Annotated in this window: 42 protein-coding genes and 2 tRNA genes; 23 read left to right on the forward strand and 21 right to left on the reverse strand. The window is 69.0% G+C overall.

The annotated features are described in order from the left end of the window. The first annotated feature begins 86 nt into the window (after positions 1-86). From SPR02S_RS42700 to SPR02S_RS42710, 3 genes are all read left to right on the forward strand, one after another. Positions 87-545, forward strand: coding sequence for an NUDIX hydrolase (locus SPR02S_RS42700; protein WP_026151379.1), 459 nt, complete (start codon positions 87-89; stop codon positions 543-545). Positions 546-830: 285 nt separating this feature from the next. Then, positions 831-2,606 (forward strand): TIGR03767 family metallophosphoesterase, encoded by a 1,776-nt coding sequence (locus tag SPR02S_RS42705; protein ID WP_019063179.1) that lies wholly within the window; start codon positions 831-833, stop codon positions 2,604-2,606. Positions 2,607-2,740: 134 nt separating this feature from the next. Continuing rightward, positions 2,741-3,871, forward strand: a complete 1,131-nt coding sequence (locus SPR02S_RS42710; protein WP_019063180.1) for a serine hydrolase domain-containing protein — start codon at positions 2,741-2,743, stop codon at positions 3,869-3,871. On the opposite strand, the gene SPR02S_RS63605 is transcribed toward SPR02S_RS42710, so the two are convergent. Continuing rightward, positions 3,810-4,301 carry a hypothetical protein gene (locus tag SPR02S_RS63605; RefSeq protein ID WP_158697970.1) on the reverse strand — a complete coding sequence of 164 codons (492 nt, stop codon included), beginning with the start codon at positions 4,299-4,301 and terminating at the stop codon, positions 3,810-3,812. The genes SPR02S_RS42710 and SPR02S_RS63605 overlap by 62 nt on opposite strands. A gap of 110 nt (positions 4,302-4,411) precedes the next feature. Between SPR02S_RS63605 and SPR02S_RS42720 the strand changes: the two genes are divergently transcribed. Together SPR02S_RS42720 and SPR02S_RS42725 are read left to right on the forward strand one after the other, a co-directional pair. Then, positions 4,412-4,780 carry a type II toxin-antitoxin system RelE/ParE family toxin gene (locus tag SPR02S_RS42720; RefSeq protein ID WP_019063182.1) on the forward strand — a complete coding sequence of 123 codons (369 nt, stop codon included), beginning with the start codon at positions 4,412-4,414 and terminating at the stop codon, positions 4,778-4,780. Beyond that, positions 4,777-5,145: a helix-turn-helix domain-containing protein gene (locus tag SPR02S_RS42725; RefSeq protein ID WP_019063183.1), complete on the forward strand. Its 369-nt coding sequence runs from the start codon at positions 4,777-4,779 to the stop codon at positions 5,143-5,145. Before SPR02S_RS42720 ends, SPR02S_RS42725 begins: the two co-directional genes overlap by 4 nt. Here the strand turns inward: SPR02S_RS42725 and SPR02S_RS42730 are convergent. Continuing rightward, positions 5,134-5,343: a DUF397 domain-containing protein gene (locus tag SPR02S_RS42730; protein WP_019063184.1), complete on the reverse strand. Its 210-nt coding sequence runs from the start codon at positions 5,341-5,343 to the stop codon at positions 5,134-5,136. The genes SPR02S_RS42725 and SPR02S_RS42730 overlap by 12 nt on opposite strands. Before the next feature lie 4 nt (positions 5,344-5,347). Then, positions 5,348-6,391: a helix-turn-helix domain-containing protein gene (locus SPR02S_RS42735; protein WP_306305756.1), complete on the reverse strand. Its 1,044-nt coding sequence runs from the start codon at positions 6,389-6,391 to the stop codon at positions 5,348-5,350. Positions 6,392-6,473: 82 nt separating this feature from the next. On the opposite strand from SPR02S_RS42735, the gene SPR02S_RS42740 reads away from it, so the two are divergent. Beyond that, entirely contained in the window at positions 6,474-6,845 is a 372-nt protein-coding gene (locus SPR02S_RS42740) for an ATP-binding protein (protein ID WP_245607711.1), read from the forward strand. Positions 6,846-6,999: 154 nt separating this feature from the next. After that, complete coding sequence (locus SPR02S_RS42745) at positions 7,000-8,217, forward strand: glycosyltransferase family 4 protein (RefSeq protein WP_019063187.1); 1,218 nt, start codon at positions 7,000-7,002, stop codon at positions 8,215-8,217. Positions 8,218-8,304: 87 nt separating this feature from the next. On the opposite strand, the gene SPR02S_RS42750 is transcribed toward SPR02S_RS42745, so the two are convergent. Further along, a complete protein-coding gene (locus SPR02S_RS42750) occupies positions 8,305-9,342 on the reverse strand; it encodes a hypothetical protein (protein ID WP_019063188.1) in 1,038 nt (345 codons plus the stop codon). 221 nt (positions 9,343-9,563) lie between these two features. Beyond that, positions 9,564-12,170, reverse strand: a complete 2,607-nt coding sequence (gene pepN, locus SPR02S_RS42755) for an aminopeptidase N (protein ID WP_019063189.1) — start codon at positions 12,168-12,170, stop codon at positions 9,564-9,566. A gap of 145 nt (positions 12,171-12,315) precedes the next feature. Here pepN and SPR02S_RS42760 point away from each other — a divergent pair, with 145 nt between their 5' ends. Then, positions 12,316-12,978, forward strand: a complete 663-nt coding sequence (locus SPR02S_RS42760) for a mycothiol-dependent nitroreductase Rv2466c family protein (protein WP_019063190.1) — start codon at positions 12,316-12,318, stop codon at positions 12,976-12,978. A 60-nt stretch (positions 12,979-13,038) separates the two neighbouring features. Here the strand turns inward: SPR02S_RS42760 and SPR02S_RS42765 are convergent, their stop codons facing one another. From SPR02S_RS42765 to SPR02S_RS42775, 3 genes are all read right to left on the reverse strand, one after another. Further along, entirely contained in the window at positions 13,039-13,272 is a 234-nt protein-coding gene (locus SPR02S_RS42765; protein WP_019063191.1) for a hypothetical protein, read from the reverse strand. Between the two features lie 71 nt (positions 13,273-13,343). Beyond that, the gene (locus SPR02S_RS42770) at positions 13,344-14,765 is read right to left on the reverse strand and encodes an FGGY-family carbohydrate kinase (protein WP_019063192.1); all 1,422 of its coding nucleotides are present in this window, start codon (positions 14,763-14,765) and stop codon (positions 13,344-13,346) included. A 265-nt stretch (positions 14,766-15,030) separates the two neighbouring features. Continuing rightward, positions 15,031-16,074: a 2-hydroxyacid dehydrogenase gene (locus SPR02S_RS42775; protein ID WP_019063193.1), complete on the reverse strand. Its 1,044-nt coding sequence runs from the start codon at positions 16,072-16,074 to the stop codon at positions 15,031-15,033. Positions 16,075-16,145: 71 nt separating this feature from the next. Between SPR02S_RS42775 and SPR02S_RS42780 the strand changes: the two genes are divergently transcribed. Continuing rightward, complete coding sequence (locus SPR02S_RS42780) at positions 16,146-17,591, forward strand: FGGY-family carbohydrate kinase (RefSeq protein ID WP_019063194.1); 1,446 nt, start codon at positions 16,146-16,148, stop codon at positions 17,589-17,591. Beyond that, positions 17,588-18,205: a histidine phosphatase family protein gene (locus tag SPR02S_RS42785; protein WP_019063195.1), complete on the forward strand. Its 618-nt coding sequence runs from the start codon at positions 17,588-17,590 to the stop codon at positions 18,203-18,205. Before SPR02S_RS42780 ends, SPR02S_RS42785 begins: the two co-directional genes overlap by 4 nt. Before the next feature lie 124 nt (positions 18,206-18,329). On the opposite strand, the gene SPR02S_RS42790 is transcribed toward SPR02S_RS42785, so the two are convergent. From SPR02S_RS42790 to SPR02S_RS42820, 7 genes are all read right to left on the reverse strand, one after another. Then, positions 18,330-18,965, reverse strand: a complete 636-nt coding sequence (locus SPR02S_RS42790) for a superoxide dismutase (protein ID WP_019063196.1) — start codon at positions 18,963-18,965, stop codon at positions 18,330-18,332. Between the two features lie 98 nt (positions 18,966-19,063). Continuing rightward, positions 19,064-19,951 carry a TauD/TfdA dioxygenase family protein gene (locus SPR02S_RS42795; protein ID WP_019063197.1) on the reverse strand — a complete coding sequence of 296 codons (888 nt, stop codon included), beginning with the start codon at positions 19,949-19,951 and terminating at the stop codon, positions 19,064-19,066. Positions 19,952-19,963: 12 nt separating this feature from the next. Next, entirely contained in the window at positions 19,964-21,319 is a 1,356-nt protein-coding gene (locus SPR02S_RS42800; RefSeq protein WP_019063198.1) for an LLM class flavin-dependent oxidoreductase, read from the reverse strand. 277 nt (positions 21,320-21,596) lie between these two features. After that, on the reverse strand, positions 21,597-22,331 hold the full coding sequence (locus SPR02S_RS42805; protein WP_019063199.1) for an ABC transporter ATP-binding protein: 735 nt from the start codon (positions 22,329-22,331) through the stop codon (positions 21,597-21,599). Beyond that, positions 22,307-23,197: an ABC transporter permease gene (locus SPR02S_RS42810; RefSeq protein WP_043258870.1), complete on the reverse strand. Its 891-nt coding sequence runs from the start codon at positions 23,195-23,197 to the stop codon at positions 22,307-22,309. The genes SPR02S_RS42805 and SPR02S_RS42810 overlap by 25 nt, the downstream gene beginning before the upstream one ends. Before the next feature lie 5 nt (positions 23,198-23,202). Next, a complete protein-coding gene (locus SPR02S_RS42815; RefSeq protein WP_019063201.1) occupies positions 23,203-24,273 on the reverse strand; it encodes an ABC transporter substrate-binding protein in 1,071 nt (356 codons plus the stop codon). A gap of 234 nt (positions 24,274-24,507) precedes the next feature. After that, positions 24,508-25,764 carry an ROK family transcriptional regulator gene (locus SPR02S_RS42820; RefSeq protein ID WP_019063202.1) on the reverse strand — a complete coding sequence of 419 codons (1,257 nt, stop codon included), beginning with the start codon at positions 25,762-25,764 and terminating at the stop codon, positions 24,508-24,510. 417 nt (positions 25,765-26,181) lie between these two features. Between SPR02S_RS42820 and SPR02S_RS42825 the strand changes: the two genes are divergently transcribed. Continuing rightward, positions 26,182-26,763: a biotin transporter BioY gene (locus tag SPR02S_RS42825; RefSeq protein WP_019063203.1), complete on the forward strand. Its 582-nt coding sequence runs from the start codon at positions 26,182-26,184 to the stop codon at positions 26,761-26,763. A 63-nt stretch (positions 26,764-26,826) separates the two neighbouring features. Here the strand turns inward: SPR02S_RS42825 and SPR02S_RS42830 are convergent, their stop codons facing one another. Beyond that, a complete protein-coding gene (locus SPR02S_RS42830) occupies positions 26,827-27,576 on the reverse strand; it encodes an LPXTG cell wall anchor domain-containing protein (protein WP_026151381.1) in 750 nt (249 codons plus the stop codon). 230 nt (positions 27,577-27,806) lie between these two features. Between SPR02S_RS42830 and SPR02S_RS42835 the strand changes: the two genes are divergently transcribed. Beyond that, entirely contained in the window at positions 27,807-29,885 is a 2,079-nt protein-coding gene (locus SPR02S_RS42835) for a serine/threonine-protein kinase (RefSeq protein ID WP_245607714.1), read from the forward strand. A 42-nt stretch (positions 29,886-29,927) separates the two neighbouring features. Here SPR02S_RS42835 and SPR02S_RS42840 read toward each other — a convergent pair whose 3' ends face one another. Further along, entirely contained in the window at positions 29,928-31,370 is a 1,443-nt protein-coding gene (locus tag SPR02S_RS42840) for an amino acid permease (RefSeq protein ID WP_245607713.1), read from the reverse strand. A 214-nt stretch (positions 31,371-31,584) separates the two neighbouring features. Here SPR02S_RS42840 and SPR02S_RS42845 point away from each other — a divergent pair, with 214 nt between their 5' ends. After that, a complete protein-coding gene (locus tag SPR02S_RS42845) occupies positions 31,585-32,070 on the forward strand; it encodes a ribose-5-phosphate isomerase (RefSeq protein ID WP_019063208.1) in 486 nt (161 codons plus the stop codon). A 69-nt stretch (positions 32,071-32,139) separates the two neighbouring features. Next, positions 32,140-32,955: an Fpg/Nei family DNA glycosylase gene (locus tag SPR02S_RS42850; RefSeq protein ID WP_019063209.1), complete on the forward strand. Its 816-nt coding sequence runs from the start codon at positions 32,140-32,142 to the stop codon at positions 32,953-32,955. A gap of 18 nt (positions 32,956-32,973) precedes the next feature. On the opposite strand, the gene SPR02S_RS42855 is transcribed toward SPR02S_RS42850, so the two are convergent. Further along, complete coding sequence (locus SPR02S_RS42855; protein ID WP_019063210.1) at positions 32,974-34,233, reverse strand: GNAT family N-acetyltransferase; 1,260 nt, start codon at positions 34,231-34,233, stop codon at positions 32,974-32,976. A 162-nt stretch (positions 34,234-34,395) separates the two neighbouring features. On the opposite strand from SPR02S_RS42855, the gene SPR02S_RS42860 reads away from it, so the two are divergent. Then, positions 34,396-35,583: a PP2C family protein-serine/threonine phosphatase gene (locus SPR02S_RS42860; protein WP_019063211.1), complete on the forward strand. Its 1,188-nt coding sequence runs from the start codon at positions 34,396-34,398 to the stop codon at positions 35,581-35,583. Then, positions 35,580-36,062 carry an HD domain-containing protein gene (locus tag SPR02S_RS42865; RefSeq protein WP_019063212.1) on the forward strand — a complete coding sequence of 161 codons (483 nt, stop codon included), beginning with the start codon at positions 35,580-35,582 and terminating at the stop codon, positions 36,060-36,062. The genes SPR02S_RS42860 and SPR02S_RS42865 overlap by 4 nt, the downstream gene beginning before the upstream one ends. Before the next feature lie 24 nt (positions 36,063-36,086). Here SPR02S_RS42865 and SPR02S_RS42870 read toward each other — a convergent pair whose 3' ends face one another. Next, complete coding sequence (locus SPR02S_RS42870; RefSeq protein ID WP_019063213.1) at positions 36,087-37,217, reverse strand: acyltransferase family protein; 1,131 nt, start codon at positions 37,215-37,217, stop codon at positions 36,087-36,089. A gap of 304 nt (positions 37,218-37,521) precedes the next feature. On the opposite strand from SPR02S_RS42870, the gene SPR02S_RS42875 reads away from it, so the two are divergent. Further along, positions 37,522-37,716, forward strand: a complete 195-nt coding sequence (locus SPR02S_RS42875) for a hypothetical protein (RefSeq protein ID WP_026151384.1) — start codon at positions 37,522-37,524, stop codon at positions 37,714-37,716. Between the two features lie 109 nt (positions 37,717-37,825). Here SPR02S_RS42875 and SPR02S_RS42880 read toward each other — a convergent pair. Next, positions 37,826-37,899, reverse strand: a tRNA-Gly gene (locus tag SPR02S_RS42880). Between the two features lie 164 nt (positions 37,900-38,063). Between SPR02S_RS42880 and SPR02S_RS42885 the strand changes: the two genes are divergently transcribed. From SPR02S_RS42885 to clpX, 5 genes are all read left to right on the forward strand, one after another. Continuing rightward, a tRNA-Pro gene (locus SPR02S_RS42885) sits at positions 38,064-38,140 on the forward strand. 240 nt (positions 38,141-38,380) lie between these two features. Then, positions 38,381-39,748, forward strand: a complete 1,368-nt coding sequence (tig, locus tag SPR02S_RS42890) for a trigger factor (RefSeq protein ID WP_019063215.1) — start codon at positions 38,381-38,383, stop codon at positions 39,746-39,748. A 343-nt stretch (positions 39,749-40,091) separates the two neighbouring features. Then, complete coding sequence (locus tag SPR02S_RS42895; protein WP_019063216.1) at positions 40,092-40,694, forward strand: ATP-dependent Clp protease proteolytic subunit; 603 nt, start codon at positions 40,092-40,094, stop codon at positions 40,692-40,694. 50 nt (positions 40,695-40,744) lie between these two features. Then, a complete protein-coding gene (locus SPR02S_RS42900) occupies positions 40,745-41,425 on the forward strand; it encodes an ATP-dependent Clp protease proteolytic subunit (protein ID WP_019063217.1) in 681 nt (226 codons plus the stop codon). Between the two features lie 160 nt (positions 41,426-41,585). Further along, complete coding sequence (gene clpX, locus SPR02S_RS42905; RefSeq protein WP_026151385.1) at positions 41,586-42,872, forward strand: ATP-dependent Clp protease ATP-binding subunit ClpX; 1,287 nt, start codon at positions 41,586-41,588, stop codon at positions 42,870-42,872. Between the two features lie 106 nt (positions 42,873-42,978). On the opposite strand, the gene SPR02S_RS42910 is transcribed toward clpX, so the two are convergent. Next, positions 42,979-43,992 carry a hypothetical protein gene (locus SPR02S_RS42910; RefSeq protein WP_019063219.1) on the reverse strand — a complete coding sequence of 338 codons (1,014 nt, stop codon included), beginning with the start codon at positions 43,990-43,992 and terminating at the stop codon, positions 42,979-42,981. A gap of 135 nt (positions 43,993-44,127) precedes the next feature. On the opposite strand from SPR02S_RS42910, the gene SPR02S_RS42915 reads away from it, so the two are divergent. Continuing rightward, positions 44,128-46,752: a valine--tRNA ligase gene (locus SPR02S_RS42915; protein WP_019063220.1), complete on the forward strand. Its 2,625-nt coding sequence runs from the start codon at positions 44,128-44,130 to the stop codon at positions 46,750-46,752. The last annotated feature ends 59 nt before the right edge of the window (positions 46,753-46,811 follow it).

Raw genomic sequence — 46,811 nt, forward strand, 5'->3', positions numbered from 1 at the left:
CCGCGTGGGCGCGACCAGCCACAATGGCGCCGCAGCCAAACAACGACACATTGCGGCACTTCCCACAGAGCACTTAACGTCTCCGGGTGCGCCAAAAGCTGAGAGTCGCCGCCTACGCAGTCTGCGTCAGGGACGGACAAATCCTCCTTGCCCGTTCACCGGCCGAGCGCGGCGGATACGAGTGGGTACTCCCCGGCGGCGGCATGGACCACGGCGAGCACCCGAACGACACGGTGGTCCGGGAACTGGAGGAGGAGACCGGCTACCACGTCGAGGTCACCGGTTTCCTCGGCATGGACTCGATCCACCACGTCATTCCGTGGCGCCACCGCCGCAAGGTGGACCAGCACGGCCTCCGGCTCGTCTACGAGGCCAGGATCGTCCGCGGCGAGCTGCGCAACGAGGTCGGCGGATCCACCGACATGGCGGCCTGGCATCCGCTGGACGACGTCCCCGGCCTGACCCGGGTCGGGCTGATCGACATCGCACTGCGGCTGTGGCGCGAGCGGCCGGCAGTCGGACGGGTCGAGCACTCCCCGAAGTAGCCCCGAAGTAGCTCCGAAACAGCTCCGGAATAGCTTCAGTACCCCGGCAGATGAACACGGAGTAGCCGCTTCCAGGCGGCTCGACGAGCGTTCACGAACGCACAGGGGGCGCCAAGATCGACGTACGGTGATCGGCGCTACGCGTTGCCGTCTCGTTTACGCGCAGGTCATCCCCGATGCCAAGCATCCAGTACGAGCGGGAAGTTCGTGACCGCGATCGAAAACCGATCGCCGCGCACCCCCGCGACCACTGCCGACGCAGTTCGTACTCGGGGAGATCGCGCCATGTCGCGCACACGCTCTGTCGCCAGCTCCGCGCTGGGGGTCAACCGCCGTACCGTCCTCGCCGCCACCGCGGCCGTGTCCGTCTCCGCGGGCATCGGTTACGCCCTACGGCCCACCGACAGCCAGGCCGCCACGGGCGAGGCCACCAACGCCACCAACGCCGCCGCCCAGGCACCCGTGGCGGAGTCCCGCAAGGCACCGGCCGCACCCCTGGCCCCGTACACCAAGGGCACCACCCTCGCCACGGTCGCCGCCCCGCGCACCCACTCCGGTTACCGCCGCCTCGGCGACGGCGCCGGCTGGAAGCGCGTCGTGCGCGCCGACCTCGCCGCCGCCAAGTCCGGGCGCGCGGGCCGCCGTACGGCACTCGCGTCGTTCGTGCAGTTCACCGACCTGCACCTGATGGACACCCAGCACCCGCTGCGCCTGGAGTACCTGCGCTCGACCGACAAGCACGCCTGGCGCCCGCACGAGGCGCTGACCGTGCAGGGCGGGATCTCGCTGGTCGAGCGGGTCAACGCGCTGCGCGGCGCCCCGGTGACCGGCTCCCCGCTGCACTTCGTGATGACCACCGGCGACAACACGGACAACAACGCGAAGTCCGAGCTGGAATGGTTCATGAAGATCATGAGCGGCGGCCGGTTCACCCCCAACACCGGTGACCCGCGCCACTACGAGGGCGTCATGAACAGCGGCCTCAAGCTGTACTGGCAGCCCGACTCCACGCTGCGCGACGGCGACAAGCAGGTCGGCTTCCCGCACCTCAAGGGCTTCCTGGCCGCCGCGATCCGCGAGGTCCGCAGCCCCGGCCTCAACCTGCCCTGGTACTCCACGGTCGGCAACCACGACGCGCTCCCGCTCGGCTGCTTCGGCTCGCACGCGGACCCGTACCTCACCGAACTCGCCATCGGCGGCAAGAAGTTGATGACCGCGACCGCGGCCGAGGCGAAGAAGCTCCAGAACTCCATCCGGGACGCCAAGGACCCCAAGGGCACCGGCTACCGCGACTTCCTCAAGGCGCACGCCCGTTCCGCGCGCTCGATCACGCCGGACGAGAAGCGCGCCCCGTACACCTCCGCCGAGTACCTCAAGGCCCACCTCGACCCGGCCTACCAGGGCCTCGGCCCGGTCGGCCACGGCTACTCCTCCGCGAACGTCGACGCGGGCACCCAGTACTACGCGTTCCGCATCGCCGACGACGTGATCGGCATCAGCCTCGACACCACGGACGCGGGCGGCCACTACGAAGGGTCCATCGGGGCAACGCAGTTGAGGTGGCTGGACAAGACACTGCGCGACAACAAGGACTCGTACGCGGTGATCTTCAGCCACCACACCAGCAAGACGATGGACAACACCCGCCCCGACCCCGCGCACCCCACCGAGCGCCGCTACGAGGGCAACGCGGTCGTCGCCCTCCTCGGCAGCCACCCGAACGTGCTGGCCTGGGTCAACGGCCACATCCACCGCAACGTCATCACCCCGCACGCGGCGCCCGACGGCCGCAGCTTCTGGGAGATCTCCACGGCCTCCCACGTCGACTATCCCCAACTCGCCCGTGTCATCGAGCTGGTGGACAACAAGGACGGCACGCTGTCCCTCTTCACCACGCTGATCGAGTCCGCGGCCCCGCACCGCACCGACTTCTCCGACCTCACCCAGACCGGCCTCGGCGCCCTGTACCGCGAACTGTCGTACAACGCACCGGGTTCCAGCACGGTGCTGGGCGGCGACGCGAAGGACCGCAACACGGAGCTGCTCCTCAAGAAGGGCTGACTCTGACAAAGGTCTTTCAGAACGGCTGAAACTCACTCAACTGCCGTACAACCGGGCAACCTTGGCCACACGCCACCGAGTCCCTCCCCTCGACGAAGGGGGAAGACATGGGACTGAGAGTTCGTACGGCACTCATGGCGACGACGGCGTTGACGCTGTCGGTCGTCGCCCTGGTGGGACCCGCGACGGCGGCGGAGCCCACCGGAAAGGGCGAGGACCACACCGCCACCAGCAAGGCCATCCAGGCGGCCGTCGACATCGGCGTACCCGGCGTCACGGCGACGGTGAAGGACGGCCGCAGCACCTGGTCGACGACAGCCGGTGTGGGCAACCTCCGTACCGGCAAGCCGCGTTCGGCCGACGACCGCTACCGGGTGGGCAGCATCACCAAGACGTTCGTGTCGACGGTGATCCTCCAACTGGAGGCGGAGGGACGCCTGTCGCTGGACGACAAGGTGGCGAAATGGCTGCCGGGAGTGGTCGAGGGCAACGGCCACGACGGCACGAAAGTCACCCTGCGCGAGCTCCTGAACCACACGAGCGGCATCTTCAACTACACGGCGGACGACGACTTCGGCACCGCGTACTTCACCAAGGACGGCTTCTTCCAACACCGTTACGACACGAAGAGCGCGGCCGACCTGGTGGCGATCGCGATGACCCACAAGCCGGACTTCGCGCCCGGCACGTCGTGGAACTACTCCAACACGAACTACGTCCTGGCCGGGATGGTGATCCAGAAGGTCACGGGCCACTCGTACGAGACGGAGATCCGCAGCCGCATCATCAACCCCCTCCACCTGAAGGCGACTTCACTCCCAGGCACAAGGGTCACTGTCCCGCAACCCAGCGGCCACGCCTACAGCAAGCTGGCACGAACGCCCACGGGCCCGACGTACGACGTCACGCGCTTGAACCCGACGATCGCCTCCTCGGCAGGCTCACTGATCTCCGACTCCTCCGACCTGGACCGCTTCTACGGCGCGCTGCTGCGGGGCGAGTTGCTGCCGCCGAAGCAGCTGAAGGAGATGAAGACGACGGTGGCGACGGGCGAGGGCGGCGACGCCACGCGCTACGGCCTGGGCCTCGCCGACATCACCCTGCCCTGCGGCGTCCACGTCTGGGGCCACGACGGCGGCATCCACGGTTCGTCGTCGGTGGCGGTGACGACGGCGGACGGTCGCCATTCCCTGGCGTTCAACTTCAACGGGGACTGGTCGGGGGATGCGGGGGCGGTGGTGGTGGGGGAGTTCTGCGGAAAGTGAGGTCTCCGCGCTCGTACCGATTGAGCAGCAGCATGCCGGAGCAACCGATGCAGCAGGCCAGCCCCGCGTACAGCAGGGGCGAGGCCCAGGGCCACACGATTTCGGTGCTGTACCTGTTGTTCCAATGGCACTTCACGGACAGCGGAAAGCTGCCCCGGCTCACGGAGGTGAGGGTGGAGTCCCGCCCCATGTCCATGTACAAGCCGTCGCCGGTCCTGTCCGCACACAGATCGAGCGGATGTGTGAAGGCGAGCCCGTAGTCGGTCCCGGCCCCGTAGGCGGCGATCGCGACCGCACCCCCGATCACCGCCCAACGGGCCAGCCGCGAGGGCTTCTTCCTGGTCACCCACAACCCGTACGGAACCGCCCCGAGGGCGACGAGAAAGACAGTGATCACAGGTGGACCGAAGATCGCGAACATGAACCCCATGCGCTGACGCTACGTTGCGCTGAGGAGGAGGGCGGCTGCGGTAGCTACACGGGGGCCAGGGCGGGAACACCTACCCGCCTCGCTATACAGATTTCTGTATACTTGCGTGCGTGAGTGACCTCTGGCGGATCGAGCCCGAAGTCCGGCAGTGGCTGGAGCTTCTCTCGGATGCGCAGTATGCCAAGGCCGAACGGGCTGCCGACATGCTCGCGGCTCAGCCGACCACTCTGGGGGAGCCGTACTCGCGGCACCTCGGTGGCAAGGTGAGAGAGCTTCGTTTCCTCATGGATGGCAATGCCGTCCGCATCACGTACTGGCTTACTCGGGATCGGCGGATTGTGCTGCTGACGGTCTTCCGTAAGACCAGGCAGCGTGAGGTGGCCGAGGTCGAGCGAGCCCAGCAGATGCAGAAGGTGTGCGAGGCGGAGCATGGATCCGCCGAGCACAGCTACGAGCGGATCGAGGAGGAGCGGCCGTGAACCACTCCGAGTGGAAGACCCGGCGGACCAGGAAGCTCCTGGGCGAGTCCGTCGAGGAGTCGCCGGCCTACGTGGAGGCCGGGTACGCGTTCGCCCTGGGGCAGGCCGTCCACGATCGGCGTACCGAGCTGGGCCTCTCGCAGACCGAGCTGGCTCGCGGGGCGGGGATGACCCAGCCGCAGATCTCCAACATCGAGGGCGGCGACTCCGTACCCACCCTGGCCCTCCTCACCCGGCTGGCCAAGGCGCTGGACGCCTCGCTGACCATTGATCTGGATGGCGACACGTCGGCGTTCGTCTTCACCGCGCACGGTGGGAGCGAGCCGGGTGATGCGCAGCAGGGTGGGCGTTCGTCAGTCGCGTGAGTCCGTCTCGCGGAGTTGGGTGACGAAGGGGGCCCATGCCGTCGCGGGGAGGAGTAGCTCCGGGCCGGTGGGGTTCTTGGAGTCGCGGATGGCGATGCCGGTGGGGATGAGGTGGGCCGCTTCGACGCAGTTCTGGCCCGTGCCGTCGCTGTAGGACGACTTGAACCAGGCGTGCTCGGGTGCGATCTCGGGGTTCATGGTGCTACAGCTCACTTTCCAGTCGATGCAGGAAGTCGGGGGTGTCTTCGGGCGGCAGTGCCGATGCTGTCATGGCGTCGAACCGGCGGATGAAACGGTCGACTTCACGGCGCTTGTCCGAGGTGTGGGTCGCGCCCCAGGCACTGTCGATCTGGACCCTCGGCGGGAGGTCGTCCCCGAGGTTGAGGATCGCGAAGTCGTTCGTCGAGCGGTACCCGGATCTGAACGGCAGGATCTGGATGGCGATGTGGTCCCAGGACGACATCGTCACGAGCTTTTCGAACTGGTCGCGCTGCACTTCGGCACCTCCCACCGGGTAGCGCAGGGCGGCCTCGCCGAGGATGACGCGAAGCTTGACCGGGTCTTCCCTGGTGAGCACTTCCTGGCGTCTCATCCGCAACTCCACGCTACTGCGCACGAATTCGGAGGTGTTCTCCTCGACCGGCTTGTGTGCTTCGAGCAGCGCGCGTGCGTAGGCCTCCGTCTGCAACAGGCCGTACACCAGGGTCGGGTGGTACGCCCTCATGCTGCGTGCCTCCGGCTCAAGCCCCACGAACGTCGGCATCCCGGTCGGCATGGGGAACTGGGTCAGCCAATCCCGTTGCCCCGACTCCCGGTTGAGGTCGGTCAGCGACTCGATGATCTCCTCGTCGGTGACGCCGTACCGGTCCAGCAACTTCCTCAGATCGCCTACGTTCCGGAAGTTCAGCGCACCGGTCTCGATCCTCAGCAGCGTTGCCTCGGAGACTCGCAGTCCCTGCACCGCTTGCTTCCGAGTGAGGCCGCCCCCGCGGTCGCCCAGACCGCAGCTTTCACGTAACTGACGTAGCTGAAGGCCAAGTTCGAGTCGCTGGCCGGTCCGCCCGCGCTTCGCCGCCATGTGCACCATCCCTGTGCCGCTGTACGTGTCGCCTGCTCTCGCGTGCCGAGTGTGGCACGACGTATGCAAGCCGTGCAGGTGCTTGTGCAGATCCGGGCATAGTCCAATTTCAACTTCCCTGAAATTTCTGAGGAGTTTCGATTGCAGCTCGATGTGCAGTCTCGCCACGGTGGTCGGGCACCCCCCCACCCGAAAGGAACCCCCCCATGCCCCCACCCTCCTCACCCCCGACTGGTCGATGAGCTACCCCATGACCCCCCGCAGCGTCCGCCTCGCCCGGCTCCACACCCGCCGCCGCCTCACCCTCTGGAACTGGCCCGGCGACATCGAAGACGCCGTCCTCGTCACCTCCGAGCTCGTCGCCAACGCCGTACGACACGGCAAGGTCCCCGGACACGAGGTCTGGCTACGAGTCGCCGTAGGCGAAGAGAACGCCGCGCTGACGATCGACGTGTCGGACCCCACTCCGGCGTTCCCCGTGGTCACGCAAGCCCCCGGAGCGGAGAACGGCCGGGGACTCCTCGTCGTCGCCGCGCTCTCCGCATCCCTCGATTGGTTTCTGCGGGGAGACATCGGAAAGACGGTTCGCGTCCAGCTCGCCGTAGGCCTCCGTACCAATTGACCCCCGGATAACCAATCGGACCCAGACACGAGACACCCAGTTCATTCGTACGAAATGTCCGTGCCGCCTCATAACGGCTAACCCGCTGTTCACGGGGATGGCTCGATTCATACGCAAGGCGGGTGGTCGTGTGCGCGCTAGACACGAGCTGCACGTGCTGTCGGTCTACGAAGGCTTCTTCTCCGGGGGAGCCCGAATTGTCCACAGCGACGTCGTTCTGGGACTGGTGGAGGGCGGCCAGCACCATACGGTGCTCAGCATCCACGGCGAAGTACACCGAGAAGCAACCCGGCAGGCCATGGAGAACGACGCCTGCTACCAGCAACTGACCGCGGCCGGAGTCGGTGTCTCCACCCTCGGCCGCACCTTCGGCGGCGACCGGGACCCGGACGGGACCGTCACCGGCGGATTCACCGGACCCGAGCTGGCCGACGCGGCCCGCGCCCTCGCGGACGCCGACGTCGTCCTGTCGCTCAAGGAACAGCCGCTCTCCCTGCTCAACCAGGCGGGCCTGCCCCGCCGCCCCGTCGTGGTGTGCCTGCACCGTTCGGACCCCGAACACCAGGGCCCCGCCCTCGACGAACTGAAAACCGCCATCGCCGACGGCAAGGTCGTCGCCGCCGTCTGCTGCGCGGAGTCCACCCGCGACGCCTACCGGGCCGCCGGCATCCCGCCCGAGGTCCTCCACGTCATCCCCAACGGCGTCGACCTGTTCCGCTTCCGGCCCGACCCCGCCCGGCGGCTCGCCCTCCGCGCCTCCCTCGGCATCCCGGACACCGCCCCCGTCGTCGTCTTCGCCGCCCGCTACGCCACCATGAAGAACATCCCGCTCTTCCTCCGCGCCGCCCACGCGTGGCTACGGCGTGAGCCTGCCGGGCATGTGCTCATGTGCGGCACGGGCATGACCGCCGTCGACCAGCCCGCCCTCTCCGCCGACATCGACGACGCCTTCGGGGAGGACCGGGAGCAACTCGCCGATCGGCTCCATCTCCTCGGTGTGCGGCGGGACATGGAGACCGTCTACGCCGGGTCGGACGTCGTCGCGCTGACGTCGTCCTTCGGCGAGGCCGCGCCCCTGTGCCTCATCGAGGGCATGATGTGCGGGGCCGTACCCGTCTCCACCGACATCGGCGACAGCGCGTCCATCGTCGCCGGGCACGGCATCGTCACACCCCCCGACCCGGACGCCATCGCGTCGGCCTGGACCGAGGCGGTCGTCGGCCGCGCGGAGTTCGCCAAGGCCCACGCCCGCAGCCGCGAACGCTTCAGCCGTACGCGCATGATCGCCTCCTACGCCGCCCTCATCGACGGCCTGCACGCGGGACACACGACGACGAGCGCCGCCCCGCCGCCGTTGCCCGAGCCCCTGTAGAACACCCAACGGACGGCACATGTGAGGAGGGGCCACCGACCCCCAGTGGCCCCTCCTCTCCCCTCCTGATCCCGCCCCGGTCCGTCACTACCGGGGCAGCACCACGACATACGCGGCCGGATCGCGGTCCGCCGACGCCATCAGCGCCGTACGGACCACCGCCGCCTGCTGCTCCATCGCGTCCCGGAGCTTCTTCGGGGTGATGTGGACGACCGTGATGCCCAGCCGCTCCAGGTGCTCGCGCTTGCGGGCGTACTCCGACCACAGCGCGTCCTCGTCCTGGCGCGGGGCGCGGGTGTCCAGTTCTACGGCGACTGCCTGTTCCGGCCAGTACGCGTCCAGGCCGCCCAGGTGCGGGCCGCCGGGCAGCCGCAGGTCGACGTTCCACACCGGGTCGGGGAGGCCGTGCTCGCTCACCATCCGGTAGAGGCGGTCCTCCGCGATCGCGCGGCCCTCGGCCAGCAGCGAGTCCACCGCGTCCACCACGTGCGGGCGGCTCAGCAGCTTGGCGTTGTTCAACTCCCGTACCACCGCGGCCGGTTCGCAGTGACCGCCGCGTACCGCCTCGGTCAGCAGCCCGCGTACCGCGTTCGCGTCCGACAGCTCGGCCACCGCGTCCGCGAGGGCCCGCGGCACCGGGGCGACCGGTACGCCCTTCACCTGCTGCGGGGTCGGGAGCGCCGCCGTGCGGACGATGTGGGCGCAGCCCGTCGAGCGCAGTCGGCGCATGCGGGGGACCAGGACGTCGATCTGCTTGAGCGAGGCCAACTCCGGTGCGGACGTGAAGCCGTGCAGGGTCAGTGCCGCAAGGCCCGTGACCATCGTCTCCGTGTACGTCGGGCGGTGCGGGCCCTCCGCGCCGGGCTGGACCGGGACCCCCGCCGTCCGCTCCCGCGCCGCGTACACCAGCACCGCGTGCAGCCGCTCCTCGCCGGTGGGCGGGCCGGAGTGCAACAGGACGACGCCGGGGAGGAGTTGCTGCCACGGCCCGTCGGGACGGCACTGCTCGTTCACCTCGGCGGCCGGGACACCGTGCGCCCGGAGCTGAGCCGTCGTCAGCACGCGGCGGTGCACCTCGGAGAGGTGGCTGAGGGGGCGGGGGGAGAGCGGGGTGTTGTGGTTCATGCAACGGGGTTTCCCGCGCCGGATCCGCTCCCTAACCGCTGTTACACGCCCGTCGAAGAATCCGGACAACGCGGTACTAAAGGACGGGCGTTCGGATGCCGAGTAGGCACCGAAAACCCCTGGTCCGGATGGGGTGGACCAGGGGTTACGGCTGCGATTACCTGTATTCAGTAACGGTCACGCAGAGGCCAATCGCAGGCCAAGGCTCAGCGGCTCAACGGTCAACCGTGAGAACTGTCGGACCCCCGCCCCTCGTTGTCCGCCGCCTGCGCCCGCAGCGCCCGCGCCAGGTCGTCCCGCGACTCCAGCACCAGCCTCCGCAGCGCCGGTGCCGCCCCCTCGTGGGACGTCAGCCACGCGTCCGTCGCGTCCAGCGTCGCCTGCGCGTCCTCGGCGGCCGGGAACGCCGGGAACAGCCCCCGCACCACATCCACGCCGATCTGGATCGACCGCTCCGACCACACCCGCTCGATCGCCGCGAAGTACTTCTCCGTGTACGGCGCGAGCAACTCCCGCTGCGACGGCTGCACAAACCCCGCGATCGTCGCCTCGACCAACGCGTTGGACAGCGCGTCCGACTCCACGACCTGCGCCCACGCCTGCGCCTTGACGGCCGCCGAGGGCCGGGCGGCGAGACAGCGCACCTGGTGACGCTTGCCGGACGCGGTGTCGTCCCGGGCCAGTTCGGCGGCTACGACGGCCTCGTCGGCGGCGCCGTGCGCGGTCAGCGGCTCCAGGAACGCCCAGCGCAGCTCCTGGTCGACGGCAAGGCCCTCGATCTTCTCCGTACCGTCCAACAGGGCGTGCAGCAGGGCGAGTTCCTCCGGCGCCGACGCCACCGACGCGAAGAACCGCGCCCACGCCAGCTGCTGCTCGCTGCCCGGCTCGGCGTCCCGCAGATCCCGCAGCGCGATGTGCGCCAGGATCTTCGCGCCGGTCTCGCGCCACCACGGCGGCGAGTAGTTGACCAGCGCGGAGTTGGCCCAGGCGTGCAGCACCTGGAGGACACCGATGTCGGTCTCCCGGCGCCCGAACCGCGCCACCAGGTCGATGAAGTCGGGTGCGAGCAGCAGCGCGTCCCGCGTCATGTTCCACAGCGCCGACCAGCACAGGGCGCGCGCCATCGGGTCGGTGAGCGTGCCGAGTCGCTCCCGCAGGGTCGCCAACGACACAGCGTCGAAGCGGGTCTTGGCGTACGTGAGGTCCTCGTCGTTGACCAGCACCAGCTCCGGCGCGTCCGCACCGGCCAGTTCGATCACGACCGTGCGCGGACCGTCGACGTCCACCTCGGCCCGCTCGTACCGCACGAGACGGCCGCCCTCCGTCCGGTAGAGGCCGACGACCACCCGGTGCGGGCGCAGTTCGGGATGCGACTCGGCCGCCTCCTGAAGCACCGTCAGCTCCGCGACACGGCCGCCCTCCACGTCCAACACCACTTGCGGGGTGAGGGAGTTGACCCCGGCCGTCTGCAGCCACGACCGCGACCAGGACGCCATGTCCCGCCCGCTCGTCTCCTCCAGCACCGAGAGCAGGTCACCGAGGCGCGTGTTGCCGTACGCGTTCCGCTTGAAGTAGCGCCGCGCGCCCTCGAGGAACGCGTCCTGGCCGACGTACGCCACCAACTGCTTCAGTACGGAAGCCCCCTTGGCGTACGTGATGCCGTCGAAGTTGAGCTTCGCGTCCTGGAGGTCGCGGATGTCGGCGGTGATCGGGTGCGTGGAGGGAAGCTGGTCCGCGCGGTACGCCCACGCCTTGCGGCGGTTGGCGAAGCTGATCCAGGCGTCGGAGAAGCGGGTCGCGCCGACGCTCGCGAACACCCCCATGAAGTCGGCGAACGACTCCTTCAGCCACAGGTCGTCCCACCACTCCATGGTGACGAGGTCGCCGAACCACATGTGCGCCATCTCGTGCAGGATCGTGTTCGCCCGCCCCGCGTACGAGGCCTGCGTCACCTTCCCCCGGAAGATGTACTCCTCGCGGAAGGTGACAAGCCCCGGGTTCTCCATCGCACCGAGGTTGTACTCCGGCACGAACGCCTGGTCGTACTTCCCGAACGGGTACGGGTAGTCGAAGTGGTCGTGGAAGAAGTCCAGCCCCTGCTTCGTCACCAGGAACACGTCGTCGGAGTCGAAGTACGGCGCCAGCCCCTTGCGGCACATCGCGCCGAGCGGGATCTCCAGCGTCGTACCGTCCTCGAAGGTACGGGAGTAGGAGTCCGTGACGTAGTGGTACGGGCCCGCCAGGAACGCCGTGATGTACGTCGAGATCGGCTTCGTCTCCGCGAACTTCCATACGCCGTCGGTCAGTTCACCGACCCCGTTGCTCCACACCGTCCAGCCCTCGGGCGCCCGCACCTCGGCGCGGAACGGCGCCTTCAGGTCCGGCTGCTCGAAGTTGGCGAAGACCCGGCGCGCGTCGGCCGGCTCGTACTGGGTGTAGAGGTAGATCTCGCCGTCCTCGGGATCGACGAAGCGGTGCATACCCTCGCCGGTACGGGAGTACGCGCACCGCGCGTCGACGATCAGCTCGTTCTCGGCGGCCAGGTCCTCCAACTGGATGCGCGTGCCGTCGAAGACCGCGCCCGGGTCGAGGTCCTTGCCGTTGAGCGACAAGGCGGTCACGGCCGGTGCGATCAGGTCCGCGAAGCTCGCCGCGCCCGGCTCGGCGCAGCGGAACCGGATCGTGGTCACCGACCGGAACGTCCGCGGCCCCTCCCCGGCATCGTCACCGACCGCCGAACGCAGGTCGAGGGACACGTCGTACCCGTCGACGGACAGCAGGGCGGCCCGCTCACGGGCCTCGTCGCGGGTCAGATTCTCACCGGGCACGGAGCAGCTCCCTCGAATGATGTCGACTGGTGTTCGATATGCGGTCAGGGTCGATCCTGCCATGTGCCCCTGACCGCAGGTACCCGGGAATGAGGTGGCGAAGGAAGGTGTTGCGGTGGGGAAAGGCCGTATTCCGAGGAGAGTCATGTCCGAGACCGCGACCACGCCCGCAAAGACGCCCGTGGACTTCTGGTTCGACCCGCTGTGCCCCTGGGCCTGGATGACCTCCCGGTGGGTGCTGGAAGTGGAGAAGGTCCGCGACATCGAGGTCCGCTGGCACATCATGAGCCTGGCCGTGCTCAACGAGCCCAAGCTCGACGAGCTGCCCGAGGAGTACCGCGAGCTGCTGTCCACCAAGGCCTGGGCCCCGATCCGCGTGGTCACCGCCGTCTGGCAGAAGCACGGCGCGGACGCCCTCGGCCCGTTCTACACCGCGCTCGGCACCCGCATCCACAACAACGGCGAGGGCCCGACCGTCGAGGCCATCGCCGGCGCGCTCGCGGACGTCGGCCTGCCCGCCGACCTGATCGACTACGCCGGCCAGGAGGACTTCGAGTTCGACGCCGAGCTGCGCGCCTCCCACAAGGAGGGCATCGACAAGGTCGGCCAGGACGTAGGCACCCCCGTCATCGCCGTCCCCGGCCCCGACGGCGAGCAGATCGCCTTCTTCGGCCCGGTCGTCACCCCCGCCCCCAAGGGCGAGGAGGCCGCCCGCCTCTGGGACGGCACGGTCGCGGTCGCCTCGGTCCCCGGTTTCTACGAGATCAAGCGCAGCCGCACGAAGGGCCCGGACTTCAGCAACCTGTAAGCACGGCAACCTGTAAGCACGGCAACCTGTAAGCACGGCAACCTGTAAGCACTGCGGTGCTCACTCCGGGGCGGCGGCCTTCTCCTCACGGAACTTCTCGGGGAGATCGCCGCCGCCTCGCGCGTTGTACGCCGGCTGGTACCGCACACAGCCCTTGACGGCGCAGCGCCACAGATCGCCCACGTAGTGCCGGGGCCCCTTCTCCGCACGGACGGCTGCCTTCTCGCCGGCGGCCATCATCTGGAAGTCCTGCCACCCGAGACAGTTCGGGCACCACCGTCGAAGCACCGTCATGAACTCCTCCTCGCCACGCACCACGGCCAGGCCGGTAGTACACCGCGAATCGCGGGCGCCCGCCCCCGAAATCACCGGCTCCGGTGGCGCGCGGCCGCCAGCCGCGCCAGATGGTCCTCGAACCCCTTGGCGTAGAACGCGGCCCGCCCCGCATCCGGCTCCACGACCTCCGTCGGCCGCGTCCAGACCCCCGCGTCCAGCGGAACCCCGTACCGCTCCGCCGCCGCGAGCACCGCACCCCGCGCACCCACCTCACCCTCGACCACCCGCAACGGCCGCCCCAGCACATCCGCGAGCAGCCGCATCCAGGCCGGGCTGCGCGTACCCCCGCCACACACGGCCAGCGACCCCGTCAGCCCCGCCGCCTCCAGACAGTGCCGGGCCGCGTAACCGATCCCCTCGCAGGTCGCCCGGATCAGATCGGCGGGCGTCGACTCCAGGGAGACACCGGTGAGTTCGGCGCGGAGCCGGGGCTCGACGAAGGGCGCGCGTTCACCGGACGGCGCGAAATACGGCAGCACCCGCACCCCGTTCGCGCCCGGCGGGGTCGCCGCGAGCAGCCCGTCCACCTCCTCGTGCCGGACACCCGTCGTCGACAGCACCCAGTCGAGCGCCGCCGTACCGACCATCGCCGGCATGGCCCGCAGCCAGTGCCCCGGCCGGTCCAGGGAGATGTACAACCCGGCCGGTTCACCGCTCAGGTCCAGCTCCGTGGTCGCGACGAGACTGGCGAGACAGGTCCCGACGATCAGCAGCCCGTCCCCCGGTTCGGTCACCCCCGCGCCGAGCGCGCAGGCGGGCAGGTCGTACGGCCCGTTCGCGATCCGGGTGCCCACCGGCAGCCCCTCGCCGCGCGTCTCGGCCGTGGCGACCGGATCGCTGACCGGCGCCAGCAGCCCGCGCCGCCGGGTCAACCCGAGCAGCTCGACGACACCGTTGTCGTACGACCGCGTCCGGGGGTCGAGGAACGGCATCGACGCGTCCGAGACATCGGTGGTCGCCCGCGCCCCCGTCAGCCGCTGGAACACCATGTCCTTGCAGTACAGGGCGGCCGCCGCCGCGTCCAGAGCCTTCGGCTCGTGCGCCGCGAGCCACGCCAGCAACGGCCCCGGACACCCCGGGAACATCGCGCTCCCCGTCCGCCGGAACACCGTCTCGAAGGTCCCGTCCGCCAGCCACCGGTCGAGCAGTTCATGCGCCCGCCCGTCCATCCAGGACGCCGCCGCCCGCACCGGCCGCCCCTCCGCGTCCACCAGCCACACCCCGTCACCCTGCCCGGTGAGCCCGGCGAGCTCGAACGGTCCGTCCACTTCCGCGGTGAGTTCCTCCAGTACGGCGACGACCGCGCCGTAGACCTCGTCCATGTCCTGCTCGACGAACCCACCGTGCATCGACAACCCCACGGGCCTTGCGGCTACGGCGAGTTCACGCCCGGAGCCGTCGAAGGCGGCGGCCTTCACGGTGGACGTGCCGACATCGATTCCGACGTACATGGGGGGCCTCCTGGGGGTGGGTGATGTGGAGTGGGGTGGAGGTGGGTCGGTGTTGGGTGGTGTCGCGTAGGTGGGCCTGTGTTGTCAACGCACCCACGCGCGCACCTCTTTTGGTTCGGTCGCCTCCGGGGCGCTGGAAGCCGGTGTCGAGAGCACGACCGTGCTCGACGCTTCGCGCCTCCGCGCGCTCGCACTCTCGACACCGGCGCGCCCCTACGGCTCCCTCTCGGCCGTCCACGTGGGGACAGTGGAACTTGGTGGGCCCTCACCCGAGTTGGTGTGACAAGCGCTCACCTCGCGCCCACCGTCCCACCTCCGCCGCCGCTATCCGTGCCGCCTTCTCGGCCACGGCCCGGGACGCACCCCCGAGGTGGGGGGTGAGGACCACCCGGTCGGCGAAGCCGAACAGCCGTGCCCCGGCGGGCAACGGCTCGCGCGCGTAGGTATCCAGCGCGGCAGCGGACACCTGCCCGCTCTCCAACGCGTCGCACAACGCCTCCTCGTCCAGCAACGGACCCCGCGCCACATTCACCACCACCGCACCGGGCCGCAGCAGCGCCAGCTCGCGGGCGCCGATGAGACCACGTGTCTCGGGGGTCAACCGGGCGTGCAGCGTGATGACTTGGGAACGCCGGAGGAGTTCGTCCAGCGTCCCGACCCGCAGCCCGTGGATCTCACCGTGCACATACGGGTCGTACACCATCACGCGCGCCCCGAACGCGCAGAGCACCCGCGCCACCCGGCTGCCGACCGCCCCGTACCCGACCAGCCCGACCGGCAGATCCTCCAGCTCCAACCCGCTGTGCTCGTACGTGTAGTAGGCGGCACCGGACTCCCAACTCCCTTGCCCGGCAAGGAGTTCATGCGCCTGCGGGATACGGCGGAGCGCGGCCAGCAGCATGCCCACGGTGAACTCGGCGGTCGCGGCGGCGTTGCGGCCGGGCGCGAAGCACACCCGTACGTCGTGGGTCTTCGCCGCGTCCAGGTTGACGTTGACGGGTCCGCCCCGGCACACGACGACCAACCGGAGATCCGGGCAGGCATCCAGCACGCGCTCCGTCACCGGGCCCATCTGGGTGACCAGCACCTGACCGCCACCGTTGCTCCGCAGGGCCTCGATCAACTCGTCCTCGGCATCACTCGCCTCCTCCACCTCGGCGACGGGCCCGAAGGGTTCCAATGGCCAGCCGAGCTTCAACTCGGTGCTACTGAAGGGGTGTTCGCGCAGTTCCTCGGCGATCGCGGACGTGATCAGCGACGGCAGGACGAAATGGTCACCGGCGGCGACGACACGCAGGGTCTCGGTCATCGTGGGGCTCCCTCCCTCTCCGCCACGATGAACGGGGAACGCAGATTGCGTAACCCCCGTGGGAGGTCCGGATGATGTTCGAGGGTGAACCCGAGGCGTGGCTGGGGATCGACCTGGGCACGCAGAGCGTCCGCGCACTGCTGGTCACGGCCGACGGCACGGTCCTCGGCGCGGGCACCGCCCCGCTGACCAACCACCGGGACGGCGTACGGCACGAACAGGACCCGGGGGAGTGGTGGGAGGCGGTGTGCAGCGCGTCCGGCTCCGCGCTGGCGGGACAGCGGTCCTCGCCGGTGCGGATCGGCGGGCTCGCGGTCTGCGGAACCTCTGGGACGGTGCTGTTGACGGACGCCGAAGGACGCCCGCTCACACGGGGGTTGATGTACGACGACGGGCGCGCGGTGGCGGAGGCGGCGAGGGTAGGGATGCAGACGAGCTGGGCGCTGCCGAAGGCGTTGTGGCTGTTGGACACAAATGGCCCCGGACGAGTGACTCACCAACCTGACGTGATCACCGCGAAGTTGACGGGCGGGACGGTCCCGACCGACTCCAGTCACGCCCTCAAGACGGGCTACGACGCGGAGCGCGAGGTCTGGCCGCCTCAACTGGCCCATTTGGGTGAGGTGTTGCCGGAGGTGGTCCGCCCCGGCACCCGGCTGGGCGAGGTCTGCCGGGCCGCCGCCGAAGCGACCGGCATCCCCGCCGGTACCCCGGTCGTCGCGGGGATGACGGACGGCTGCGCGGCGCAGATCGCGTCGGGGGCGCTGCGTTTCGGTGCCTGGAACTCGGTGCTCGGCACCACCCTGGTCCTCAAGGGAGCGTCCGCGATCCCCGTCCGGGACGACGCCGGGGTGGTCTACAACCACCGTGCACCGGACGGGAGTTGGCTGCCGGGCGGGGCGTCGAGTGTGGGCGCGGGGGCACTGCCGCCAGCGGCGGACCCGGCGGAGCTGGACAGCCAGGCGGCGGCGTACGAACCGTCCGGCGTCCTCACCTACCCCCTCGCCTCGTCCGGCGGTGAGCGCTTCCCCTTCTTCGCCCCGGAGGCCACGGCGTTCACGCTGGGCAAGCCGGTTTCGGAGGCGGACCGGTGGGCGGCTGTCCTGCAGGGCGTGGCGTTCACCGAGCGCCTGTGCCTCGACTACCTTCACCACCTCGGCGCCCCGATAGACGGCCCGCTCACCTTCACGGGCGGCGCGGCCCGCAGCGCGTACTGGAACCAGCTCCGCGCCGACATCCTCGGCCACCCGGCCCGGGTACCGGAACAGATCGAACCGGCCCTGGGGATGGCGGTGTTGGCGGCGTACGGGACGGGGGCGGGCGGCAGGGCACTGTCGGAGGTGGCCGACCGCATGGTCCGCATCCGCACGGTCCTCGAACCCCGCGCGTCCCACACGGCCCGCTTCACCGAGCCGTACGCTCGTCTGGTGGACGAACTGGAGACCCGGGGCTGGCTGCCCACCCCGCTCGCGACGCACACCCGCACCCGTCTGAACCAGGACACGATCGACTCATGAGCACCACACTCCTCCTCGCCCGCCACGGCCAGACCGTCTGGCACGCCGAGAACCGCTACGCCGGCATCAGCGACGTCGCCCTGACGGACACGGGGGTCGCGCAGGCGGAAGCCCTGGGCCGCTGGGCCGCCGAGCACCCGGTCGACGCGATCTGGACCTCACCCCTGTCCCGGGCCGTCCGCACGGCAGCCCCCGCCGCCCGCGCCCTGAACCTCACCCCCCACACGGAACCCGCCCTGCGCGAATGCGACTTCGGGGTGGTGGAGGGCCGTACGCTCGCGGAGTTCGCGGCGGAGAACCCCGGTGCGGCGGAGGCCTTCCGCGCCGACCCGGTGGCCCACGCCTTCCCCGGCGCCGAGGACCCGACGGCAGCCGCGACGCGCGGAACCGCCGCCCTGCATCGCATCGCCGCCGCGCATCCCGACCAACGCGTTCTGGTCGTCGCCCACAACTCCCTGCTGCGGCTGGTGCTGTGCCGGTTGCTGTCGATTCCGCTCGGTGAGTACCGGCGGGTGTTTCCGCGGCTGCGGAACGCGGCGGTGAGCGAACTCCGGTTGCAGGGCGACACGGTGGCTCTGATGTCGCTCAACGTGCCGTGTGGGGAGGAGAGTTGAAGAGGAGGGCCCCCGCGAGTCACGTCCTCGCGGGGGCCCTCCTCTTCAACCGCCTGCCTGCGCGAAAGGTGAGAAGACGATCACGAGGCAGGACGCTTCATGCAGGTCATGCAGGTCATGCAGGTCATACGGGCAGGATCGTCTGCCGGGACCTCGCCGCCTCGTAACGGCGGGCCACGTCCTGCCAGTTGATGACGGCCCACATCGCGTCGATGAAGTCGACCTTCTGGTTCCGGTACTGGAGGTAGAAGGCGTGCTCCCAGGCGTCGAAGACGAGGAGCGGGGTCGAGCCCTGGCCGACGTTGCCCTGGTGGTCGTAGATCTGCTCGACGATCAGGTGGCCGCTCAACGGTTCGTAGGCGAGGACGCCCCAGCCCGAACCCTGTGTCGTCGCGGCGGCCTTGGTGAGCTGGGCCTTGAAACCGGCGAAGGAGCCGAAGGAGTCGGTGATGGCGTCGGCGAGCCCACCGACGCCATCCGCGGCCAGCGGTTCGCCGCCGCCGTCGCCGGTCATGTTGTGCCAGTAGATGCTGTGCAGGATGTGGCCGGAGAGATGGAACGCCAGGTTCTTCTCCAGGCCGTTGACCGACCCCCACTGCTCCTTGTCGCGCGCCTCGGCCAACTGCTCCAGCGAGTCGTTGGCTCCCTTGACGTAGGCCGCGTGGTGCTTGTCGTGGTGCAGCTCGATGATCTCGGGGCTGATCACGGGGGCGAGCGCGGAGTAGTCGTAGGGCAGGTCGGGCAGCGTGTAGACGGGCATGACGGACCGATCCCCTTCGAACCTCTTATTGCACATAGCTTGCAACTACAACCTAGCAGCGAAAAGGCTCGCTGTGGCTACGAAGAGGCTCGGCGTGGCTACTCCGCCACCGAGGTGTAGTGCGACGCGTCGCCCTCGATCGAGTAGCTCTCCTTGCCCTCGATGCCGACCGGGATGTCACCGGCGACGGTGACGCGGTTGAGGCGGCGGGGCTGGTCGTCGTAGTTGTCGATGGCGTAGTGCTGGGTGATGCGGTTGTCGAAGAGCACGAGCTGGTTCGGGGACCAGCGCCAGCGCAGGACGTTCTCGGGGCGGGTGACGTACGCCTGGAGGATGTCCAGGATCTTGCGGGACTCGCCGGTCGACAGGCCGACGATCCGCTGCGCGAACCCCCCGATGAACAGGCCGCGTTCACCGGTCAGCGGGTGGACGCGGACGACCGGGTGGACCGTGCGGAACTTGATCGACGTGAACTGGGCACGCTGCGCGGCCCGTTCGTCGTCGATCTCCTCCGGTACGGCGTAGTCGTAGTCGTTGGTGTGCTCCGCCCACAGGGTGTCGGCGAGGACGCGCAGCGGTTCGGGGAGGTCGCGGTAGGCCGCCGCCGAGCTGGCGATCAGGGTCTCGCCGCCGTACGGCGGGATCGTGATGCTGCGCAGGGTGCTGGCCTGGGGCGGGTTGAGGACGAAGGTCACGTCGGTGTGCCAGTGGTTGGCGCGGCCGCGTTCGCTGTCGACGGGCAGCACGTTCGGGGCGCCGTCGACGGCGGACACGGTGGGGTGGGCGGTGGTGAGGTCGCCGAAGTGGCGGGCGAAGGCCTCCTGGCCCTCGTCGTCGAGGTGGACGTCGTCGAAGACCAGGGCCTTGTGGACGTTGAGGGCCTCACGGAGAGCTGTTGTCCGGTCTTCGTCCAGCGGCTTGTTGATGTCCACGCCCGACACACGGGCGCCGATGTTCGCGGTGACTTTCTGGATCTCGATGGACATGGTGAAGTCCTTTCAGACGAGGGCGGGTTGGGCGGGCTGGGTGGTGGGTCGGGTGTACTGGTTGGCCGGGCGGGGGAGGCCGTAGCGCTCCCGGAGGGTGGTGCGCGGGCCGTACTCCGTGCGGAGCAGGCCGCGGGTGCGGAGGATCGGGACGACGTGGTCGACGAAGGCGTCGAGGCCGGACGGCAGGACCGCGGGCATGATGTTGAAGCCGTCGGCGGCGCCCTGCGTGAACCACGTCTCGATCGCGTCGGCGACCTGCTCCGGCGTACCGGCGAAGGTGAGATGCCCGCGCCCGCCACCGAGCCGGCCGATGAGTTGCCGTACGGTCAGCCGGTCGCGGCGGGCGAGTTCGACGACGAGGGTGTAGCGGCTCTTCGCGCCCTCGATGGCGTCCTCGGGCGGTAGATCGGCGGGGAGCGGGGCGTCCAACTCCAGTGTGTTGGGCGGTAGTTGGAGCAGCCGCTCCAGACGGTCCACGCCGTGCGTGTACACGATGTGGTCCTCCAGGAGCCGTTCGTTGGCCCGCGCCTCGGCCTCCGTCGAGCCGAGCACCGGGACGATGCCGGGCAGCACCTTGATGTGCTCCGGGTCCCGACCGGCCGCCGCCGTACGGGACTTGAGGTCCTGGTAGAACTCCTGCGCGTCGCCGAGGGTCTGCTGCGCGGTGAACACCGCCTCCGCGTACCGCGCCGCGAACGCCTTGCCGTCCTCGCTCGAACCCGCCTGCACGAGCAGGGGGTAACCCTGGGGCGAGCGGGGGACGTTGAGGGCTCCGGCGACGCTGAAGTACGTCCCCTGATGCTGCGGTGGATGGATCTTCGCGTCGTCGCCCCACACCCCGGCCGCCTTGTCGGCGACGATGGCGTCGTCCTCCCAGCTGTCCCAGAGCTTCAGCGCCACATCGAGGAACTCGGCGGCACGCGCGTACCGTTCGGCGTGGGCGGGTTCGTGTTCCAGGCCGAAGTTACGGGCGGCCTCGGCACCGGCGGTGGTGACGATGTTCCAACCGGCCCTGCCGCCGCTGATGATGTCGAGCGACGCGAACTTACGGGCCAGGTTGTAGGGGGAGTTGTAGGACGTGGATGCCGTGGCGATCAGGCCTATGTGCTCGGTGGCTGTCGCCAGTGCGGTGAGGAGAGTGAGCGGTTCCAGGGCGCCGGCCGGGCGTTGGGCGAGGTTGCTCCACAACTGCGGTCCGTCGGCCAGGAAGAGCGAGTCGAAGGTGCCGCGTTCGGCTGTGCGGGCGAGCCGTATGTAGTGGTCCAGTTCGACGTGGGCGTAGGGGTTGCTCTCCGGGAGGCGCCAAGAGGCCTCGTGGTGACCGGTGTTCATGAGGAAGGCGTTGAGGTGGAGTTGGCGGGGCATGGGAGGTCCTTTGGGTGGGAGTTCCGGGTGCGTGAATCAGCTCGTCGGGTGACTCTCAACGCGGGCCGCGCATCAGCCCGTTGGGCGACCTTTCAACGCGGGCTGCATTGGTCAGCTCGCCCGGGGCCTCTCGGCGCAGGCCGGCATAATCCAGCCCGTTGGGGGTCCCCTCTCTGGGGGAGTTTGAGGACGAGGCCCCTTCAGGGCCGATGGGGGTCTGGGGGCGCAGCCCCCAGAAGACGGCACGAGCAGCCGACGTTCACCAACCAGCGGACGCTCACCGGGAATCCGACGTCACACCGAGCGCCGCCAACAACCGCTCCCGGTACTCCGCACGAGGCACCTCAGGGTCGATGACCAGGTCCAGCCCGATCCGCCCCTCCTCCAGCACAAGCACCCGATCCGCAAGCACGATCGCCTCGTCCACGTCATGCGTGACCAGCAACACCGAGGGCCGATGCCGCTCCCACAACTCGCGGAGCAACACGTGCATCCGGATCCGGGTCAGCGCGTCCAGCGCCCCGAACGGCTCATCCGCCAGCAGGAGTTCAGGCTCACGGACGAGCGACCGGGCAAGAGCAGCCCGCTGCGCCTCACCCCCGGACAACTCGTTGGGCCAGGCCCGCTCCCGCCCGGCAAGCCCCACTTCGGCAAGGGCCTCGCGCCCTTTCTCCGCCGCTTCCCTGCCCTCCGTCCCGAGCAGCACGTTGTCGAGAACCCGCCGCCACGGCAGCAACCGGGAGTCCTGGAACACCACCGACACCCGGTCAGGCGCGGTGAGTTGACCACTCCCGACGACCTCGTGATCGAGCCCGGCGATGGCCCGCAACAACGTGCTCTTGCCGGAACCGCTGTGCCCGAGCAGCGCGGTGAACTGTCCGGCGGGCAGATCCAGATCGACGTGATCGAGAACCGTACGCCCGTCGAACGACCGCGTAAGCCCACGGAGTTGGACCGCGGGAACCGCAGCGACGGCGGGCGCGGTGGTCAGCTGCTGAGTGTGCGGCGCCATGACAGCACCCTCCGTTCGACGAGACGGACCGCGCTGTCGGAGACCAGGCCGAACACGCCGTAGATCAGCAGGCCGACGAGGATGACGTCCGACTGGCCGTAGTTCTGGGCCTGGAACATCATGTAACCGAGGCCGCTGGTGGCATTGATCTGCTCCAGGACCACCAGGCTCAGCCAGGAACCGGTCACCCCGAGCCGCAGGCCCACGAAGAAGCCGGGCAGCGCGCCGGGGATGACGATCTGGCGGACGAACTGGAGCCTCGACAGGCCCTGGACCTCGGCGAGTTCGACGTAACGGTGGTCGATGCCGGACAGCGCGGCGTGCAGGTTGAGGTAGATCGGGATGTAGACGACGATCGCGATGATGGCGATCTTGAAGGTCTCGCCGATGCCCAGCCAGAGGATGAACAGCGGGATGAGGCCGAGGGTCGGGATCGCCCGGTTGAGCTGCACGGTCCCGTCGATCAGCGCCTCGCCGATCCGGCTCAGCCCGGCGGCCAGCGCGAGGACGACCCCGGCGGTGAGGCCGAGCGCGAAGCCGTAGGCGGCGCGTTCCAGCGAGGTCAGCATGTCCGTGGGGAGCGTGCCGGACGTCCACAGTCGCCCGGCGGTCTTCAACACCGTCCAGGGCGCCGGGATCGCGGCCGGGTCCAACTGCCCGGCGGCGGAGGCGACGGCCCAGAGGACGAAGAAGAGGGCGGGGCCGACGACCCGGGACGCGGGCAGGCGTTTGCCGGGGGCGAGACCGCGGCGCCGCCTGCGCCGTACGGCCGTTTTCCCCTCAACGGTGTTCACCGGCGCGGAGGTTGTGGTGGCCGAGGCGGCCGTGTCGTGCGTATCGGTCGTCCGGGACGTGGAGGTCGTCATGGCCGTCACTTCCGGTACTCCGCCGCCACGGCCCTCGCCGCGATCCCCTCGAAACGCCGGTCGAAGAGCGAGTCCACCTTGAACTCCTTCACGAAGCCGCCCTCCGCGAGCAGATCGGCGGTCTCCTGCTCCCACTTCACGGCCTCGTCCCAACTCGGCGGGAACAACGGCTTGTTGGCGAGCGCGGTCACCGACTTGGCCTGCGCGAGAGTCAGGTTCTGCGTCTTGACGTAGAACTCCTCGTTCCAGGCGTCCGGGTGCTCGTACTGCCAGACCTGCCCCTGCGCCCACTGCGGGATGTACGCGGCGATCGCGGCGGCCTTCGCCGAGTCGGCCAGCACGGCGGCCGGCGCCCACAACAGATTGAGCAGGTCTACGACATCGGTCGTGATCGCGCGGGCGCCCTTCGCCTCGTACTGCTTGAGGTACGCCGGTGCCTGACTGTTGGCGAGCGGGGCTATGTCCACCTGGCCCGACTGCAGGGCCGTGAAGAACTGGTTGCTGGTCAGCGGGACCAGCTTCACCTCGTCGTACTTCAGCCCGGCTTCCTTCAACGCCCGCAGCAGTACGACACCTTGGGCCTGGCCCTGCGAGAACGCCAGCTTCTTGCCCTTGAAGTCGGCGACCGTGTGGATGTCGCTGCCGGGCTTGGTGGCGAAGAGGTAGTTGGGCTTGCGGGTGACGTTGATCGCGACGATCTTCGCGTCGTAGCCCTGGTAGTGCGCCTGGATCGGCGGGATGCCCGCGTTGTTGGCGAGGTCCAGGGACTTGGCGCGGAACGCGTTGATCACATCGGGACCGGCCCCGATGTTCACCCAACTCGACACGGTGAACGGCAACTTGGGCAGTTTCGCGAGCTTGAACTGGAGCTGCTGGGTGTTCAGGTACGAGGAGATCTTCAGGCTCGTGCCGGACGGAACCTTCTCGGCGAGCGGGGCGGACAGACCGGCCCCCGACTTGGCGGCCGCGGCGCTGCTCGTGGCACAGCCGCTGAGGCCGGCGATGCCCGCTGCGGCACCGAGCACGGAGCTGAGGAAGAGCCGCCGGTCGAGGCCGGGCGCACGGGAATGAGGCATGGGAGGACTCCCTGATCAAAAGTCGCGGGAACGCGGGAAGGCACGTGAAATTCACGGACGGAGAAAGCCGGAGCAATCTGGAACAGTCCGGAAAAGGAAATTCAGGCAGGATGAGGCCGGCGCTCGGGGCGCTTCAGCGGGTCAGCAACAAGAAGTGCGACAACTCATCGGCAGGCTCATGACCAGGATGTTCCCGGCCATGAGCGCCCCCTGTCAACATTCCGAGTTTCTGAATTAAATCGTCGCCGGTGACAGCCCGGGTGGAGTGCTCAACGGATCCCGGTACAGCACGTCGAGCAGCACCGAACCGCCCGCCACCGCCAGCACGGAATCCGGAAAACTCGTCGGCACGACGGCCGAGGCCCGCGCGTCACCGACCTCCTCGCGCAACGCACGCAGGCAGTCCTCCCGCCGCATGACACCCAGCTCGGTGACGACGACCGTCTCCGGGTTGAGGATGTCGAGCAGCAGCCCGGCCGCCCGCCCCACCATCCGCGCCCGCTGCGTCAACAGCCGTACGGCGACGGGGTTTCCGCGCTCGGCCGCCGTCACGACATGGGTCGGGTTCACCCCGTCGACGATCCCCGCCTCCCGAGCCCGTCGGCACAACGTCCGTTCGCTCAGCTCGACTTGGAGGCAGCCGACGCGTCCGCAGTCGCACGGTTCCGTGCCGCCGCGCAATGGCAGATGGGCGATCGCCCCGGCCTGCGAGCGCGGCCCGTGGTGCACCTCGTTGTTGGTGGCGAACGCCGCGTCGACCACATTGCCGACGAAGAGATGCAGCACGCTACGGCTGCCGCGCGCCGCCCGCCCGAAGAGGCGCTCCGCGTTCACCAACGCCCGTGCGTGGCCGTCGACATGGACCGGGAGCCCGGTGCGGGAGCCGAGGATCTCGCGCACCGGCACCTCCCGCCAGCCGAGCAGCGGATGGTCGACGATGCTCCCGGAGTCCCGGTCCACCCAGCCGCCGGCGGCCACGCCGACCCCGAGCGGGGTGCTTCCGGCGGCCTCGGCGAACAGCGCGCCCAGACCGTCGGCGGCCTGGGCCAGTACCCGGGCGGGTTCGATGCGGTCACCCGCGGTGTCGTGCCGCAGTCGCCGCTCGGCCACCACCCGTCCGCGCAGATCGAGCAGCGCGACCGTCGTATAGGGCACGGCCACATGGACTCCGCCCACAAGGAACTGTGATGCGTCCAGGTCGACGGGCACATGGGGTCGGCCCACACCCTTCGAGCGTTGGGGTGTGGCGGACTCCTGTATCAGCCCGAGTTCGGTGAAGCGGGCGCAGTAGTCGGTGACCGACGCCGGGGACAGCCCGGTCAGCCGGGCGATGGTGGAACGGGCCACCGGGCCGTGCTCCAGCACCGAGCGCAGGATGACGCTCGCGTTGGTGCGCCGCCGGTCGCTGTCGGCGGCGCGGGGCACGGGGGAGTTGGGGGAACTGGGGGAGGGCGAGTGGGAGGCGAGAAGGGGTGCCGCGGTACGGGGCATGGGGATCTTCCTCGGGAACTGGTCCGACAGTGCGCCGTGAGGATTTCGAGGCGCACCGGATCCGCTCCGCCCGCCTCAGGGGCGGTAACAGGTCGCCGCGGCCTGGCGTCGCAGGTCGACATAGCGACGCGACGCGAAGTTCCGGGCCTGGGCAACCATGCGGTCGAAGCTAGCAAAGCGGCCCACGGCTGCCCAGACGGTGACCGGTGTGCGAGACGGCACGGATGCCGGTGTGCCAGACCGCACGAGGTCCGGGTGACCGGCATCACGCCGGGGCGCGTGTAGCGGGCATCCTTTGTCCGGAGCCCACCAAGTCCCCGCCGAACCCTTTGTCGAACGCTGACGGTGATCGGACCAAGGGCCCCGGGATAGCGTCACAAAGTCCCCCTGTACCCCCGTCAACCTGCGGAGTCCCCCTTGAGTACCGCCGTCGCCACCGCCCGCCCGGGCCAGGTCCTCGCCGACCTGCTCCCCGCCTCCCGCGTCCGGGACCTCGCCCTCGTGCTCGGCGGCGCCGCGCTCACCGGCCTCGCCGCCCAGCTCGCCGTGCCCGTGCCGGGCTCCCCGGTCCCGGTCACCGGCCAGACCTTCGCCGCACTGCTCGTCGGCACGTCCCTCGGCGCCGGCCGCGGCTTCCTCTCGCTCGCGCTGTACGCGCTGCTCGGCCTCGCCGGTGTGCCGTGGTTCGCCGAGGGCACCTCCGGGGGCGGCGCCTCCTTCGGCTACATCGTCGGCATGCTGCTCGCCTCCGCCGCCGTCGGCGCCCTGGCCCGCCGCGGCGCCGACCGCTCGGTCCTGCGCATGGCCGGCACGATGCTGCTCGGCGAGGCGATCATCTACGCGATCGGCGTCCCGTACCTCGCGCTGTCCCTCGACCTCTCGACGAGCGCCGCGCTCGCCGCCGGCCTCACCCCGTTCCTCATCGGCGACGCCCTGAAGGCGGCGCTGGCGATGGGCGCGACGCCGACCGCCTGGAAGTTCGTCAACAAGCAGCGGTAGGGCTGTAGTTGAGGGGAAGAGGGCCGGGTGCTCCCGCACCCCGGCCCTCTTCTCGTACGGGCCTCAGCCTCGCAGCGGCTGCCGCGGCCGTCGCTGCGACCAGTACAGGCCCGCCGCCCCCGCCGCGATCAGCGCCGCACCGGCCGCGCCCAGGGGCAGCACGTCATCGCCGACCCCCGTCTTGGGCAGCGTGTCACCGCCCGGTGCCACCGGCTTGTTGTCGGTGCCGAGCAGCAACGGGGTGGCCGGGGCGTTCGGCGACGGGTTCGTCGTACCGAACGGGACCGGCCCCTGCTGCCAGAACGTCTCCTTGCCGTCGGCGGACATCACCGGCAGACAGATCTTTCCGGCCTTGCTCAGGTCGTACGTCGCGTCGACGGCGTACGACTTCGACCTGCCCGCGGCGAGAGCGCCGACGGAGCACTTGAATCCGCTGTTCGAACCGGGCGGCAGATCCTTTTCGCCGATCGCCGAACACCCCTGCACGCCATTGACCTTGAGGCCGTCGAAACCGACGACCAGGAGATCGATTTCGCCGCTCGCCTTGGTCCCCTCGTTCTTCACCGTGGCGGTGATCGCCGTCTTTTTCGAACTGTTGTCGACCGAGATCTTCTCCGGCAGGAGCGTGGTCAGTTTCACCCCGGCCGGAGCGGCGTCGATCGCCTTTCCCCCTTTGCTGCTCCCCGGTCCCTGGTCATCCGCCGAGGCGGTGAAGGAAAGAATCATCACCGCCGAGAAAGATGCCGTGAGCAGCGATCCTGTGATGGTCGTGGCGATGGCCGTCGTGATGGTCGTCGCGCGACGAGAACTCATGTTCGTCCCCCTTGCGTTCCCCTGTATCCCCCTGCGACTGTGCCTGAATTCGCAGTACTTGAAGAGGTACCACAAGATTTCTCCGCACTATGCTGGTACGGCATGAAGTGTGACCATTGTGGGGGTGCAGCGGATTGCCGGGAAATACGGGGAACATGAGGAATGGTGGCACTCCGGGGCTATTGGTCACCGGGCGCTATCGGCTGGTCGAAAGTATCGGCCAGGGGGGAATGGGGCGGGTGTGGCGAGCCGCCGACGAAATGCTCGACCGGCAGATCGCGGTCAAGGAAATGCGCATAGACGGCCTCGACGCGGAGGACACCCGCACCCGCCGCGAGCGCACCCTCCGCGAGGCCAGGGCGACGGCCCGCATCGACCACCCGAACGTCGTACGGGTCTACGACGTCGTGGACGAGGGCGAACGCCTGTGGATCGTCATGGAGTTGGTCGCCGGGCGCTCCCTGGAACGCATGCTGGCGGACGACGGCGCGCTCGGCCCGCGCGAGGTGGCCCGCATCGGACTCGGCCTGGTGGCCGCCCTGCGCCAGGTGCACGCGGGAGGCGTCCTGCACCGCGACATCAAACCCGGCAACGTCCTCGTCGAGGGCGGCGGCCGACGGGTCGTGCTCACCGACTTCGGCATCGCCGCGATCCAGGACGCCACGGCGCTCACCATGGTCGGCATGCTCGTCGGCTCACCCGACTACATGGCCCCCGAGCGGATCTCCGGCCACCCCCAGGGACCGCCCTCGGACATCTGGTCCCTCGGCGCGACCCTCTGCGCAGCGCTCGGCGGCCGCTCACCCTTCGCGCGCGACACAACGCTGGCGACTCTGCACGCGGTTCTGTACGAGGAGCCCGAACTCCCGTCGGCGGCCGGTCCGTTGCGCGACATCCTCGCCGCGCTGCTGGAGAAGGCCCCTGCGGCGCGGCCGGGGTTGGACGAGTTGGAGCGGGCGTTGGCGCCGGTGGCGTTTCCGCGGGAGGAGCAGGAGAGGCGGGAGGGGCCGGAAGGGCCGGAGGAACAGGAGAGGCCGGAGGCGGAGGAACTCGCCGCGCCGGAAACGGAGTTGCGTGAGGAGCCGCCGCCCGAGGTCTACCGGGAGTCACCCACCCCGGCCTTCCTGGCCCCGCCGCTCGTCCGCGCGGCACGCGATCCCCGGCTGTACGACCCCGACCCCGACGCCGACCCTCACCCCGTCGAGGACGCGATACCGACGCAGCGTCCCGCCGTAGAAGAACTGGTTTCCGCAGCCGAAGGCGCGTCCGAAGTGGCCTCCGAGCTGAGCTCCGAACTGAGTTCCGAGGCCTCGTCCAACAACTCCCGTCGCTCTACGCCACGCAGGACGGGCGTCTCCCTTCTCCGCGCCGATCAGGGTGAGCGCGCCGCACAAGCCGAGCGCGGCGAAGAGGCTCAACTCACCGAAGGACCGGAGGCATTGACCGCGCGAAAGCCCGTGCCTCTCCCGGCCCACCCGCCGGCCCCACGCCCGGCACCACCGCACCCCGGCCTGGGTCCCGGACCCGTTGCCAGCTCCCGCTTGCCCCGCCCGGCACCACCGCGCCTCGTCCTCGGCCCGCACCCGGCCCGCGTGCCTCGCCCCGCCGCCGGCCCGTCGTCCGGCGGTGAACTCCCGGGCCCCGCCCAGCCGTTCACCCCTGACCGGACGCACCCCACCCGTCGCCGTATCGGACTGATCGCCCTTGCGGCTGTGGTGGTCGCGGGTGCGGCCGTCGGGACGATCCTCGCGAACTCCGGCGGCTCGTCCAGTACTTCAGCTGCTTCAGGGACGTCGACCGAACCGTCCGTCTCCCCGTCCCCCACAGCCTCGTCCCCGTCCGCCTCCCCGTCCCCCACAGTCGAGGGCACCTCCCGCCCCCCGACCCTGCCCCCGGGCACGCACCGAGAAGCAGGCGGGTTCGCGTGGGCGACGCCCAACGGGTGGCGGCGGGATCTGAAGACGGGGGCCGAGGTGCACTACACATCCCCCGAGGGCACCCAGGAACTGGTCGGCAAGTCGTCGCTCGCGCGCGGCGATCTGATGGAGACCTGGGAGGCCTCGGAGCAGAGCGCGCGGAAGGGGCGGGACTACCGGAAGATCCGCCTCGGCAGGACGACGTTCCGCGGTTATCCGGCGGTGAGTTGGGAGTACACGTTCACGCTCAAGGGCGTCCCGTGGCACGCCCGGCTGCTCGGTTTCGACGAGGACGGGAAGTCGTACCAGATCAACACCTGGTACCAGCCGGACGTGGAGACCCAGGCCTTGAAGACCTACGACAAGGTCAAGAACAGCTTCGTCGTGCTGTGAGCGCCTCTAGCGAACTTCCTCAGCCCACAGACACCTTGTCCGTCAGTTCACAGACACCTTGTCGGTGTCCGTGTCGGAGACCGCGGTCGTGACCGCCTTTCCGCCCCGCACCCGCTCCTTGATCACCGAGACCGCCACCACGGCCAACGCGACCAGCAAGGACAGCAGAACGGTCGTACGGCCGCTGCTCTCGCCCTCGGTGTCGGTGAGCATGTAGCCGAGGACGAAGACGATCAGGGCGATCGTCGCCCAGGTCAGATACGGGTACAGCCACATCCGTACGACGAGCTTCTCCGGCGACTCGCGCTCGATGATCCGGCGCAGGCGCAGCTGGGACGCGCAGATGACCAGCCACACGAACAGGGCAACGGCACCAGAGGAGTTGACGAGGAAGAGGAAGACCGTGTCCGGGAAGGCGTAGTTGAAGAACACGGCGACGAAGCCGAAGACGACGGAGGCGAGGATCGCCGCCATCGGTACGCCACGGGACGTGGTCTTGGCGAACGCCTTCGGCGCGTCACCGCGACCGCCGAGCGAGAAGGCCATGCGGGAGGCCGTGTAGAGACCGGAGTTGAGGCAGGACAGCACCGAGGTCAGCACGATGAAGTTCATGATCTCGCCGGCGTGCGCGATACCGAGGGAGTCGAGGGCGGCGACGTACGAGCCCTGCTCCTTGATCGACGGGTCGTTCCACGGGAGCAGACAGACGACGATGAAGATCGAGCCGAGGTAGAAGACGCCAATACGCCAGATGACGCTGTTGGTCGACTTGGTGACCGCGCGCTGCGGGTCCTCGGACTCACCGGCGGCCAGCGTGGCGATCTCGCTGCCCATGAAGGAGAAGACCACCAACAGGACACCGGTCAGGATCGCGCCGGGACCGTTCGGCAGGAAGCCGCCGTGGTCGGTGAGATTGCCGAGGCCCGCCTTGTCGGTGTGGGCGCCGGGCAGCACGCCGAAGATCGCCAGCGCGCCGACGACGATGAACGCGCCGATCGCGACGACCTTGATCCCGGCGAACCAGAACTCGAACTCGCCGTAGGAACCGACCGATACGAGGTTTGTGGCGGTCAGCACCACCATCACGAGGAGCGCCCAGCCCCACTGCGGTACGGCCGGTATCCACCCTTCGAGGATCTTCGCGCCGGCGGTCGCCTCGACGGCGAGCACGACGACCCAGAAGAACCAGTACAGCCAGCCGATCGAGAAACCGGCCCAGCGGCCGAGCGCGCGGTCGGCGTGCGCCGAGAACGAGCCGGACGTGGGGTTCGCGGCCGACATCTCGCCGAGCATGCGCATCACCAGCACCACGAGCGTGCCGACGAGCGCGTACGAGAGAAGGATGCCGGGTCCCGCGGTCGCGATCCCGGTGCTCGAACCGACGAACAGGCCGGCGCCGATGACGCCGCCGATCGCGATCATCGAGAGATGTCGGTTCTTGAGTCCTGCCTGGAGGCCGGAGCCATCAGTCATGGGGGCAGTCATGGGGGGAATTCCTTTACGCCGGTTGGGATGCCGGTGGGGGTGCCCGCACGAGCGGCGTACGGGTCGGTCCAGTGAATCGGAGGTAAAGGAATTCCTGAACCTTTGAATCCAGATCGTTACTTGAGGTTTCCTTGAGGTTGCGAGGCGTTGCCTGTATTTAACGTGGTCGGGCCCCGGAGCTGCTTCCCGGAAACAGCCGTGTCACACTCGACGCATGCGCGTGTATCTCGGCTCCGACCATGCGGGCTTCGAACTCAAGAACCACCTCGTCGAGTGGCTCAAGGAGGCGGGCCACGAGCCCGTCGACTGCGGGCCGCACATCTACGACGCCCAGGACGACTACCCGCCCTTCTGCCTCCGCGCCGCCGAGCGCGCGGCCGCCGACCCCGAGGCCCTCGGCATCGTCATCGGCGGCTCCGGCAACGGCGAGCAGATCGCGGCGAACAAGGTCAAGGGCGTACGGGCGGCCCTCGCCTGGAGCGAGGAGACCGCGTCGCTCGGACGGCAGCACAACAACGCGAACGTGATGGCTGTCGGCGCGCGGATGCACACGGAGGAAGAGGCGACGAAGTTCGTCGAGACCTTCGTGGGTACGCCGTTCTCCGAGGACCCGCGACACATTCGACGGATCGACATGCTGACGAAGTACGAGACGACGGGGAAGCTGCCGGAGATCCCGGCGCACCATCCGCAGCAGTAAGCACGCTTTTCAAGGCCCACCCGTCAAGCGACCGAGACGGGTGGGCGGGTGGGAAAGGAAGTTCGCCAGGTGCCAGAGGGGCACACGATTCACCGACTCGCACTGGACTACGGCGGTCACTTCAAAGGCCGAGCCACTCAAGTCACGAGTCCCCAGGGCAAGTTCAGCGACGCCGCCGCGCTACTGAACGGCACGGAACTCACCCGCACCGAAGCCCACGGCAAGCATCTCTTCCTCGGTTTCCGTGACGAGGAGTGGATCCACGTCCACCTCGGGCTGTTCGGCAAGGTGAACTTCGGCGGAACCCCCGCGCCCCCGCCCACGGACACCGTCCGCCTACGCCTCGCGAACGACACGTCGTACGTCGATCTCCGCGGCCCCACCACCTGCGCCCTGATCACGGACACCGAGAAACAGGCGATACACGACCGCCTCGGCCCCGACCCCCTGCGCCCGCCCAAGGACACCGACCCGAACGCGGCGTACCGGCGCATCTCCCGCAGCCGTACGACGATCGCGGCCCTGCTGATGGACCAGAAGGTCATCGCGGGCGTCGGCAACGTCTACCGCGCCGAGGTCCTCTTCCGGCACGGCATCGACCCGTACCGCGCGGGCAAGGACCTCACCCCCGCCGAGTGGGACGCGATCTGGACCGACCTCGTCGACCTGATGCGCGAGGGCGTCCGCAACAACCGCATCGACACCGTCCGCCCCGAACACACCCCCGAGGCGATGGGCCGCCCGCCGCGCGTCGACGACCACGGCGGCGAGGTGTACGTCTACCGCAGGGCGAACCGCCCCTGCCACATCTGCGGCGCCGAGATCCGCACCGCCGACCTCGCCGCCCGCAACCTGTTCTGGTGCCCCAACTGCCAGAAACCGTAAGGGCGTTCAGCAGTACGGCTAGAACCCGTGCGGCAGCCAGGGCGCGACCGTGGACCCGAACGCCAACGACGCCTCCGCCAGCGCCCCCGCCCGCAGCTCCCGCACCCGACCGGCCCCCGCGAGCGACATGAGGGACACCCCGCCGAGATACGCGGCCCCCAACTCCCGTACGGACAGGGCGAGATCGGCCGGCTCCGAGGTCCGCTTGCAGGACGCGCCCTTCGCGTCGCCGGTGAGCCGCCAACTCCCCTCGTTCCAGGGGCAGAAGGCGTCCGCGACCTCGAACACGACGTCCACCGGCGTCTGGTAGGTGCGCGCCTCCAACGCGGCGCCCAGGTCCACCAGCCGTACGTGCAGCGAGTCGTGCTGCTGGACGGCGCACCGGCGGATGTCGGAGACGAGATGCTGCCAGGCGTCGTCGACGGGCCGGTTGTGCATCGCCACCTTCCCCGTCAGGTCGATGTCACAGAGGTACCGCCACAGCGCCGCGTACGACGCCGGGTCCAGCGCCTCCAGATCCCGTAGCCGTACGGTCCCCTTGGGGCCCTGTTCGTCCCACTCGGGTTTGACGAAGTACCGCGTGTAGCCGACGACTTCGCCGTGCCGCTCCGCGAGAACGCACTGGAGCGGCGACGACCCCTGCCGCGCGCTCTCCGGGTCCAGCAGCGGCAGATCCTCCCACCCGGGCCGCCGCGCCAGCATGCCCGGCCGCCCGGCCACCTTCCGCGCGTACACCGCCTCGCACTGGTCGCGTACGGCGGCCGGGTCGGCGAAGCGCAGCCGTACGTCGTCCGTGCCCGGCGGCACCGAGAGCCGGACCCGGGCAGTGTCGATCTCGGCCGTCGTCTTCATCGTCGCGATGCCGTACCCGAACCGGCCGTAGATCACCGGCTCGGAGGCCGTCAGCACGGCCAGCGGTTCGCCCCAGGACCGTACGTCGTCCAGCTGCCGGCGCATCATCGAGGTCAGGATGCCCCGCCGTCGGTGGGTGGCGGCCACACTGACCATCGTGATGCCGGCCGCGGGCACCGAGGCGCCGCCGGGCACGGTGAGCCGGAAGCTGAACGCGCCCGCCGTCCCCACGCACGCGTCCCCGTCCCAGACGCCGAGGGAGCGGTCGCACTCGGTGAGCCTCTTGTCCAGCTCACGCTCCTCGGGCGGCTCCGGGACGCCACCAAAAGCGTTGACAAGGTTGTCGTACCAGGTGTTCCACTCGTCCTGGCGCAGTACCCGCAGCTCGGTCGGTTCGGCCGGTGTGTTTCTCGCAACTGTCCCCATGAGCCATGCCTACCAGCGCATTGCGGGACGAGCCAGGGAATTTCCGCCCGACGCCCGCACCGGGGCCTCCGGTGAAGTTCACTGTGAAGTTGAACCTCGCAGGGGGGACAAGTGGGACCTCCCGTGCCAAGCGGCTGGTCGGATGGATAGGGTCCCGAACTAATGGCAGCAGGACGAGAGCGGCGCGCGGAGGCCGACACGTTCATGGCCCGGTTGAGGAAGCTGGTTCACCGGGTCCGCACCGGCCTGCGCAGAAGTGCCGTGGACTACTTCCGCGGGGACGGCTCGGACTGGGTCGCGCTGGCCGGACTGCTGATCACGATCCCGGTGATCGTGGCGATGACCCTGGCCAACGCGGTGTGGTTCTCACCGGCCGCGCTGGTCCTGCCGATCGTCGCGGGCGGCCTGGTGCTGCGCCCCGCGAGCCTGCTCGGCCTGTACGCGGCGGCGGCCACCGGTCTGATCGTGGAGTCGGTGAAGCTCGGCCCGTACACCGAGGGGCCGTCGCGGGTGACCCCGGGTGTGGTGCTCGTGGTGGCCGCGTGCGGTTTCTTCGGGCTGCTGATCGCCCAGTTCCGCAGCCGGGTCGGCGTGCCCTGGCGGCGCGGCGGCACCATGCTCTTCGACCTGCGCGAGCGGATCCGCGTGCAGAGCAAGCTGCCCCAACTCCCGCAGGGCTGGCACCGGGAGATGGCGCTGCGGCCGGCGGGCGGCCAGTCGTTCTCCGGGGACTTCGTGGTCGCGGCCCGCACGAACGGTGGTCGGACCATGGAGGTCGTCCTCACGGACGTCTCCGGCAAGGGCATGGACGCGGGCTCCCGCGCCCTGCTCCTCTCCGGTGCCTTCGGCGGCCTGCTCGGCTCACTGCCCCCGCACGCCTTCCTCCCCGCCGCCAACGGCTACCTGCTCCGCCAGGACTGGGACGAGGGCTTCGCGACCTCGATCCACCTCGTCCTGGACCTCGACTCCGGCGACTACGAACTCTTCTCCGCGGGCCACCCGCCGGGCCTCCAGCTCAGCGCGGGCAGCGGCCGCTGGGAGGAGAAGGCGGCCGAAGGGCCGTTGTTGGGTGTGTACGACGGCGCCCAGTTCGACCCTGTGAAGGGATCGCTGCGGCCCGGGGACGTGTTGATGCTGTTCACAGACGGTCTGGTGGAGACCTCCGAGCGGGACATCGTCGAGGGCATAGACCGTCTCACCGGCGAGGCCGACCGCTATGTCGCCGGCGGTTTCCACGGCGCTGCCTGGCACCTGATCGAGGCGGTCGCCAAGGACGTCAACGACGACCGCGCCCTGCTGTTGGTCTGCCGCGAGGGCCCCACGGCGGCGGCACAGGCGCTGCCCCGGTGAACACCGACGACTCTGATGACTCTTCTTCGGGGAGTCTGACCACCGCCGAGGTCGAGACTCTCGCCCGCGCCGCCCACGAGGGCCAGACCGACAAGGCGGGGCGGCCGTACGCCGAGCACCTCCAGGCCGTGGCGGAGGGGGTACGCGCGCGTGGCGGCGACGCCGAACAGATCGCGGCGGCCTGGCTGCACGACTCCGTGGAGGACGACGCACTCACCGAGCGCCGGCTGCGCGAGGCCCCGCTGAGCCGCCGTACGAAGGACATCGTGCTCGCGCTCACCAAGCGGGCCGGGGAGCCCCCGGAGGCGTACGCCGGGCGGATTCTCGCGACCCCCGGCGCGCTCCTGGTGAAGGAGGCGGACCTGGCGCACAACGCGGACCCGGCCCGCCTCGCGGTCCTCGACGAACCGACCAGGACCCGACTGACCGAGAAGTACGCACGGATGCGCGCGCTTCTCGGTCTGGGCGTTCCCGACTAGGCGTTCCCGACTAGGCGTCCCTGATCAGGCGTTGACCTTCTCCCGTACGACGCGTTGCTCGAACTGCTCGCGGTCGCGGGCCAGTTCGGCCGCGTCGCGCTGGAACGCCCACTCCATGCCCGGCTCGATCGCGAAGCGGAACACCCGTCGTACGGGCGGGGTGCACAGCAGTGTGACGGCGGTGACCGCGAGCGCGGTCACCAGGGCGACGCCGTACGGCCGGTGCAGCCAGGCGTGGTCGTACAGGCCCGCGTAACCGGCGCCCTTGATCAGGAAGCCGTGCAGCAGATAGCCGTAGAGCGTCCCCGCGCCGAGCGCCGTGAACCAGGTCTTCCGGCTCGGCACCCAGGAGTAGAAGCCGGCGGTCAGCACCAGCGAGCAGCCGAACATCGCGAGCATCATCACCGGCCCGACCCACCAGGGCGCGGCGAACTCCTGCGCGGAGTCGTGGTGGTAGAACCAGCTCGCGTTCATCCGCGGCACCGCCCAGTAGCCGAAGACCAGCGCGCTCACGAACACCGGCACCGCCAGCATCCGCGCCTCACGCCGCCGCACCAGCCGGAAGTGCTCGGGCTTCAGAACCAGCCCGAGCACGAAGTACGGCAGGAACTGCGCCGTCCGCTGCAGATCGAAGTCGTCGGTCATGGCCGGGGTGCAGGAGGCGAGCATGGCGATGCCGAGGGCGATCGGCAGCGGGTGCCGGACCAGTTTCCAGATCGGCGTGGTCAGCCGCCAGATGAACAACGAGCAGAGGAACCAGGTGAGATACAGCGGGTCGAGCAGGGTGATCCGCTGGTGCGGGTCGTCATTGGCGTAGCGGCTGAAGAGCGAGTACGCGATCTCGAAGAGGATGTACGGCAGCGCGACACCGGTGAGGAGCCGCTTCAGCCGGGCGGGGCTCATGTCGAAACTGCGGGAGAAATAGCCGGAGATGACGATGAACGCCGGCATGTGGAAGCTGTACACGACCATGTACAGGCCCTGGAGCACTCTGCTGTCGCCCTTCAGAGGCTCCCAGGAGTGCCCGATGGCGACCAACAGGATCGCCAGGTATTTCGCGTTGTCGAAGAACGCGTCACGCGGTTTGGTCTGTTCGTTCTTTTCGTTCTGTTTGCTCTGTTCGTTCTGGCCCGGGGGCGTGTCAGCGTGGAACATCTGAGGCACCCTAGCGTTGCCTGTGGGAATCGGTGAAACCATCGAGCGCGCGTCCGAAAACCGTTCACAATGTCAGGATTCATCCCGATCAAAAGGCGCAAAAGGGCACACGGGGAAGGGTCGTTCATGTGCGCATGCCAATAATGCGAACGAACTGCGAACGCGTCTCTTCCGAACCTTTGCGACCAACGATGCGTCACCCGCCGCATACGTGGGCCCTGTTGGTGGCACGATGGTTCTGGCGGGGTGCGCACGATTGCGTCCCCGGGCCGGGAGTGCGAACCGACCGAGGGTGTGATCAGTTGTGGCCATTTCACTGTCTGTGGTGCTGCTGTTGGCGATCATCCTGGTGGTGTTGATCCGAGGGGGATCGATCAAGGCGGGCCCAGCCATAGTCGCGATCCTCTTCGGCTTCTTCCTCGCCTCGACCGGCATGGCGCCGTCCATCAACCGGTTCATAAACTCGCTGGCGGAGACGATCAACTCGATCAGCTTCTGAGCCGCGAACGGTCGGGAACGGTTCTGGGTCGGACCGGGGCGGGCACCGCTTCCGGGAACGACTCAGGGCCAGGTCGAGGAATGATCCTCCGACCTGGCCCTGAGATGCCTGGAGCGGGCGACGGGAATCGAACCCGCGTAGCTAGTTTGGAAGACTAGTGCTCTACCATTGAGCTACGCCCGCACGCGACGCGCCGCAGGTCAGACGACCGCGGCACAGAAGGCATCGTAGCGGTTCGAGTGCCCTCCGCGCACACCGCATTCCCCATGCCCCCTCCGGCACCCCGGCGCTCGTGAAATGCGGCGGCCGAGCGGCCTGCGGGCATGTACCCTACGTGTCGCACCAGACGGGGTGTGGCGCAGCTTGGTAGCGCGTCCGCTTTGGGAGCGGAAGGCCGTGGGTTCAAATCCCGCCACCCCGACCACCTGCCGGACCTCCGGGACCGGTACCACCGGACCGCAGGGACCGGTACCACCGGACCGCAGGGACCGGTACCACACGAGTACCTCGGGAGATCGCCTTTTGGGGGGTCTCGTCGCTGCGGCTACTATGCAAGCTGCGCGCCCGTGTGTCTCTCACACTCTGAAGTCCTCCGGGCGACCAGAAACCGCCGGACCTGTCTGGGTCCGCAACCCAAGAAGTCAGCCCCCAAGGAGACCGAACCGTGAAGAGCGCCGTGGAGACCCTGAACCCGACCCGGGTTCGGCTCAGCATCGAGGTGCCCTTCGAGGAGCTCAAGGACAGCCTCGACGCGGCGTACAAGAAGATCAACCAGCAGGTCACGGTGAAGGGCTTCCGGAAGGGCAAGATCCCGGCTCGCGTCATCGACCAGCGGTTCGGCCGCGGTGCGGTCCTGGAGGAAGCGGTCAACGACGCGCTTCCGAAGTTCTACACCGAGGCGGTCAACGAGGCGGAGCTCAACCCGCTCGGCCAGCCCGAGGTCGACATCACGGAGCTGAAGGACGGCGAGACGCTGAACTTCACCGCCGAGGTCGACATCCGCCCGACCATCGAGATCCCGGACTACTCGGGCATCGAGGTCGAGGTCGACGCCGTAGAGGTCAGCGAGAAGGACATCGACGAGTCGGTCGAGCAGCTCCGCGAGCGCTTCGCGGCGACCTCCCCGGTCGAGCGCGCCGCCGCCGACGGTGACGTCGTCACCCTCGACCTGGAGGCCAAGGTCGACGGCGAGGTCCTGGAGGACGGTGTCGCCGAGGGCGTCTCCTACACCATCGGCTCCGGTGAGCTCCTCGAAGGCATCGACGAGGCCGTGACCGGCCTGGAGGCCGGCGGCGAGGCCACCTTCGCCTCCGAGCTCAAGGGCGGCTCCGCGGCCGGCCAGGAGGCCCAGGTCACCGTCAAGGTCACCCAGGTCGCCGCCCGCGAACTGCCCGCACTGGACGACGAGTTCGCCCAGCTCGCCTCGGAGTTCGACACCCTGGAGGAGCTGCGCGCGGACAGCCGCAAGCGCCTCGAGAACATGAAGCAGTACGACCAGGCCACGCAGGCCCAGGAGCGCGTCCTGGAGAAGCTGCTGGAGCTCGTCGAGGTGCCCGTCCCCGAGAAGCTCCTCGAGGACGAGATCAACACCCGCAAGCACAACCTGGAGCACCACCAGCTCGGCCAGATGGGCCTCGACCTTCCCCAGTACCTGGAGATCCAGGGCAAGACGGAGGAGGAGTTCGAGACCGAGACCAAGGAAGCCGCGGTCAAGGGCATCAAGACGCAGTTCGTCCTCGACGAGCTCGTCAACAAGGAGAAGCTGAACGTCAACCAGGAGGAGCTCACCGAGCACCTCATGCGCCGCGCGGCCTCCTCCGGCATGTCCCCCGACCAGTTCGCCCAGGCCGTCGTAGAGGGCGGCCAGGTCCCCCTCCTGGTCGGCGAGGTAGCCCGCGGCAAGGCCCTGGCGGTCGTCGTGGAGGCGGCCACGGTCAAGGACACCAACGGCGAGGTCGTGGACCTCGACGACGAGGACGACGAGACGGCCACCGAGACGGCGGAGGCCGTCGAGGAGCCGACCGAGGCGTAAGCAGCGAACGTGGGGCCCTGGGGTTTGCATCAAGCCCCGGGGCCCTTTGTCATACCGCTCACTGGAGCGCGCCCGAAGGGGCGCGGGGAACGGCGCGCTCAGCCCCCACTCACCCGCAGCCCCGCTACAAACCGCACCCACCCCACCGCGCGGGATTCCGCTCAGGCCAGCGCAGCGCTGTGTGCTGACAGCGAACAGTTCCCTTTGCGGGATTCTCCGAAGGGACCCGCGCGTTAGGGTCCATGAATACGAGGGCAGGGGAGTCCCCATTGCCCCCGGCAGTACACGGTGAGACGGCCCGGCGCCGTCGTAAAGACGAGCAGGTGGATACGTGACGAATCTGATGCCTACAGCCGCCGGCGAGCCCTCTATCGGTGGCCTCGGCGACCAGGTCTACAACCGGCTGCTCGGTGAGCGGATCATCTTTCTCGGCCAGGCGGTCGACGACGACATCGCCAACAAGATCACCGCGCAGCTCCTCCTTCTTGCCTCCGACCCGGAGAAGGACATCTTTCTGTACATCAACAGCCCCGGTGGTTCGATCACCGCGGGCATGGCGATCTACGACACCATGCAGTACATCAAGAACGACGTGGTGACCATCGCCATGGGCATGGCGGCCTCGATGGGCCAGTTCCTGCTCAGCGCGGGCACCCCCGGCAAGCGCTTCGCGCTGCCGAACGCCGAGATCCTGATCCACCAGCCCTCCGCCGGCCTCGCCGGTTCCGCGTCGGACATCAAGATCCACGCCGAGCGGCTGCTGCACACCAAGAAGCGGATGGCGGAGCTGACCTCCTTCCACACCGGCCAGACGGTGGAGCAGGTCACCAAGGACTCGGACCGTGACCGCTGGTTCGACCCGATCGAGGCCAAGGAGTACGGCCTCATCGACGACATCATGCCTACGGCCGCCGGTATGCCGGGCGGCGGCGGCACCGGGGCCTGAGGCCCCAGGACAGCCCCCAGCCGACCGCCACAGCCCCCAGGAGAGAGACAGTGAACGACTTCCCCGGCAACGGCCTGTACGAGCACGCACGCGCCGAATACACGGCTCCCGCCGCCGAATCCCGCTATGTGATCCCGCGCTTCGTGGAGCGCACCTCGCAGGGCGTGCGTGAGTACGACCCGTACGCGAAGCTCTTCGAGGAGCGCGTGATCTTCCTCGGTGTCCAGATCGACGACGCGTCGGCCAACGACGTCATGGCGCAGCTGCTGTGCCTGGAGTCGATGGACCCCGACCGCGACATCTCGATCTACATCAACAGCCCCGGTGGCTCTTTCACCGCGCTGACTGCGATCTACGACACGATGCAGTTCGTGAAGCCCGACGTCCAGACGGTCTGCATGGGCCAGGCGGCGTCCGCCGCCGCCGTCCTGCTGGCGGCCGGTACGCCGGGCAAGCGCATGGCGCTGCCGAACGCGCGCGTGCTGATCCACCAGCCCTACAGCGAGACGGGCCGGGGCCAGGTCTCCGACCTGGAGATCGCGGCCAACGAGATCCTCCGCATGCGTGCCCAGCTGGAGGACATGCTGGCCAAGCACTCGACGACCCCGCTGGACAAGATCCGCGAGGACATCGAGCGCGACAAGATCCTCACGGCCGAGGACGCCCTGTCGTACGGCCTGATCGACCAGATCATCTCCACCCGGAAGATGAACAACGCCGACGTCCGCTGACCCGGACCTGTATCGTCCACCACCCCTCGGCACGGTCCACGTGGAAGTGAACCGTGCCAAGGGGGGCCCGAACGGGGGGCCCGGCAAGGTACCGTCGGACATAAGGCAGCACCAGGAGTCGCTGGACCTAGGCGTCTCCCAGGCGAAGGGGAAGCACACCGTGGCACGCATCGGTGACGGCGGCGATCTGCTCAAGTGCTCGTTCTGCGGCAAGAGCCAGAAGCAGGTCAAGAAGCTCATCGCAGGGCCCGGTGTGTACATCTGCGACGAGTGCATCGACCTCTGCAACGAGATCATCGAGGAAGAACTCGCGGAGACGAGCGAGGTCCGCTGGGAGGAGCTCCCCAAGCCCCGCGAGATCTACGAGTTCCTCGAGGGGTACGTCGTCGGCCAGGAGTCGGCGAAGAAGGCCCTCTCGGTCGCGGTGTACAACCACTACAAGCGCGTCCAGGCCGGTGAGCACGGCGGCGGTCAAAGCCGCGAGGACGCCATCGAGTTGGCGAAGTCCAACATCCTCCTGCTCGGCCCCACGGGCTCGGGCAAGACCCTCCTCGCCCAGACCCTGGCCCGCATGCTGAACGTGCCGTTCGCGATCGCCGACGCGACCGCGCTCACGGAGGCGGGCTATGTCGGCGAGGACGTCGAGAACATCCTGCTGAAGCTCATCCAGGCCGCTGACTACGACGTCAAGAAGGCCGAGACGGGCATCATCTACATCGACGAGATCGACAAGGTCGCGCGGAAGAGCGAGAACCCCTCGATCACCCGTGATGTCTCCGGCGAGGGCGTCCAGCAGGCCCTGTTGAAGATCCTGGAGGGCACGACGGCCTCGGTCCCGCCGCAGGGCGGCCGTAAACACCCGCACCAGGAGTTCATCCAGATCGACACGACGAACGTCCTGTTCATCGTGGGCGGCGCCTTCTCGGGCCTGGAGAAGCTCATCGAGTCCAGGGCCGGCGCCAAGGGCATCGGCTTCGGCGCGACGATCCGCTCCAAGCGGGAGCTGCAGGCCAAGGACCAGTTCGAGGACGTCATGCCCGAGGACCTGGTCAAGTTCGGCATGATCCCCGAGTTCATCGGCCGGCTGCCCGTCATCACCTCGGTCCACAACCTGGACCGCGAGGCCCTGCTCCAGATCCTCATCGAGCCGCGCAACGCACTCGTCAAGCAGTACGAGCGCCTCTTCGAACTCGACGGCGTGGAGCTGGACTTCGAGCGCGAGGCCCTCGAGGCCATCGCCGACCAGGCCATCCTCCGCCAGACCGGCGCCCGCGGCCTGCGCGCCATCATGGAGGAAGTCCTCCAGGGCGTCATGTACGAGGTCCCGTCCCGCAAGGACGTGGCCCGCGTCGTCATCACGGCGGACGTCGTCCTGTCGAACGTCAACCCGACCCTGATCCCGCGCGACGCGCGGGGCCGCGGCCCGGGCGAGCAGAAGACGGCGTAGCCGACAGACTCGGTACGACGGTCTCGGTACGACAGTCTCTGTACGACATGAAGGGCGCCCGGTCAGTCAACTGACCGGGCGCCCTTCGTACTTGAGGCCTTCGGAGTCAGGCCTTCACCCGAACTTCCTTGCGCAGCTTGGTGGTCATGTCGACGGCGGTGTCCTTCGACACGTCGGTCGTGTTGTCGCCGGGGGAGACCATGGCGATGGTGCTGTAGTCGGCCCAGGCGCAGAACCAGTCGGTCTGCTGCTTCTTGGTCAGCTGGTTGGTCGCCTTGGTCGCCTGGCACTTCATGACCGCGCCGTCGATGTCGACCGACTCGGCCTGCCCGACCAGTTCGCTCCCGCCCGTCGAGCTGCTGCTGGAGGAGTTGCTCTGCTTGACGTCCTTCTGGATGTCCGCGAAGAACGCGTCCAGGGCCTTCTCCGGATCGGCGATCTTGCCGTAGGCGCCGATGAGGGAGATGCCCTTGGCCGTGAGGAGTTCCGCCTGACCGGGCGCGGTGGAGGGGTCGTCCGGGTCGTAGCCGCTCAGGTCGGCCGTCGTGTAGGCAGCGAGGACGGCGGTGCCGTTCTTGACGCCGCTCTGCTCCAGGTCCTTCACGGTCGACGAGCCGCTGTCGGTGGTGTCGCCGTCCTTGGTCGCCCGGTTGTAGTCGCTGAGCACCTTCGCGGGCGTCGTCAGCTTGTGGGCGCCGTCGTCCGTGAGACCGGATCCGCTGCCGTTCGCCAGCAGGAAGTAAGCGCCGACGGCCACCGCGGCGACCACCGCGACCGCGCCGATGACCAGCCCCGTCTTCTTCTTGCCCCCGCCCGGGGGCGGCTGCGGAACACCGTACGGGGGCTGCCCGTAAGGAGGTTGGCCATAGGGCGCCTGCTGACCGTACGGCTGCTGCGGCTGGCCGTAGGGACCCTGCGGCGGGACGCCCTGCGGAGGCTGGGGCTGCTGCGGGTAGCCGTACCCGGGCTGTGCGGGCGGAGCCTGCTGGGGGTAGCCGTAGCCGGGCTGGGGGGCGCCCTGCGGCGCCTGCTGAGGAGGCGGGCCGTAGGGACCCGGCTGACCGTACGGCCCGGGCTGCTGGGGCTGCCCGCCGTACGGGCCCGGCTGGTTGTAGCTCATTCTGGGTTCCCCTCCAGATGCTTATGCGATCCAAACATCCTGGACCAGTCACAGGAACCACATGGCAGCGGGGGGCGCACCGTTACAGAACAAACGCGTTTCGGGACACCCCCGCGACACCCCTAAACTGGGCCCGTGACCGAGAACGCTCAGCAGCAGCCACCAGCGCCCGACTCCGAACTGCCGACCCAGTACGCGCCGGCCGAGGTAGAGGGGCCGCTGTACGAGCGCTGGGTGGAGCGGGGTTACTTCGAGGCGGACGCGAAGAGCGAGAAGCCGCCGTACACGATCGTCATCCCGCCGCCGAACGTCACGGGCTCGCTTCACCTCGGGCACGCCTTCCAGCACACGCTGATGGACGCGCTGACCCGGCGCAAGCGCATGCAGGGCTTCGAGTCGCTGTGGCTGCCGGGCATGGACCACGCGGGCATCGCCACCCAGAACGTCGTCGAGCGCGAGCTCGGCAAGGAGGGCAAGTCCCGGCACGACCTGGGCCGCGAGGCGTTCGTCGAGCGCGTCTGGCAGTGGAAGGACGAGTACGGCGGCAAGATCCTCGGCCAGATGCGCCGGCTCGGCGACGGCGTCGACTGGAGCCGCGAGCGCTTCACCATGGACGAGGGCCTGTCCCAGGCCGTCCAGACCATCTTCAAGCGGCTCTACGACGACGAGTTGATCTACCGCGCCGAGCGCATCATCAACTGGTGCCCGCGCTGTCTCACCGCGATCTCGGACATCGAGGTCGAGTACCAGGACGACGACGGCGAGCTCGTCTCCATGAAGTACGGGGAGGGGGACGACACCATCGTCGTCGCCACCACCCGCGCCGAGACGATGCTCGGCGACACCGCGGTCGCCGTCCACCCCGACGACGAGCGGTACAAGCACCTGGTCGGCCGGCACATCAAGCTGCCGCTCACCGACCGCACCATCCCGGTCGTCGCCGACACCCACGTCGACCCCGAGTTCGGCACCGGCGCGGTCAAGGTGACCCCGGCCCACGACCCGAACGACTTCGCGATCGGCCAGCGGCACGACCTGGAGTCGCTGACCGTCATGGACGAGCGCGGTGTCATCACCGTCCACGGCCCCTTCGAGGGCCTGGACCGCTTCGAGGCCCGCTCCGCGATCGTCGCCGCGCTGCGCGCCGACGGTCGGATCGTCGCCGAGAAGCGGCCGTACGTCCACTCCGTCGGCCACTGCTCGCGCTGCAAGACGACCGTCGAGCCGCGCCTTTCCATGCAGTGGTGGGTCAAGGTCGCCCCGCTCGCCAAGGCGGCCGGCGACGCGGTCCGCGACGGCCGCGTCAAGATCCACCCCCAGGAGATGGAGAAGCGCTACTTCGACTGGGTCGACAACCTCCACGACTGGTGCATCTCACGGCAGTTGTGGTGGGGCCACCGCATCCCGGTCTGGTACGGCCCGGACGGCGAGGTCGTCTGCGTCGGCCCCGACGAGGAGCCGCCGAGCGGTGAGGGCTGGACCCAGGACTCCGACGTCCTGGACACCTGGTTCTCCTCCGGCCTGTGGCCCTTCTCGACCCTGGGCTGGCCCGAACAGACCCTGGATCTCAAGAAGTTCTACACAACGGACGTCCTGCTCACCGGCCACGACATCATCTTCTTCTGGGTCGCCCGGATGATGATGTTCGGCCTGTACGCGATGGACGGCGAGGTCCCCTTCAAGACCATCGCGCTGACCGGCCTGGTCCGCGACCAGTTCGGCAAGAAGATGTCCAAGTCCTCGGGCACGGCGGTCGATCCGCTGGACTGGATGAACGCGTACGGCTCCGACGCCGTCCGCTTCACCCTGGCCAAGGGTGCCAACCCCGGTACGGACGTGCCGATCGGCGAGGACTGGGTCCAGGCGTCCCGGAACTTCGCCAACAAGCTCTGGAACGCGACGCGCTTCGCGCTGATGAACGGCGCGACGATCGAGGGCGACCTCCCGCCCGCCGAGCAGCTGTCGGCGACGGACCGCTGGATCCTCTCCCGTCTGAACGAGACGGTGGCCGAAGTCGACGCGCTCTACGACGACTTCCAGTTCGCCAAGCTCTCGGACGCCCTGTACCACTTCGCGTGGGACGAAGTCTTCGACTGGTACGTCGAGTTGTCCAAGACGACGTTCATGGCGGGCGGTGAGCCGGCCGAGGTCTCCAAGCGCGTCCTCGGTGAAGTCCTCGACGTCACCCTGAAGTTGCTGCACCCGATCGTCCCGTTCGTCACGGAGACGCTCTGGACGACACTGACGGGCGGCGAGTCGGTCGTCATCGCGGACTGGCCGAAGGACAGCGGCTTCAGGGACTCCGCAGCCGAGAAGGAGATCGAGACCCTCCAGCAGGTCATCACCGAGGTCCGCCGTTTCCGCGCCGACCAGGGCCTCCAGCCCGGCCAGCGCGTCCCGGCCCGCCTCACCCTGGACGGCACGGCACTGGCCCCCCACGAGGCCGCCATCCGCCAGCTCCTCCGCCTCCAGCCCGAGGGCGACACCTTCGCGGCGACGGCGACCCTCCCGGTCGGCGGCGCCACGGTCGCCCTCGACCTCTCCGGCACGATCGACATCGCGGCGGAACGGAAGCGCCTCGCGAAGGACCTCGCCGCCGCCGAGAAGGAGAAGGCCCAGGCAACGGCGAAGCTGGGCAACGAGGCGTTCCTGGCCAAGGCCCCGGACAACGTGGTCGACAAGATCCGCGGCCGCCTGACGAAGGCGGACGAGGACATCGCCCGCATCACGAACCAGCTGGCCGGCTTGCCGCAGGCGTAAGGATTCGTAGGTAGGACAGCGCTCCCGGAACTTTTCAGTTCCGGGAGCTGTCCTACCTA

The sequence above is a fragment of the Streptomyces prunicolor NBRC 13075 genome (genome assembly GCF_000367365.1).
In the GTDB taxonomy this organism is placed as follows: Bacteria; Actinomycetota; Actinomycetes; order Streptomycetales; family Streptomycetaceae; genus Streptomyces; species Streptomyces prunicolor.

Coding starts and splice junctions, on each gene's coding strand:
- SPR02S_RS42705 (WP_019063179.1), top strand. CDS start 831: ATGTCGCGCACACGCTCTGTCGCCAGCTCCGCGCTGGGGGTCAACCGC.
- SPR02S_RS42710 (WP_019063180.1), top strand. CDS start 2,741: ATGGCGACGACGGCGTTGACGCTGTCGGTCGTCGCCCTGGTGGGACCC.
- SPR02S_RS63605 (WP_158697970.1), bottom strand. CDS start 4,301: ATGGGGTTCATGTTCGCGATCTTCGGTCCACCTGTGATCACTGTCTTT.
- SPR02S_RS42730 (WP_019063184.1), bottom strand. CDS start 5,343: ATGAACCCCGAGATCGCACCCGAGCACGCCTGGTTCAAGTCGTCCTAC.
- SPR02S_RS42740 (WP_245607711.1), top strand. CDS start 6,474: ATGACCCCCCGCAGCGTCCGCCTCGCCCGGCTCCACACCCGCCGCCGC.
- SPR02S_RS42750 (WP_019063188.1), bottom strand. CDS start 9,342: ATGAACCACAACACCCCGCTCTCCCCCCGCCCCCTCAGCCACCTCTCC.
- SPR02S_RS42760 (WP_019063190.1), top strand. CDS start 12,316: ATGTCCGAGACCGCGACCACGCCCGCAAAGACGCCCGTGGACTTCTGG.
- SPR02S_RS42765 (WP_019063191.1), bottom strand. CDS start 13,272: ATGACGGTGCTTCGACGGTGGTGCCCGAACTGTCTCGGGTGGCAGGAC.
- SPR02S_RS42770 (WP_019063192.1), bottom strand. CDS start 14,765: ATGTACGTCGGAATCGATGTCGGCACGTCCACCGTGAAGGCCGCCGCC.
- SPR02S_RS42775 (WP_019063193.1), bottom strand. CDS start 16,074: ATGACCGAGACCCTGCGTGTCGTCGCCGCCGGTGACCATTTCGTCCTG.
- SPR02S_RS42780 (WP_019063194.1), top strand. CDS start 16,146: ATGATGTTCGAGGGTGAACCCGAGGCGTGGCTGGGGATCGACCTGGGC.
- SPR02S_RS42785 (WP_019063195.1), top strand. CDS start 17,588: ATGAGCACCACACTCCTCCTCGCCCGCCACGGCCAGACCGTCTGGCAC.
- SPR02S_RS42790 (WP_019063196.1), bottom strand. CDS start 18,965: ATGCCCGTCTACACGCTGCCCGACCTGCCCTACGACTACTCCGCGCTC.
- SPR02S_RS42795 (WP_019063197.1), bottom strand. CDS start 19,951: ATGTCCATCGAGATCCAGAAAGTCACCGCGAACATCGGCGCCCGTGTG.
- SPR02S_RS42800 (WP_019063198.1), bottom strand. CDS start 21,319: ATGCCCCGCCAACTCCACCTCAACGCCTTCCTCATGAACACCGGTCAC.
- SPR02S_RS42805 (WP_019063199.1), bottom strand. CDS start 22,331: ATGGCGCCGCACACTCAGCAGCTGACCACCGCGCCCGCCGTCGCTGCG.
- SPR02S_RS42810 (WP_043258870.1), bottom strand. CDS start 23,197: ATGACGACCTCCACGTCCCGGACGACCGATACGCACGACACGGCCGCC.
- SPR02S_RS42815 (WP_019063201.1), bottom strand. CDS start 24,273: ATGCCTCATTCCCGTGCGCCCGGCCTCGACCGGCGGCTCTTCCTCAGC.
- SPR02S_RS42820 (WP_019063202.1), bottom strand. CDS start 25,764: ATGCCCCGTACCGCGGCACCCCTTCTCGCCTCCCACTCGCCCTCCCCC.
- SPR02S_RS42830 (WP_026151381.1), bottom strand. CDS start 27,576: ATGAGTTCTCGTCGCGCGACGACCATCACGACGGCCATCGCCACGACC.
- SPR02S_RS42835 (WP_245607714.1), top strand. CDS start 27,807: ATGGGGCGGGTGTGGCGAGCCGCCGACGAAATGCTCGACCGGCAGATC.
- SPR02S_RS42840 (WP_245607713.1), bottom strand. CDS start 31,370: ATGACTGCCCCCATGACTGATGGCTCCGGCCTCCAGGCAGGACTCAAG.
- SPR02S_RS42845 (WP_019063208.1), top strand. CDS start 31,585: ATGCGCGTGTATCTCGGCTCCGACCATGCGGGCTTCGAACTCAAGAAC.
- SPR02S_RS42855 (WP_019063210.1), bottom strand. CDS start 34,233: ATGGGGACAGTTGCGAGAAACACACCGGCCGAACCGACCGAGCTGCGG.
- SPR02S_RS42860 (WP_019063211.1), top strand. CDS start 34,396: ATGGCAGCAGGACGAGAGCGGCGCGCGGAGGCCGACACGTTCATGGCC.
- SPR02S_RS42870 (WP_019063213.1), bottom strand. CDS start 37,217: ATGTTCCACGCTGACACGCCCCCGGGCCAGAACGAACAGAGCAAACAG.
- SPR02S_RS42895 (WP_019063216.1), top strand. CDS start 40,092: ATGCCTACAGCCGCCGGCGAGCCCTCTATCGGTGGCCTCGGCGACCAG.
- SPR02S_RS42910 (WP_019063219.1), bottom strand. CDS start 43,992: ATGAGCTACAACCAGCCGGGCCCGTACGGCGGGCAGCCCCAGCAGCCC.